This is a genomic window from Pseudomonas sp. GL-RE-29 (genome assembly GCF_019947275.1).
GTDB lineage: Bacteria > Pseudomonadota > Gammaproteobacteria > Pseudomonadales > Pseudomonadaceae > Aquipseudomonas > Aquipseudomonas fluorescens_A.
In genome coordinates this window covers 1-57,671 of sequence record NZ_JAGYGD010000003.1, presented here as the reverse complement: position 1 = coordinate 57,671, position 57,671 = coordinate 1, and the positions used below count along the sequence as shown (strand labels likewise).

Sequence of the window (57,671 nt, the reverse complement as noted above, 5' to 3'; positions counted from 1 at the left end):
AGGTGCCCGCGTCCGAGGCCAGATTTGGCATCAGCAACGCCTGAGCATCGGCATCAAGGTTCTCGACCTCTTCAATCACGAACTCGGGCCCGGTCTGCACCACCTTCTTTACCGTGCAACGGTCGATGGAACGCAAAATGCCCTGGCGGTCCTTGGCAGAGATGTCCGCTGGCAATTCGACCTGAATCTTGAAAATCTGGTTGTAGCGGTTTTCCGGATCGACAATGTTGTTCTGCGACAGCCGAATGTTATCGGTGGGGATGTTGCGGGTTTCGCAGTACAACTTCACAAAGTAAGCCGCACACAAGGCCGACGAAGCCAGAAAATAGTCGAACGGACCCGGTGCCGAGCCATCGCCCTTGTAGCGGATAGGCTGATCGGCCACCACCGTGAAGTCGTCGAACTTGGCTTCAAGACGAAGGTTGTCGAGAAAATTGACCTTGATTTCCATGCGGGATTACCAGAATAACGAAAACAGAATGGGCGGCATTATCCCTTTTTTAGCCCGATCGCACGCGGCAATCTTTAGTGCCAAACCTCAGCCCGTCGAAAACCCCGCCGCTTGGCCAGCCATGGGTGTCCATGGGCTGGCCCAAGACGACAGCGGTTCAGCGGTTGTTGCCCGGCATCGACTCCCGGCTGAAGGCGTCCACCGCCTGTACCAGGCCCTGCGCCGACATCATCACCAATGCCCGACCTTTTTCCGCCGTTGCCTGCGCCGGGTCTGAACCCATGCGCCCGTCCGGATGGCGCGCGCGGAAGTCTTGCGCTTCGCGGATCGGGCCCCACGCGGCGATCTGTGGCGAATACTGTGCCGACTTGATGGAGTCCGGGTAGGCCCATTGCGTAACAGCAATCTCGGAAGGCGTTGCATGCACGCCATGCCCCGTCGGGAACTGCTCCCGTGCCAGATTTTCCACGCCTTCCAGATCCCACCAGTTGCACAACTTCAGCGCAAACCCCGCCGGGCGCCTGGCGAAGCTCGCCTCGGCGTAGAGCTCCGAGAATGCCGCTTCAATCGAAGCAACGTTGCCGCCGTGGCCATTGAGAAAGAGGATTTTTTCAAACCCGTGCGCCGCCAAAGAGCGCACCCAATCGCCAATCGCGGCGATAAACGTCGAGGGACGCAGCGAAATGGTCCCCGGAAAACCGAGATGGTGCTGGGCCATGCCAATGTTGAAAGTCGGCGCAATCAGGATGTCCGCTGTTTTCTGCGCTTCGTGAGCGATGATTTCAGGGCACATCCAATCGGTCCCCAAAAGGCCGGTTGGCCCGTGTTGTTCGTTCGAACCAATCGGGATCACGATGGTACGACTACGGTTCAGGAATTCGCCGATTTCGGCCCAGGTCGACAGATGTAGAAGCATTTGAGATTTCTCCAATGGAACGTTCCTTCCGGAACATGACGATTAAGTTGAGCTGATCACACAGCGCTGTATTCAGGCGCAGCGCGTTCACTCGATAACGATCTGCTCAGAATGATGACAAGTGCCGCACAAAGGGATGCACACCCCACGACAACAATGCCCAGGTTCATACTTCCGGTTGCGGTTTTTGCCCAGCCGATCACCGCTGGTCCCCAGAAGCCGCCGCACAAGCCGATGGTGTTGATGAACGCGATACCGCCGGCTGCGGCTTCGCCCTTGATGTGTTCGGACGGCATGGCCCAGAACACGGTGTACGCCATGAAAATCGTGGTGGTCGCCACGGTCAGCAGGCCCAGCGAGACCATCAAGTGCCCTTCGGCAAAGGGAAACATCAACAGCATAATCGCCCCGAGGCCCGCCGGTACTGCGCAGTGGTAGCGCCTTTCGCCGACACGGTCGGACCGGCGCCCTATCAGGTACATGCCGATAGCCGCCCCGACATACGGAATCGCCGCATACCAACCCAACTGCATGGTGTCGTTAACGCCTTGGGCCTTGAGGACCGCCGGAAGCCAGAAGCTCATGGCGTAGATCGAGAAGATGATGCAGAAATACGCCGATGCCAGCACGTAGGTTTTCGGGTCGCGCAAAACGGCCTTGAACGAATGGACATGGCCCCTCGAGGTACTCAGTTCTGCCTCCAGCAATTTCTTTTCTTCTGCACTTAGCCAGCTTGCTTCAGAGGGCCGGTTCGAAAGTACGAAGTAGGTAAGAATGCCGAGGAAGACGCAGGGAAGCCCTTCAATCAGAAACATCCATTGCCACCCGGCCAAGCCGCCGATGCCTGAAAGCGTAGTCATCAGCCAGGCGGAAAGCGGACCACCGACAATGCCGCCAATGGGGCCGGCGATAAACACGATTGCAATGGCGCGGGCCATGCGCGTCGGGCCGTACCAGCAAGACAGGTAATAGATCATGCCCGGCGCAAAACCGGCTTCGAACACACCCAGCAGAAAACGCATCAGGTAAAAGGTCGGCACGTCGCGGACAAACAGCATGCAGGCCGAGGTGATGCCCCATAGCACCAGAATGCGACTGAACGTCTTGCGTGCGCCCACCCGTGGCAGCATCAGGTTGCTGGGCAGTTCAAACAATATGTACCCCAGAAAAAAGATCCCGGCGCCCGCGCCATAAGCCGCATCGGACAGCCCGAGGTCACTTTGCATCTGCAGTTTGGCGAAGCCGACATTGATCCGGTCCAGATAGGCGAATACATAACAAATGAACAGCAGCGGCAGCAGCCGCCAATTGAGCTTGCGGTAAAGGGCCGAAAGAGCGCCACTTGTTGCCGTCGATTCACAGGCTGACATAGGAGTCTCCAATTGTTCTTGTTTGGCCAGTGGTAGTGGAGAAGGATGTTGCCCCGACGACAAAAGACCAGCAAGAGCAACTAAGTTCGCGTACCGTTGCCCTATGGGCAACACAGCTTCAACGGGAGGAATGGACGAATGCGCGAGATCAACCAACAACGGCTCAGATATTTTCACGAGGTGCTTGTCCACGGGTCGATTCGTGGCGCGGCCGACAGCATCAATACCTCGCCTTCGGTGATCACGCGGCAAATCAAACTGCTGGAAGAAGAACTGGGAGCGAAGCTTTTTGAACGGCAGGCACGGGGTGTTCAGCCGACGGAGGCTGCAGCGCACTTGCTGGAATTCTGGCGAGGTTATCGATCGCACCAGGAGAAACTCGAAGACCAGCTACAGGCGATCAAAGGCTTGCAGCAAGGTCATGTGCGAGTGGTGATCAGTGAGGGGTATGTCGACGCACTGGTCGACAATGTGCTCGCACCGTTCTGCAAGCAGTACCCGAAGCTTGACGTCACGCTGGACATATTGCCCGTCGATGATGTGATGAACGAAGTCGCCGAGAACCGCGCGCACATCGGCCTTGCCTACAATCCCCCACCGCATGCGCACATCGATTTTCGCGCCACATCAGCGCAGCCGGTCATGCTGCTGGTTCGTCCGGATCACCCGCTTGCATTGTCGGGTCGAGCCGCCACCGTCGAAGACATCCTCGCTTGCAAACTGGTGTTGACGCCCACCACGTTCGGGATCGGCCACGCGATAAAAATGCTGGAGTATGCAGAGAAAATCGAGATCCGACCGGCGCTGGTCAGCAACTCGCTGGCCGCACTCAAGCGCCTGATCGCTGCCGGGGATTTCGCGTCGTTGCTGGGAGAATTCGCGGCCTATCGGGAAATCGCCAAAGGCAGCCTGGCCGCTGTAGCTATTGACCACCCGATCTTTCTGGGCGTCGAGGCGAAGTTGCTGGTCAAGACCGGCCGACCGCTGGCCGCCCCCGCTCAAGAGTTGCTTGACTGGATGCTGGAGCGCCTGCCGATGTTCTGGTCTGACGAACACGCGCCGCGCTGAGAGGTATGCGTCACCGCATACCTCAGCGATCCCGGAATGATGACCGCCTGTGAACCTATGCAAATCCTAGGAACGACAGGATTACCACGACAACTACAACCAGTCCGACGATGTAAATGATGTTGTTCATATAGCACCTCTCAACCTGAATAGGATTGCGGGACGAGGGTGTTACAAACCCTGAAACCTGCAACGTTGCTCGTCATTGCGTTCGACAACGGACATGTCTCAATGTCCCAAAGAACGCCCGCTATGTGCGCCAGCGAACAGACGAGCAACCCGCCAAGTCCTCACACTCAAAGCTGAAAAGCGACGTACACCCAGCGCTGCCGGGTGCTGGCGCCGAGGGTTGGCGCACGGCTCAAAATGCTCGCAATCGTATTCATGCATTTCAGGCTCAGGACTTTATGAACAGCATATGGACACGCATCCAAGAGGTGTTTTCCCGCTCGTCCGGCTTTTGGCGAACCGGTTCGTTTTCCCCTCCCCGGTTCGAATACGAACCGATATTGCGCTCGGAGCTTTTCAGCGCCGATCAGATGGCCAGCCACGGTATCGCGCTGGCCGGACAGCATCGGCTGACCGCCCTGTCCGCTCGGGACTCGATGCTGCGCAGGCTGGATGATAACGAGGCGCTGCTCAAACGCAGCTGCACGGCGCTGTCCAACGCGCAGATGTCCAGCCGACGGGTGACGCCGGCAGCGGAATGGCTGCTGGACAATTACTTTCTGGTCGAAGACCACATTCGTACCGCCAGAACGCACCTGCCCAAGGGCTACAGCCGTGAACTGCCGCGCCTGATCAACGGCCCGTCTGCCGGGTTACCGCGGGTCTATGACATCGCACTGGAGACCATTTCCCATGGCGACGGCCGGGTCGATGAGCAAAGCCTGAGCCGCTTCATTTTTGCCTATCAGACCGTGATGCCGCTGGCGCTCGGGGAGCTGTGGGCGATCCCGATCATGTTGCGTCTGGCGCTGATCGAAAACCTGCGGCGCGTGGCTTCGCGGGTCATGGCCAACGCCGATGATCGCAACCTGGCCGACGACTGGGCCGAACGCCTGATCGAAACCTCGGAACGCGATATCAAAAGCGTGGTGTTGACCGTGGCCGACATGGCCCGCTCCGCCCCGCCGATGACCCCGGCCTTCGTCGCCGAATTGACCCGTCGCCTGCAAGGCCAAAGCGCCGCCCTGGCCCTGCCGCTGACCTGGATCGAGCAAATGCTCAGCGAGACGGGATCAAGCATCGAACGCCAGGTGCAGCTCGATGCGCAACAACAGGCCGCGGATCAGGTGTCGATTGGCAACAGCATCGGCAGCTTGCGCCTGTTGTCCGCCACTGACTGGCGCGAGTTCGTCGAGTCGATGAGTCATGTCGAACAGATTCTCAGTGAAGACCCGGCGGCGATTTACCGGGCGATGGATTTCAGTACCCGTGACAGCTACCGACATGTCATCGAACGCCTGGCCCGCAGCTGCCCCCAACACTCGGAAATCCAGGTCGCGCGCGTCGCGGTCAATCTCGCCACGGCCGCTACCGCCGCCGATTCCGTCTCCTGCGAATTACTGGCTCGTCACGTCGGCTATTACCTGATCAGCGCAGGCCTGCCGACTTTGGAGCAACGACTCAACGCCCGGGTGCCGTTTCATGTGCGCTGGAAACGCTTGTTGCAGCAATCGCCGTTGATGTTTTACCTGGCGCCGGTGGCTTTTCTGACGTTCTTCTTCGCCTGGCCTTTATTGGCCTCGGCGCAGCGCGACGGAATGCCAGATATGGCGCTTCTGTTGCTGGCGATTCCCTGCCTGATCATGACCAGCCGACTGGCGATCAGCCTGATCAACTGGCTTGTAACGTTCAGTATGGTGCCGACGGTTTTGCCGAAAATGGATTACGCCAACGGAATTCCCGATGTGGCGCGAAGTCTGGTGGTGATCCCGACGCTGATCGCCAGCCCGGTCGATGTGGACGAACTGGTGGAAGGCCTGGAAGTGCGCTTTCTCGCCAACCGCGACAGCAACCTGTATTTCGCCTTGCTCAGCGATTTTCTCGACGCGGCTGAAGAGTCACAACCGCAAGACGCCGAGCTGGTCGCCCAGGCCTCCCGTGCAGTCACCCTGCTCAATCAGAAATACGCGGACGGCCTCGGTGACCGCTTTTTTCTGCTGCATCGGCCACGTCGCTGGAACGCCAGCGAACGCGTGTGGATGGGCCACGAGCGCAAACGCGGCAAGTTGATTGAACTCAACTCGCTATTGCGCGGCAACGGACTGGAGCGTTTCGACACCATCGTCGGCGACATCACGCCGCTACGCGGGGTGCGTTACGTGATCACCCTGGATACCGACACCCTGCTGCCGCGCGATGTCGCGCGCCAATGCGTGGAGGCGATGATGCACCCGCTGAATCGTCCGTTGTTCGACAGCGCGGGCGAGCAGATCATTTCCGGCTACGCGGTGCTGCAACCGCGGGTGGGCATCAGCCTGACCAGCGCCACACGCTCGATTTACGCGCGGTTATTCGGCAGCGATGCCGGGGTCGATCCCTACACCCGGGCCGTGTCGGATGTTTACCAGGACCTGTTCCAGCAAGGCTCGTTCATCGGCAAAGGCATCTACGACGTGGACGCGTTCACCTGCGCCCTGGAAGGGTGCTTGCCGGACAACCAGATTCTCAGCCACGACCTGATCGAAGGCTGTTATGCACGCTCCGGCCTGCTCAGCGATGTGCAAGTCTACGAGCAATACCCCTCGCGCTATGGTGCCGATGTCAAACGCCGGCATCGCTGGGTGCGCGGTGACTGGCAACTGCTGCCGTGGCTCCTGCCCTGGGCGCGCAACGCCGAAGGCAACCGGGTGCGCAATCGGCTGAGTGTGATGGCGCGCTGGAAGATTCTCGACAATCTGCGGCGCAGCCTGGAGCCGCTGGCGTTGTTGCTGATGTTGGCCTGGGGTTGGTTTGCCAGCAGTCAGCCCATGAACTGGACCCTCACGGTCATCGGGTTGCTGGTGATTCAACCGTTGCTGCGCGCAGTGACCGATCTGATGCAGCCCCCTGCCGACGTACCTTACGGTCAATATGTCAGGGCGCTGGCGGGTGATCTGGGACAGGACCTGGCGCGGGTTTGTCTCACCCTCGCCTGGTTGCCTTACGAGATGTACTACAGCGCCGATGCGATCCTGCGCTCGCTCTGGCGAATCGGCTTCAGCCGGCGCCTGCTGTTGCAATGGCAGCCCTCGCGGGAGGTGGAGCGCACCACCGAAAACCGGCTCACCGGCCTCTACCGTCAGATGTGGATTCAGCCGGTGACGGCTCTGATTTCACTGGCCCTGCTGGCGGACAATCCGCAACCGCTGGCCATCGCCACTCCGCTGCTCCTGGCGTGGCTGGCGGGTCCCTGGATCGCCTGGCGACTCAGCTCGCCACATAAGCAGTCGACGTTCGCACCGTCGACAGAGCAGTTGCGTTTCCTGCGGTTACTGGCGCGCAAGACCTGGGCGTTCTTCGATCACTACGTCGGGCCTGAAGATCACTGGCTGCCACCGGACAACGTGCAGGAAGAACCCAAGCCCGCGATTGCCCATCGCACCTCGCCGACCAACATGGGCATGTCCCTGGTCGCCCACCTCGCCGCTCACGATTTCGGCTACTTGAGCACCGAACGGCTGCTAACCCGACTTTCGGCGTCGCTGGACAGCATGGATGGACTGGAGCGTTATCGGCAGCACTTCTACAACTGGTACGACACGCAGACCCTCGAACCGCTGCGTCCGCATTACGTCTCCACCGTCGACAGCGGCAACCTGGCGGGCCTGCTGCTGACTTTGAGCGCCGGCCTGAGGCAACTTGCAGACGCGCCAATGTTCGGCCCAGCCGTGATCAAGGGTCTGCGTGACACCCTGGACATCCTTGCAGATTCCCAGCGCGCGGCGGGCGTGGATGAACAGGCCTTGAGTCGACTGAAAAAAGGCCTTGAACAAGCCGCGTCAGCGGCGACCACCGAAGCGCTCGCAAACCTTTTGCAATCGGCTCGAACGATGATCACCGATGCACCGGTGGACATCGACGAGGAATGCCGCTACTGGCGGGAAATGTTTCTGCGTCAATGCATCGACTGGACCGAAGAACTGCAACGCTTTCAACTCCCCGCCCCCCCGGTTGGCATTCATTCGCCTGGCACCTTGCGTCAGCTGGCAGCCCTGAATCCCGTCGATTGGGCAACCGAGCATCATCCACAAATCGAGCAGGTCCGCCGTATCGCCGGCCAGCGCCTGGAGACCCTGGAGCGTCTGGCGTTGTTGGCGACGTCGCTGGCACAAATGGACTTCTCGCTGCTTTACGACAATCAGCGTGACCTGTTCGTCATCGGCTACAACGCCGAAGAACTGCGGCTCGACAGTGGTTACTACGACCTGCTGGCGTCCGAGGTGCGGCTGACCAATTACGTGGTCATCGCGCAAGGTCAGATCCCGCAAAGGGCCTGGTTCACCTTGGGCAGGCTGCTGAGTGAAAACGCCGGGGTACCGACGTTATTGTCCTGGTCGGGCTCGATGTTCGAATACCTGATGCCCATGCTGGTGATGCCCAACTATGACGGCAGCCTGCTGGATCAGACCTGCCGCGCCGCCGTGGCGGTGCAAATCGAACACGGCAACATGCTGGGCATTCCCTGGGGTGTTTCGGAGTCGGGCTATTACACCGTCGACGCGCACCTCAACTATCAATATCGCGCTTTCGGCGTCCAGGGCCTGGGGCTCAAGCGCGGGCTGAGCGATGACGTGGTGATTGCGCCCTATGCCAGTGCCCTGGCATTGATGGTCGATGCCGATGCGGCCTGCAAAAACCTGCAACGCCTTGCCCAGCAAGGTTCCTCCGGGCGATTCGGTCTATATGAAGCGGTGGATTACACCGATGCCCGCCTACCGCGCGGCCAGTCTTACGCCATCGTCCGCTCGTTCATGGCGCACCACCAAGGCATGAGTCTGCTGGCCTTGACCAGCCGACTGCTCGATCAACCCATGCAACGGCGGTTCGAAGCTGACCCGGCGCTGCAATCGGCGCTGCTGTTGTTGCAGGAACGGGTGCCCAAATCTGCCGCGCCGTACCTGCAAGCCGCACAGTCGCCCGTGCACGGCGATGTGGGACAGTCCCAAGAGCCCGGACTTCGGGTGTTCGCCGATCCGGGAAGCAAACGCCCTGCGGTGCAGTTGCTTTCCAACGGTCGCTACCACGTCATGCTCACCAGCGGCGGCGGTGGTTACAGCCGCCGCCACGACATGGCCGTCACCCGCTGGCAGGAAGACATTTCACAGGACAACTGGGGGATGTTCTGTTACCTGCGTGATGTCCAGAGCAATACGGTCTGGTCGGCTGCACACCAACCGACGTTGCAAAAACCCGAGAGCCACGAGGCAATCTTCAGTGACTCCCGTGCGGAATTTCGCGCACGCAATCTGGATTTCGACACGCACCTGGAGATTGTCGTCTCACCCGAAGACGACATCGAACTGCGGCGACTGCATGTCACCAATCGCGCTTCATCGGCCAAGACACTGGAGATCACCACCTACGTCGAAGTGGTGCTGACGTCCCCGGCTAGTGACGCGATGCACCCGGCATTCAGCAAGCTGTTCGTGCAGACCGAATTGCTGCCCGATCTTCAAGCCATTGTGTGCAGCCGCCGGCCCCGGGCCAGCGATGAACCGACGCCGTGGATGTGCCATCTGCTGGCGGCACACGGGGTGGACATCGATGCGATCTCGTACGAAACCGATCGTGCCCGCTTCATCGGGCGGGGTCGCAACCTTGTGTCGCCTGCAGCCCTTGATGCCGATTGCCAGCGCTTGTCCGGCAGTGCCGGCCCGGTACTCGATCCGGTGATCGCGATTCGTTGCCGGATTACCCTGCAACCCGGCCAGCAAGGCACCATTGACCTGGTCACCGGCGTCGCCGACAGCCGTGATGACTGCCTCTATCTGATCAACAAATACCGCGACCGGCATCTCGCGGACCGGGTGTTCGACCTGTCCTGGACCCATAGCCAGGTATTGCTGCGGCAGCTCAACGCCTCGCTGGCCGACGCTCGTCTGTTCGAACAAATGGCCTCGTCCGTGCTGTATGCGAACGCCTCGATGCGCGCCGACAACGCGGTGTTGATTGCCAACCGACGCAATCAGCCGGGGCTTTGGGGCCAGGCGATTTCCGGCGACCTGCCCATCGTGGTGCTGCAAATCCACAGCCTGGACAACATCGTCCTGGTGCAACAGATGATTCAGGCCCACGCCTACTGGCGACAAAAAGGTCTGGTGGTCGATCTGTTGATCTGGAACGAAGACGAGGCGGGTTATCGCCAACAATTGCAGGATGCGATCATGGGCCTGATCACCTCCGGCAGTGAAGCGACGCTGCTGGATCGTCCGGGCGGAATTTTCGTTCGGCCGGTGCAACAGATGTCGAGCGAAGATCGTGGTTTGGTCCTCGCGGTAGCCAGGCTGGTACTGAGCGAAGGTTTGGGCACGCTTGCCGAACAGATTCATCGGCGCCGGGTCTCGCCGGAGCACGCGCCATTCGTGGCGACCCGGCATTATCAGGCCGGATCGGCATTGGCACGGCCCACTCCCGGTGCACTGCTGCTGAGCAACGCCTACGGCGGCTTCAGCGCCGATGGCAGCGAGTACATCATCAGCGGGCTGGCGAGCAACCCGCCACCGGCGCCCTGGGTCAACGTGATCGCCAATGCCCACCTCGGCACAGTGGTCTCGGAGGCCGGCAGCGCCTATACCTGGGCGGAAAACGCCCATGAATTTCGCCTGACACCGTGGCACAACGACCCGGTCACCGATCGCAGCGGCGAGGCCATTTACCTGCGTGATGAAGAGACCGGGCACTTCTGGTCGGCGGCCCCTCAACCCTGCCCCGGAAAAGGCCCGTACCAGACGCGCCACGGTTTCGGCTACAGCGTGTTCGAGCATGAAGAGGACGGCATCTACAGCGAGCTGTGGATCTATGTGGCGCTGGATGCGCCGATCAAATTCTCGCGACTGCTGGTAAGCAACCGCTCGGGACGCAGTCGGTCACTGTCAGTCACCGGGTATGTGGAATGGGTCCTGGGCGATCTGCGCAGCAAGTCGGCGATGCACGTGACCACCCAGTCGGACCCGGTCAGCGGCGCCCTCTTCGCCCGCAATGCCTACTCGGTGGAGTTTTCCGAGCGGGTGGCGTTCTTTGACACCGACACCATCGATCACGGTGTCAGCGCTGACCGCACCGAATTTGTGGGTCGCAGTGGCACCCTGGCCGCCCCGGCAGCCATGCAGCACGCCGGGTTGTCTGGGCGCATGGGCGGCGGCCTGGACCCGTGTGCCGCCTTGCAAGTGTCGGTCGATCTCGCCGATGGCGACAGCAAGGAAGTGATCCTGCGACTCGGGGCGGAAACCTCAACCAACGCCGCCACCCGCTTGGTGCAACGCTATCGGGGCAGTCTCGCAGCGGCGGCGGAGTTAGAGAAAGTACGGGATCACTGGCGCTCGGTGCTCGGCGCCATTCGTATCGAAAGCGGCGCACCGGCGGTGGATGTCATGGTCAACGGTTGGTTGATGTATCAGGTCATCGCCTGCCGTTTCCAGGCCCGCAGCGGCTACTACCAGTCCGGTGGCGCCATTGGTTTTCGTGATCAATTGCAGGACAGCATGGCGATGATCCATGCCGATCCGGCGGCCGTGCGTGCGCATCTGTTGCTGTGCGCCGGCCATCAGTATGCCGAAGGCGACGTGCAACACTGGTGGCACCCACCGATGAATCGAGGAGTTCGCACCGCGTGCTCCGATGACTTTTTGTGGCTGGTGGCTGCGACCAATCGCTATATCGAAATGACTGCTGACGTGGGTGTGCTGGATGAGCCCGTCGGCTACCTGGAGGGACGTTTGCTGGCGGCTGGCGAAGAGTCCTACTACGATCTTCCGCTCACGTCGAACCTGCGCGAATCCCTGTATCAACACTGCGTGCGTGCCATCGAACACGGCCTGCGACGCGGTCAGCACGGATTGCCACTGATGGGCTCCGGTGACTGGAACGACGGCATGAACCGCGTCGGCCATATGGGTGTCGGCGAAAGTGTCTGGCTGGGCTTCTTCAGCTATCAGGTGCTGGAACAATTTGCAGTGACCGCACGCTTGCACGGTGATCACGACGTTGCCAAGCGCTGCAGCGACAGCGCGGCGACGCTGCAACGCAACCTTGAACAAAGCGCCTGGGACGGCGCCTGGTATCGCCGGGCCTGGTTCGATGACGGGCAACTGCTCGGTTCGGCGAGCAACGAAGAGTGTCGCATCGACTCCATTGCGCAGAGCTGGTCGGTGTTGTCAGGGGCCGGTTCCGCGGTGCGCCAGAATCAGGCCATGCGATCGTTGAATGAACATCTGATCAAACGTGACATCCGCGCCGTGCTGCTGCTTGATCCACCGTTCGACAAGGGCGCCCTGGACCCGGGTTACATCAAGGGCTACGTGCCTGGCGTGCGCGAGAACGGCGGTCAGTACACCCACGCAGCCGTGTGGGCGGGCATGGCGTTTGCGCAATTGGGTGATGCCGGCAAAGCCTGGGAAGTGCTGAACCTGATCAATCCCGCCGCCCCGGCCAACAACGTTCAAATCGACACCTATAAGGTCGAACCCTATGTCATGGCCGCCGATGTCTATGGCGCGGCGCCCCATGCTGGGCGCGGTGGCTGGACCTGGTACACCGGGTCTGCAGGGTGGATGTACCGGCTGATCGTCGAGTCTCTTTTGGGCGTACAACGCATAGGCCACACGCTCAGCATCGAACCGCTGATACCCGTTGACTGGCCGGGCTTCAAATTGCACTACCGCTTCGGACGGACCCTGTACCACTTTGATGTGTATCAGGGCAGTTCGAACGCTACCTCGATGATCCTTGACGGGCAGCCATTGAGCGGCATTGGGCTGACACTGGTGGATGACGGCGTAGAGCGTTGGATTCGCGTGGATTGTCGCGCCCGCTCTGCCAGTGTTCAGGCGCTGGAGTACGAGCGCGTCGTCGACAAATAGATATCGATCACCAGCCCTGGCGTGCAGGGGAGTACCCTGAGTCGGCAAGTCCCCCTTCCGCCTCGGTGCTCTGCCATGTATGCCACACCTGTGCCAAACCACAATCATCTGCTTGCGGCGCTACCGGCCAACGACCTTCAGCGCCTTGTTCCGCACCTGGAGCTGGTCAGCCTGGGGCTGGGCGATGTGCTGTACGAGCCGGGAGATACCTTGCGCCACGTTTACTTCCCGACGGACGCCATCGTTTCCCTGCTGCATGTCACGGAGAACGGCTCGTCCGCAGAAATCGCCGTGGTGGGCAACGAGGGTTTGATCGGCATCGCGTTGTTCATGGGCGGCGAAAGCACGTCCAGTCGGGCCGTGGTGCAGAGTGCCGGCAGTGCCTTTCGCCTGCCGGGGCAAAAACTCAAGAAAGAGTTCAACCGCCATGGCGATTTGCTCTTGCTGATGCTGCGTTACACCCAGGCGCTGATCACACAGATGTCACAGACCGCCCTGTGCAACCGCCATCATTCGATCGACCAACAATTGTGTCGATGGCTGCTGTTGTCCCTGGATCGCCTGCACGGCAATCACCTGACCATGACCCAGGAACTGATCGCCAACATGCTCGGCGTACGCCGCGAAGGCGTCACCGAAGCCGCCGGCAAACTGCAACGCCAAGGCGTCATCGAGTACAGCCGTGGTCAGATCACGGTTCTGGACAGGGCGCGTCTGGAACGGCTCAGCTGCGAGTGCTACCTGGTGGTCAAGACCGAAACCGACCGGCTGCTGCATTACACCCGTCGACAGGACGAGTAGGCACGCGTCACCGACGCCAAAACTCGAAACCACCCCGTCTCTCCGTAGGAGCAAGCTTGCTCGCGATAGCGGTGTATCAGTCGACATCCCCGCCGAATGTAAGTCCGCGATCGCGAGCAAGCTTGCTCCTACAGGGACCTTCGATAGTTTCAGCCCTGTTGTACCGCCTGCAGGGTAGTCACGCGTCACCGGCGCACCTGCCGATCACAAGACTCGAAACCACCCCGCTCCTCTGTAGGAGCAAGCTTGCTCGCGATGACGGTGTGTCCGTCCACATCAATGCTGAATGTCAGTCCGCGATCGCGAGCAAGCTTGCTCCTCCTACAGGGACCTTCGATAGTTTCAGCCCTGTTATACCGCCTGCAGGGTAGTCACGCGTCACCAGCGCACCTGCCGATCACAAGACTCGAAACCACCCCGCTCCTCTGTAGGAGCAAGCTTGCTCGCGATGACGGTGTATCAGTCAACATCCCCGCCGAATGTAAGTCCGCGATCGCGAGCAAGTTTGCTCCTACAGGAGCCTTCGATAGTTTCAGCCCTGTTGTACAGCCTGCAGGGTAGTCACGCGTCACCGGCGCACCTGCCGATCACAAGACTCGAAACCACCCCGCTCCTCTGTAGGAGCAAGCTTGCTCGCGATGACGGTGTATCAGTCGACATCCCCGCCGAATGTAAGTCCCCGATCGCGAGCAAGCTTGCTCCTACAGGGACCTTCGATAGTTTCAGCCCTGGTGTACCGCCTGCAGGGTAGTCACGCGTCACCGGCGCACCTGCCGATCACAAGACTCGAAACCACCCCGCTCCTCTGTAGGAGCAAGCTTGCTCGCGATGACGGTGTGTCCGTCCACATCAATGCTGAATGTCAGTCCGCGATCGCGAGCAAGCTTGCTCCTACAACGGATCTTCATTGGTAGCGAGAACCACGCGCGCAGCTTCAGCGAGTGGCTGCTGAGTGACCTGGAAGCCGAATGAACTGCATGAACGCCTCGCCCGGCAGCGGGATCGAGAAGAAGTTGCCCTGCCCGACCTCGTAGCCCTGGGCCTTGAGAATGTCTCGCTGGCTCGCGCACTCGATACCTTCAGCCACTACTTGCAAGGAAAGCCCCTTGCCAATTCCGATGACGGATTCGCTCAAGGCCCGGCAGGACGTGTCGTATTCCAGGTCGTCGACGAAACTCTTGTCGAGCTTCAGTTCGCTGATCGGCAGATGCCGCAAATAGCCCAGGCTGGAATAGCCCGTGCCGAAATCATCGATGGCCAGACGCACCCCCAACGCATGCAAGTCGCGGATGGTTTGTTCGGTGCCCGGACTTTTGCTCAGCAGCAGGCCCTCGGTCACTTCCACGCACAGGTCGCTGGGTTGCAGGCCATATCGCCGCAGTTGGTCGTCAATCAGTTCTGCCAGGTTGAGGTTATGGAAATTGATCGGCGACAGGTTGATCGACAGGGACGGGATCACCAGCCCTTGTTGACGCCACTGCGCGAGCTGCTCGCAGGCTTCTTGCAGCACCCACTGACTCAACTCATTGATCAACCCGCACTCCTCGGCAAGCGGGACGAATTGCGAGGGCGAAATATCGCCCAGGGTCGGGTGTCTCCAGCGCGCCAGTGCCTCGACACCGACCAGACGCCCGCTGTTAAGGTCGATTTGCGGCTGATAGAACAATTGCAGGGTATCGCTGGCCAGCGCGTTGCGCAGCGCCGTTTCCATCACCAATCGGTCCTGGGCGATTCTGTTCATCTCTTCGACAAAGAAACTGAAACTGCCGCGCTCGGTGCGCTTGGCCTGATACATCGCAATGTCGGCGCGATGCAGCAGGCTCTCCATGTCTTGGCCATCGGCCGGGAACAGGCTGATGCCCACGCTGGCCGAGACGACCACGGAGGTGCCGGCAATCGTCGACGGGCGATTCAACAGCGCCATCAGCCGTTCAAGAAAGGTCGTGACCTGGGTCGAATCCATGCGTGTCAGCACCAGCACGAACTCATCGCCGGACAGCCGACCGACAAGGTCAGACTCGCGCAGCATGCTGCGTAGCCTCTGCGCCATGACGCGCAGTAATTCGTCTCCCGAGGCATGCCCCAACGCATCGTTGATTTGCTTGAACCGGTCCAGATCGATGAACAGCACCGCAAGCTCGGCCTGTTCGCGGGCCATTTCCAGAAGGCTGCGCTGCGCCTGGGCAAGCAGGAAACTGCGATTGGGCAATCCCGTCAGCCCATCGTAAAAGGCCATCTTTCGAATGGATTGGCGTGCTTCCTCGCGCTCCAGCGCCAACATGCACAGGTGCGTGCCCGCCGTCACCAAATGAGCGTGCAAAGGGTCGGGCCCACGGGCTTCCCTGAAATAAAGGGCAAACGTTGCGGCGATTCGCCCGCAACCATTGCGCACCGGCAACGACCAGCAGGCCTGCAAACCGGATTTCTGCGCCAGGTGTTTGTAATCGGCCCAGAGCGGGTCGTGATTGATATCCGTCACCAGCACCGGTTCGCCCCGGTACGCAGCGGTGCCGCAAGAGCCCGCCACCGGGCCGATGGACAATCCTTCGATAGCCCTCGAGTAATCCGTAGGCAGGCCAGGACTGGCCAAGGGATGCAGAATCCCTGCCGAATCCACGCTGAGGATCGAGACAATGACTTCGGGAGCAATGCGCTCGATCTCATGACAGAGCAAGGTCAGCACACTCTCCAGGGATTCTTCCTTGAGCAAGGCGCCGATGACTTTTTCCTGGAGCACCTCATGCAGCTTGGACTGGGTGATGTCGGTGAGCACGATGACGATGTTTTCGACCTGCCCTTGCGCGTCGAACACGGGGGTGGAGGACACATGCACCCACAGCCGCTGGCCATTGCGTTTACTGATCAGGGCACTGAACTCATGGGGTTCACCACACAGAATGGCGGCCAGTCCAGGTTCTACGCAGATCTCTGCCCCGGCGTCAGACACAAAGAACATCATCGGTGACTGACCTAACACCTCTTCACGGGTGTAACCCAGCAGATTCACGAGCCCCTCATTCACATAGATCAGATGTGCATGGGTGTCGACGATGCACGTCGCCGAACTGGTGGCATTGACCGACATCGACAGCAAACGATGCTCGATGTCTTGCAAACGCATTTGCGTGACATCCTTGAGGAACACCGCGTACAGCGTCCGCTCTTGCAAGGCGATTTTCGAAACGGACATGACGCCCCAACGATCCTGACCATCGTTGCGCACGATCCGGACGTCCCGACTGATGCCGGCAATCTTGTTGCCTGCACTGCGGTTTACACTGACAAAACCATCATGGCGCAGGCTAAGGGCCTGCGGCACCAGGGAGTTGATATCACTGCCGAGCATTTCATTGCGCGAACAGCCCCAGAATCTCTCGGCCGCCGCATTGAAAAACACCACGAGGTCCTGATCATCCACAACCACCACGGCATCTATCGCCTGCTCCAGTGTCTGTACAAAAAAATCCTGAGCCTCTTCGCCACTCGTCAGTTCGACTCTCGTGTTCATGGTTGTTGCCACTTTTATCCATGCAACCACCGCTTTTCATCCATAAAAGCTCGTGGTACGCCAGAAGACCCCTCATTACCGGAAGGGACCTGTCATCGAAGCAACGTTTGATTCAGGCGTTTTGACGCTAAACGGCGGGTTTAACCTGCTGAACGACAGGATCAAGGAGAAAACCCGGCATGCATCTCAGGATAGACGCGAAGTGACAATCTGACGAAGTCATGGCTCAGGGCAATCTGATACCACGCGTGTAGCACTCGGTAACACGACCGCCCTGTAAAGAGGCATTTATTAAACGATTTGCCGTCGCCCTTCCCGTACCGCAAGGCCAGAGGAGCCATGGCGTACTTTGTGCATCTAAACGCCATCCAATCCGCTTTGAAGCTCTCATGCGCCCCAAGGAACTGAAACTCTGGACCACCGGTGTCGCCCATCTGCTTGATCTGCCCGCAGGGCATTCGCGGTTATCCGGGCTGAGTCACTGGTTGCGGCAAGTATGCCCGGTCGATCATTTCGTCCTGTTTGTCTACGAAGGCAACCATCGACCGTTGGCGCTGTTCGACACCTTCTCGGCGGACAAGCGCGCGGTGTATGTCGACGACTATCAATGCGGGCCTTATCTGCTCGACCCTTTCTACCTCGCCTGCACCCGCGGGCAGGCGCCGGGGCTATGGCGTTTGCGCCAATTTGCGCCCGACCACTTCTATCTTGGCGAGTACTACCTGACCTACTACCAGCAAACCGGCCTCGCCGAAGAAGTGGCGTTTTTCGTCGACCTCGGCGGCGGCGCTACCGCAGTGCTGTCGCTGATGCGCTCCTCCACCAGTTGCGCGTTCAGCCGTGACGAAATGCAACTGGTCGAGTGCGCGCAAGCGGTGGTCGAGCAAGTCATCAATGAAGCCTGGCGACTGCGTCAAGCCCAGCAACCTCGCCCGGCACAAGACCTGGACTTCAAGATCCGCGAAGCCTTCGAACACTTCGGGGCGCATATCCTGACCGGGCGCGAGCAGGAAATCGTCCAGCTGCTTTTACGCGGCCACTCCAGCGCCTCGGTCGCCGAACAACTGAACATCAGCCCCGGCACGGTGAAGATCCACCGCAAGAACATCTACGCCAAGCTGGGCATTGGCAGTCAGTCGGAATTGTTGGGGTTGTTTATTCGTGAGCTCACTGAGAATGAGCTGCAGGTTTCTAGCTTAAACACCGCAATCGTCTAACTCACACCTGTAGGAGCTGCCGCAGGCTGCGATCTTTTGCTTTTGCTTTCAAAAATCAAAAGATCGCAGCCTCGTTTCACTCGACAGCTCCTACAGTGGGTCGCGCAGTTATCCAGGCGGGGCGTGTTACCGTTGGCGTCCAACGCGTATCCCCCGTAGGAGCTGCCGCAGGCTGCGATCTTTTGATCTTGTGTATCTGCCCCCTCCTATCCCCCAAGGGATATATACGCCGCAAAACCCTCATTGCTAGTTTGGCCCCCGACGCGCTGTTTCATCACTGCAAGGGAGCCGACCGTGAACGACAACCAGCCAAGCGATATCGAATTCTGCAATGTGGTCAAACGCTATGGCGAAGTGCAGGCCGTCAACGGCTTGAATTTCGCGGTGCGGCGTGGTTCGTTCCATTCCTTTCTCGGCGGTTCCGGCTGCGGCAAAACCACCACCCTGCGGATGATCGCCGGCTTCGAACAGCCCACCAGCGGTGAAGTGCGTCTGGCCGGCAAGAACGTCGCGGGAGTGCCCGCCTTCGAGCGGCCGGTGAACATGGTGTTCCAGCACTACGCGCTGTTCCCGCACCTGACGGTGGCGCAGAACATTGCCTATGGCTTGCGCTATCGCACGCCGCGCCCCGACAAAAAACAACAGATGCGCATGGCCGATGAAGCCCTGGAAATGGTGCGTCTGAGCGGCTTTGGTCAGCGCAAACCCAGCGAACTCTCCGGCGGCCAACAACAACGCGTGGCCCTGGCCCGTGCGCTGGTGAACAAGCCCACCGTGTTGCTACTCGATGAACCGCTGGCCGCGCTGGATCGCAAGCTGCGCAAGGAGATGCAATCGGAGCTGCTGCGCTTGCAGCGCGAAGTCGGCATCACCTTTGTACTGGTGACCCACGATCAGGAAGAAGCGCTGTCGATGAGCGACAGCATCAGCGTGATGCACAACGGCTCAATCATCCAGACCGCCACCCCGGAACAACTCTATGAAGCGCCGGCCAGCCGCTACGTGGCTGACTTTATCGGCGAGTCCAATCTGTTCAACGGCAAGGTCCGCCACCTGCACGGCAACTCAGTGGTGCTGCGTACTGAACAGGGCCTTGAATTGACCAGCCCGCTGACCCCTACCGGCAAAGCCCTGAGTGCGGATGCCGACGGTTGCATCGCGGTGCGTCCGGAGCTGATCAGCATCGCGGGTGCCAGCGCCGACATCGCCCGTGAAGTGACGCTGCCCGGTTGCGTGGAAGACCGCATTTACCTGGGCAACTCCACCGAATACCGCGTGCGCACCCAGGCCTTCGGCGTGGTCTGCGTGCGCGTGCCGCGCCAGCAGGATCACGGCGACAACGCATTCGAACACGGCGCGGCAGTGCGCGTCGGCTGGGATCACGCCAATGGCTTGGCCATGGCTTTGTAAATCATCGATTCGTTTCATCAACCGAATGGGGAGCGTGCTATGGACCAGAAAACTTTTATCAAGACCCTGCGCAGCTGGCAGAACGGCTCGATCAGTCGCCGCGACTTCCTCGGTCGCACGGGCCTCGGGATCGCCGCTGCGGTGGTCGCGACCAACATGCCTGGCCTGCTGACCTCGACCGCCGAGGCCGCCGACCAGACCAAACTGGGCGATCGCCTGTCCCTGGCCACCTGGCCGAACTACCACAGCCAGGAAAACCTCGACGCGTTTGCCAAAACCACCGGCGCGCGGGTGTCCATGAGCGTGTTCGGCTCGAACGAAGAAATGCTCGCCAAGTTGCAGGCCGGGGGCAGTGGCTGGGACGTGCTGGTGCCAACCAACTACACCATCAGCACCTACGTCGGCCTGGGACTGATCGAGCCACTGGACCTGTCGCGCATTCCCAATTTTGACGCCTCAGCGTTCCAGCAGAAATTCATGGCCCAAGGCACGGTCGACGGCAAGGTCTACGCGGTGCCGAAAAACTGGGGCACTACCGGCATGCTCTACGACACCGGCAAACTGAAAAACGGCCCGACCAGCTGGAAAGAATTCTGGGCCGCCGCCCAAGGTCCAGCCAGTGGCCGCACCATGGTTCACGACTATCAACTGACCGCCATCGGCAACGCCCTGAAAAGCTTCGGCTACAGCTTCAACTCCCTGGACCCGAAAGAATTGGCCGACGCGGAAAAACTGCTGATCGAGGTCAAGCCGCACCTGTTTGCGATCAACTCCGACATCCAGCCGTCGATGCGCAGCGGCGATGCCTGGCTGGCCATGTCCTGGACCGGTGATGCCTCGCAGTTGCACCGCGACAACGCGCAGATGCAGTTCGAGTTGGGCAAAGAAGGTGGCGAACTGTGGAGCGACTTCTTCGCCATCCCGAAAAACTCGGAGCACAAGGACGCGGCCTACGCCTTCATCAATTACCTGCTCGATCCACAGCACAACAAACTCGAAGTGTTGAGCCACGGCTACCCGAGCGGCGACAAGCGGGTCGACGCCCTGCTGCCGACCGCGATGCTCAGCGATCCGATCATGTACCCGGCCGCCGAAGCCCTCAGCCCACTGGAGTTCGGTGCGGCAGCGACGCTCACCAGCCCGGCACGCGCCGAACTGATGGCCCGCTTCAAATCCGCCTGATCACCTGCCATGGCTAACGAGGAGTCCCCCATGAATGCCGCCGCCCACCCGCAAACGGTGCAGCCGGGCAGTGCCCTGTCGGTCGAGGTGCGCCAACGACGCAGCCTCGGTCGGCGGATCACCCTGCTGATGCTCTTGCCTTCGACCCTGTGGTTCCTGCTGCTGTTGTTAATGCCGCTGGTGATCATCCTGGTCTTCAGCTTCGGCGAACGCAGCGCCGTGGGCGGTTATGCCGGGGGCTTCACGCTGGCCAATTACCTCAACCTCGGTTCGCGGGCGGCAGCGTTCGGCAACACGCTGGTGTTGGCGCCACTGGGCACGTTGGTGTGCCTGGTGGCGGCTTATCCGCTGGCGTACTTCTTGGCGGTCAAAGTCAGCAAGAACCGTTCGCTACTGCTGACCTTGGTGATCGTGCCGTTCTGGACCAGTTTCCTGATCCGCACCTACGCGTGGATTTTCATCCTCAGCGGCAAGGGTATTCCGGCCTTGCTGGCCAGCCTTGGCCTGGAAGATGTGCGCTTGATCAACACGCCCTGGGCGGTGCTGATCGGCATCGTTTACGGCTACTTGCCGCTGATGGTCTTCCCGATTTACGTCAGCCTGGAAAAACTCGACAAGCGCCTGCTCGAAGCCTCGGCAGACCTGGGCGCCAGCGCCTTCGAAAGCTTCCGGCGCATCACCCTGCCGCTCTCCGCGCCGGGGATCATCACCGGCGTGATGCTGGTGTTCATCCTGCTGATGGGCGAGTTTTTGATCCCGGCCATTCTCGGTGGCGGCAAGGTGTTCTTTGTCGGCAACGCGCTGGTCGACCTGTTCCTGCAATCGCGTAACTGGCCGTTCGGCAGTGCGCTGGCAATGACCCTGGTGGCGATGATGTTGCTGATCATCGGCCTGTATTTGAAGCTGGTGGCGCGCTATGGCGGCCGCCCTGCCGACGGAGGCCTGTGACATGTGGCTGCGCAGCTATTCGACTTCGCTGTACCTGTTTCTCTACGCGCCGATTGCCCTGATCGTGCTGTTCAGCTTCAACGCCGGACGCAGTGGCCTGGCCTTCGAATGCTGTTCGGTGCAATGGTTCGGCCGCGCCTTCGGCAACCCGTTCATCATGGAAGCGCTCGGCCACAGTGCGTTCATCGCCTTCTGTTCAGCAGTGCTGGCGACGCTGTTCGGCACTCTCGCGGTGTTCGGTTTGCAGCGCGCCGGGCGCAAGGTGCGCCTGCTGTTCGATGCCCTGACCTATTGCGCAATCATCGTTCCGGGCATCGTCATCGGCATCTCGACGCTGATTGCCTTCATCAGCCTGTTCGACCTGATCAACCCGCTGCTGGCGAGCTGGATGCCCAGCGTGCCGCGACTGAACATGGGTTTCTTTACCGTGATCGCTGCGCATTCACTGTTCACCATGGCGCTGGTCATGGTGATCGTGCGCAGTCGCGTCGATTCGCTGGACAAAGCCTTGCTGGAAGCCTCGGCTGACCTCTACGCGCCGCCGATGCAGACTTTCTGGCGGGTAACCCTGCCGCAAATCAGTCCGGCGATCATGGCCGGATTCCTGCTGGCGTTCACCTTCAGCTTCGACGACTTCATCATCGCCTTCTTCGTCGCCGGGTCCGAAACGACCTTGCCGATCTACATCTTTTCCTCCATCCGCCGCGGTGTGACGCCGGAGATCAACGCGATCTCGACAGTGATCATCTGCGTGTCGCTGGCACTGTTGTTCACTTCCCGCTCTCTGCAAAACCGCCAGACCGGCGTCCAGGAGTCGCACCATGCGTGATCAGCTATACATCAATGGCGAGTGGGTCAGCCCGGATCTGGGCGGTTATCTGGACGTCATCGACCCGGCCACCGAGCAAGTTTTTCAGCGCGTCGCCGCTGGCACTGAAGAAGACGTCGATCATGCGGTGCGCGCCGCACGACGAGCATTCGACAACGGCTGGAGCAGCACCAGCGGCGCCGAGCGCGCGCAATGGCTGGAAGCGCTGGCCGATGAACTGGAAAGTGGCCAGCAGGCATTGGCGGAACTGGAAGTGCGCGACAACGGCAAACCCTTGCCCGAAGCGCAGTGGGACATTGGCGATGCGATTGGCTGCTTTCGCTACTACGCAGGTTTGGCCCGTGAGCTGGATCAGCAACAAGACCAGGCATTGGCGTTGCCGGACGAGCGTTTTCGTTGCCGCATCCGCCACGAACCGATTGGCGTGGCCGGGCAAATCATCCCGTGGAATTACCCGCTGCTGATGGCCGCGTGGAAAGTCGCACCGGCATTGGCGGCCGGGGCCACGGTGGTGTTGAAACCCTCCGAGCTGACGCCATTGACGGCCCTGGAACTGGCCGCTGCGGCTGACCGCATCGGCCTGCCGGCCGGGGTCTTGAACGTGATCACCGGTCTGGGTGCCGACGCCGGCAGCCCGCTGACCGAGCACCCCGGCGTGGACAAACTGGCCTTCACCGGCAGCGTGCCCACCGGGGCGAAAATCATGTCGGCGGCGGCCCGCGACATCAAGAACATCAGCCTCGAACTGGGCGGAAAATCCGCGTTCATTGTGTTCGACGACGCCGATATCGACGCCGCCGTGGAGTGGATTCTGTTCGGGATTTTCTGGAACCAGGGCCAGGTGTGCAGCGCCACCTCGCGTCTGCTGGTGCAGGAAAGCATCGCCCCGCGATTGATCGAAAGACTGGTGGAAGAAACCCGCAAGATCAGCATCGGCCCCGGCATGCAGCCCGGTATTTTGCTGGGGCCTTTGGTCAGCCAAGGCCAGTACGACAAGGTGCTCGGTTTCATCGATCAGGGCCTTGCCAGCGGCGCGCGCCTGCTCACCGGAGGTCGGCGACCGGCGCACTTGCCACAGGGATACTTCGTCGAACCGGCGATCTTCGACGAACCCGGCCACAGCAGCATCCTCTGGCGCGAAGAAGTGTTCGGCCCGGTGTTGTGCATCAAGCGTTTCAAGACCGAAGAACAAGCCGTGCAAATGGCCAACGCCAGCCGCTTCGGGCTCGCCGCCGCGGTGATGAGCGCCGACTTGCAACGCACCGCACGCGTCGCCAACCAGTTGCGCGCCGGGATTGTCTGGGTCAACTGCTCACAACCCACCTTCGTCGAAGCCCCGTGGGGCGGCATGAAACACAGCGGGATCGGCCGTGAACTGGGGCAATGGGGGTTGCATAACTACCTGGAGGTCAAGCAGGTCACCGAGTACGTCAGTGATCAGCCGTGGGGCTGGTACCTGAAGTAGGAATCGGCTTGCTAGCGATGGCGGCGTATCAATCGACATTGCTGTCATCAGACAAACCGCTATCGCCAGCAAGCCGGCTCCTACAGGTCTTCGCCGCCAGTCCGATCAGCAACTGGCGGCGGTGGTGATCGCATGTTGTTCTGCGCGGGCGTTCTGCTCTTCGATGCTATCCAACCCGTAAAAAAGCAACGTCTTACAGGACAACAGGAATTGTCCGTAGTCGATAGCATTGCTGTGTTTATGGCTCGCCCTCTATAGTCCGATTCACGCATACATGGCTCGAGTTTTGACCTCCCATTGGGCCGCTCTTGGGGCCATATTGCGATGAAACCTCAATGGGGCAGCCGCGCAAGCCCCTGTTCACGGCGGCCGCCGTTTGCCCGTCTTCGATTAATCACATAAGCTGGTCAGCATGAACACACATCCCTCGGAGGCTCCGATGGCCACCACAAAAAAAACCGACAAACCCAACAAAAAGGTTGTTGAGCACGAGCTGACATTCCTTGATGTCAGGCAAGCCGCGCGTGATGGGCAGAAAGTGTTCGATACCTTTGTGATCACTGGCAAGCTGCCTGTTACAAAGTAGGCCTGGATGCCGGCAGTTAAAATCTCTGCGCTTTTTCAGAAAATAAAAAATTGGCGAAACTTTGCAGCACACTTTTATAACTACAAAGTGTGCGGTGAATTGCCTACAATTTTCGGCCGGGACGAAAAGCTCGATTTATGCGACATATTTCATGTCCACCTCGCAAGCTCGCAAGCTCGCAAGAGACCCAAATCCGTTGGTCCAGGATCAGCCAGCAGTATTACCGCATCGCAAAAATGAACGACCCGGAGAGTGACGTCTGGCTGATTTACGCCTATGACTATTTTAGAGATGAATATCTACTGCTTACGGTCATCGGACCGGATGCGCATAATCGAAGCGAATGGTCATCGTTTTTACGCACAATGCACAGCGACATTGTCAGCCACTGGATAGTGGGCAAACTGAGTTATCCCGATCTAGACGACTTTTAGTTGAGATGTAACTCACAGGATTTATCCAATGCGCATCGCCTTGCTCTCAGACATCCACTTGTCCGTCAACGCGATACCCTTTCCCGATGTTGACGCCGATGTTGTCGTGCTCGCGGGGGACATTTCCCGGCCGGCCAGGGCCATTGAGTGGGCCAGGTCATGCCCTGCTCCGATTGTGTACGTGGCGGGCAATCATGAGTTTTATGGCAGTGACTTGATCTCGACTTACGATGAGTTGAACAGGTTGTCGCAAGGCACGCAGATCCACGTGCTGGAGCGGTCGGAGTATGTGTACGACGGCGTGCGGTTTTTGGGTTGCACCCTGTGGTCTGACTATCGTCTTTTCGAGGCGCAGGAGGATCGAGCACAGGGAATTGATCTGGCGACGCAGCTCATTCGCGACTTTACCCACATAAAAATCTCGCCGGATTTTCCAGACCTGTTCACTCCGGCCGTTTCCCAACTGATTTTTCTACAGACAGTCGCCTGGCTGGAAGACTGCTTCACCCGTGACAGCCACACGCCCACGGTGGTGGTGTCGCATTTCGCACCGACGCGCTCGAGCATCAGCCCAATGTTCGAACGCTCACCGATCAACTCGAGTTTTGTTTCCGACCTCGAAGAACGAATCAGACACTGGCAGCCGGCACTTTGGCTGCATGGTCATACCCACGGCAGCTTCGACTATCGCGTGGGCGATACCCGGGTCATTTGTAATGCCCGGGGCTATGCGAAAAATGGCGTGAATGAAAATCCCCGGTTTGACGGCGCCTTGGTGATTGATTTGTAAGGTCACGGCTCCAACGCCCCGGACGAAGCGACGCAGATCGGCTAACGAATTTCGTATACCCTATCGCCATCTCACTCGAAACGACCGCCGCCGTGAACCTACCCAAATTCAACGCTCCCGATCTTGGCAACACGCCTTCGACTTCGGAAATCATTACTCGTCATCTGCGGGACGCGATCGTCGCCGGGCATTTTGCCGAGGATGAGCCGATCCGTCAGGACGATATTGCCCGCCAGTTCAACGTCAGCAAGATTCCGGTGCGCGAAGCCCTCAAGCGGCTCGAGGCCGAAGGGCTGGTGATGTTTCAGCGCAATCGTGGGGCGATGGTCACGCGGATTTCCGATGCGGAATTGGCGCAGATGTTTGAAGTGCGCATGTTGCTGGAAGACAAGGTGTTGCGCCTGGCGATTCCCAACATGACCGAAGAAACCTTCGCCCGCGCCGAGCGGATCTGCCAGGAATTCATCGGCGAGGACGATGTGGGTCGCTGGGCCGAGCTCAACTGGGAACTGCATTCCTGCCTCTACGAACCGGCGCAACGGCCGTTTCTGGTGAGCCTGATTCGTTCGGTCAACGACAAGCTAGAGCGCTATTTGCGCATGCAGATGAGCCTGTCGGCCGGCAAGGAACGCGCCGATCACGAGCACCGCGAAATCCTCGCGGCCTGTCGTGCCGGCGACGTGGACCTGGCGGTGAAGCTGTTGGACGAGCACATTGCCGGGGTTTGCGAAACCCTGTTCAAACACCTGCCCCACGCCCACTGACCGCTTCCTGTAGGAGCTGTCGAGTGCAACGAGGCTGCGATCTTTTGATCTTGTTTTTTGAAATCAAAAGATCGCAGCCTGCGGCAGCTCCTACAGGTTTCAAGCAATACTCAAATATTGCGGTCAGCACAAATCCCTGTGGGAGCTGGCTCGCCAGCGATGGCGGTGTGTCAGGCGATATTGAAGGTGGTTGTACCGGCCTCATCGCTGGCCAGCCAGCTCCCACAGGTTTCAAGCAATACTCAAATATTGCGGCCAGCACAAATCCCTGTGGGAACTGGCTCGCCAGCGATCGCGGTGTGTCAGGCGATATTGAAGATGGCTGTACCGGCCTCATCGCTGGCAAGCCAGCTCCTACAGGTTTTGTGGGGTACCCAAGTATTGCGGCCACTTCAAACCCCTGTGCTGATTTCGTCATCGGCACCGGTTAAATCCATCAAGCCGCCACCCGTCTGACGGGCCACTCTTTCATTCACTCAACCGAATGGACGTGGCCCTCCCATGAAACGCATCTCCGTGATCGACTCGCATACCGGCGGCGAACCGACCCGTCTGGTGACCGCCGGCTTTCCTGATCTGGGCAACGGCAGCATGGCCGAACGGCGCAAAATCCTGGCCGAGCAACATGACCAATGGCGCGCCGCCTGTGTGCTCGAACCACGGGGCAGCGACGTGCTGGTGGGCGCCCTGCTCTGCGAACCGGTTGACCCGAGCACCTGCGCCGGGGTGATTTTCTTCAACAACAGCGGTTACCTGGGCATGTGTGGCCACGGCACTATCGGCCTGGTGGCCTCGCTAGCCCATTTGGGCAAAATCGGGCCCGGCGTGCACAGCATCGAGACGCCGGTTGGCACGGTACAAGCCACCCTGCACGACGATCATTCGGTGAGCGTGCGCAACGTGCCGGCCTACCGTTATCGCAAGGCGCTGCAATTGCAGGTGCCCGGCATCGGTCAGGTGACAGGCGATGTCGCCTGGGGCGGGAACTGGTTTTTCCTGATCGCCGATCATGGCCTGCGAGTGGCCGGCGACAACCTTGACGCGCTGACCGCTTACACCTACGCCGTGCAGCAAGCGCTGGAAACCCAGGGGATTCGTGGCGAAGACGGCGGACTGATCGACCACGTCGAGCTGTTCGCCGATGACGTTCAGGCTGACAGCCGCAACTTCGTCCTGTGCCCCGGCAAAGCCTACGACCGTTCACCTTGTGGCACCGGCACCAGCGCCAAACTGGCCTGCCTGGCGGCCGACGACAAGTTGCAGCCCGGGCAGATCTGGCGTCAGGCGAGTGTCATCGGCAGCGAGTTCGAAGGCTCCTTCGAATGGCAAGGCGAGCGCATCGTACCGACCATTCGTGGCCGTGCGTTCATCAGTGCCGAAGCGAGTCTGATCATCGAACAGGACGACCCGTTCGCCTGGGGAATCCGCCCATGAATCAGGGCCTGGCCGCCGATGTCATCGTGATCGGCGCCGGCATCATCGGCGCGGCGTGCGCCCAGGCGCTGGCGCGTCGTGGTTTGCAGGTGCTGGTGCTCGACGCCGGCCTGCACGGCGCCACGGCGGCAGGCATGGGTCACCTGCTGGTGCTCGACGACAACCCGGCGGAGCTGGCCCTGAGTCAGTATTCCCTGCAGCGTTGGCGCGAGCTTGGGCCGGACTTGCCCGACGGCTGCGCCTATCGCAACAACGGCACGCTTTGGCTGGCGGCTAACGCCGAGGAAATGGCGGTCGCCCACAGCAAATACCTCAACCTGAAAGCCCAGGGCGAGGTGTGTGAACTGGTCAGCGCCAGTGCCTTGCGCCAGCGTGAACCGGAGCTGCGTGAAGGCCTTGAAGGCGGTCTGCTGATCAATGGCGACGGCATTCTGTATGCGCCCGCAACGGCCAACTGGATGCTCGACACACCGAACATCCGACAGCGCCGGGCGCGGGTCAGCGAGGTCGACGGCAACCGCGTGCGACTCGATGACGGCCAATGGTTGAGCGCCGAAGCCGTGGTGCTGGCCAACGGTATTCAGGCGACTGAACTGTGCCCGGAGCTGCCCATCGAGCCGAAAAAAGGTCACTTGCTGATCACCGATCGCTACCCCGCCACCGTCACTCATACCCTGGTGGAACTGGGTTACGTCACCAGTGCCCACAACGCCAAAGGCCCTTCGACGGCTTGCAATATTCAGCCGCGTCCGACCGGGCAATTGTTCATTGGCGCCTCGCGGCAATTCGGCACCACCGACCCGCAGGTGGAAGGCTGGATGCTGGCGAAAATGCTCAAGCGCGCCGCCGAATACATGCCGGGGCTGGCCCGGCTCAATGGCATCCGCGCCTGGACCGGGTTTCGCGCCGCCAGCCCCGATGGCTTGCCGCTGGTGGGTCAGCACCCGCAACGGCAAGGCTTGTGGCTGGCGGTCGGTCACGAAGGACTGGGCGTAACCACCGCCCCTGGCACCGCCGACCTGCTGGTGGCGCAACTGTTCAACGAAACCCCGCCACTGGCCGCGCAACCCTATCTGCCCCAACGTTTTCTCGGAGAACCCGCCTATGCCTGACTTGATGCTGGACGGCCGTGCCTTGCGGGTCGCCGAAGGCACCAGCGTCGCCGCTGCCCTCGCGTCAGGGAGCGACGGTTGCGCGCGCACGTCGGTTAGTGGTCAACGCCGCGCACCGCTGTGCGGTATGGGCATTTGCCAGGAATGCCGGGTGACCATCGACGGTCGACGTCGGCTGGCCTGCCAAACCCTCTGCCGAGACGGTATGCAGGTGGAGACACGCCCATGAACGAATACGCCGATCTGTTGATCATCGGTGCCGGCCCCGCAGGCATGGCCGCCGCACTGGCCGCCGCGCCGAGCGGTGCACGTATTGTCATGCTCGACGACAACCCACTGGCGGGCGGACAAATCTGGCGCGACGGTCCGCAGGCCAGCGTGCCGACTCAGGCCCTTCAGATGCGCGAGCGTGTGCAGTCACACAACAACATCCGCCACCACACCGGCACCCGGGTGATCGCCAATCCAGGCCCGAAACAGCTGCTGGTCGAAGATGAAGATCGAGGCTGGCTGATCAGCTACGACAAATTGATCCTGTGCACCGGTGCCCGCGAGTTGCTGCTGCCCTTCCCCGGCTGGACGCTGCCGGGTGTCACCGGGGCCGGGGGCTTGCAGGCGCTGATCAAGGCCGGACTACCGGTGCAGGATGAACGCGTGGTGATCGCCGGCAGCGGGCCGCTGCTATTGGCCAGCGCCGCCACTGCAAAAAAGCACGGCGCAAAAATACAACGCATCGCCGAGCAAGCCTCGCTCACTGCTGTTGCCGGTTTCGCCGCGCAACTGCCGCGCTGGCCTGGCAAATGGCTGCAATCGTTCAGTCTGTTCGATCGCAATTACCGCGCCGCTACTCACGTGCTGGCTGCCCTCGGCACGGATCGGCTTGAAGGCGTACGCCTGCAACAGCAAGGCAAAATCGTTGAACTAGTATGTGATCGGCTGGCCTGTGGTTTCGGCCTGATCCCGAACATTCAATTGGGCCAGGCATTGGGCTACGCCGTTGAAGGCCAAGCATTGGCGGTGGATGCCTGGCAGGCCAATCGCGTCGATCATTATGCGGCGGGTGAATGCACCGGTTTCGGCGGCAGTGAACTGGCCTTGGTAGAAGGCGCGATTGCGGGTCACGCCGCGGTCGGCGATGTCGAATCAGCCCGCCAATTGTGGCCGCGCCGGGCACGCTGGCAGGGGTTTGCCAGGGCACTGAATAAGGCCTTCGCCCTCGACCCGCGACTCAAAACCCTGGCCCGTCATGACACTCTGGTTTGTCGCTGCGAAGACGTACCCTACTCGGCGCTCGCCGGGCACTCGGACTGGCGCGCAGCCAAACTGTCCAGCCGCTGTGGCATGGGCGCCTGTCAGGGCCGTGTCTGTGGCGGTGCGGTGGAGCATCTGTTTGGCTGGCAACCCTCGGCGCCGCGTCCGCCCTTCAGCCCGGCGCGCATCGAAACCTTGATGTGCCTGGACGACACCCCGCCCGTGTGATGATTGCGTCAGGGGTTTCGGCCACGCTGCCGAGCCACTATGATCCCGGGGGTCGCCATCAGGCCCCCAACGCCATGTACCCCTCGCTCACCACGTTCAAACCCTGTGATTTGCCGACGCTGCTGAACAGCCTTCAGCCGATCGCGCCCCTGCTCGATACCCTGTCGGACGTGGTGTTTTTCATCAAGGACCGCGAGGCCCGCTACGCCTTCGTCAACCAGACCCTGGCCCGACGCTGCGGCTTCAAACACAGCGAAGAATTGCTCGGACGTACCGCCGACATGGTCTTCCCGGAGAACTTCGGCCCGCTCTACACCGAGCAGGATCGACGAGTGCTGTCCAGCGGCCGGGTACTGGCCGATCAACTGGAACTGCACCTGTATTTCGGCAACCAGCCGATCTGGTGCCTGACCCACAAACTCGCCCTGAAAGATGAACAGGGTCACATCGTTGGCCTGGCCGGTATTTCCCGTGACCTGCAATCGCCACAGTCCAGTCATCCGGCTTATCAGAAACTCGCGGCAGTGGATTCGCACATTCGTGATCACTTTGCCCGGCCGATCAGCCTTGCCGAATTGACGGACATTGCCGGGTATTCCGTGGCGCAACTGGAGCGTCACTGCAAACGGGTGTTCCAGCTCACCCCGCGGCAGATGATTCACAAGGCGCGGCTGGAAGAGGGTTCGCGGTTGTTGTTGCACAGTGATTTGCCGATTACGGAGATTGCCTTGCGGTGTGGGTATACGGACCACAGTGCGTTCAGTCGGCAGTTTCGGGCGTTGACCAGTTTGTCGCCGAGTCAGTATCGGGGGGATCGGGGTTAAGGCGCTTTTGGACCGGTGAGGCATATCCGTTTTTTGAGTTACGGCGGCTATGGGTTCCGCCCTTACGGCGGGTCACTTTGAAAACCCTGCTCGCGATGGAGGTCAACGATGACGCGGGGAGCCTGACACCCCGCGGTGCTCTCAGGTTTTTCGCGAGCAGGCTCGCTCCTACAGAGCACGCCGCCATCGGCCATCCATGGCCGGAGATCCATCAGCGGCCGTGCTCCCCTGTAGGAGCTGCCGAAGGCTGCGATCTTTTGATCCTGCCTTTGTCGTTGCTTCGCCCTTGTCATTTGCTTCAACGCCCGAGAGCGGCTACGTGCATTCGGTCTTTGGAAGAGGTGCAGACAGATCAAACGCCAAAGCCAATCAAGATCAAAAGATCGCAGCCTTCGGCAGCTCCTACAGGGTAAATGCGCACTCTTTCGACCAGGTCGGCTGTCAGGCCGCCTCGCTTTTCCAAGTGACGCGCCGTAAGGGCGAATCCGCCGGCGGCTGTTACCGAAGAAACGGATATGTACTCCCATGTTTCTTAACGGGGCACCGGAACGACTACTGCTCCCATATGTAACACCGACCAGCGAAACCACGACGCCCCCACCCAAAGCACGACCGCCAGAACACCTCTGCCTAAAGCCTCAACCACAAATTAAATCCAAAAACTGGAAACCGGCACATTGATTGCTATTGTTAATATCGTATACGAAATCCCCAATACGATAATTCAACAGCACTTAACCCAACGAGGCCTCTATGAAAAACCCCGCATTTGCCGTAGCCCTCAGCGCTGTTCTCAGTTCTTCCTTCGTCGCCACCGCCCAGGCCGACAAGCTCGACGACATCATTGGCTCCGGCAAGCTGCGCTGTGCCGTGACCCTGGACTTCCCGCCCATGGGTTTCCGCGATGCGAGTAACAACCCGGCCGGTTTCGACGTGGACTACTGCAACGACCTCGCGAAGATTCTAGGAGTCGAGGCTGAAGTGGTCGAGACGCCCTTCCCCGACCGTATCCCGGCACTGGTTTCCGGCCGGGCCGACGTGATTGTTGCATCCACGTCCGACACCCTCGAACGCGCCAAGACCGTCGGCCTCACCGTGCCCTACTTCGCGTTCCAGATGGTCGTGCTGACCCGCGACAACACCGGCATCAATGGCTTCGACGACCTCAAGGGCAAACCGGTGGGCAACACCAGCGGCACCTACGAGGCCATCGCCCTGGAGAAAGATGTGAAGAACTGGGGCAGCGGCAGTTTCCGGGCCTATCAGTCGCAGAACGACACGCTGCTGGCCGTCGCCCAGGGCCATATCGACGCTACCGTGGTCACCAATACCGTCGCCGCCGCCACGCTCAAATCGGGCAAGTACAAAAACCTCAAAGTCGCCGGCAATGCGCCGTATGTGATCGACTATGTGTCCCTCGGCGCCAAGCGCAGCGAGTATGGCCTGCTCAACTACCTCGACCTGTTCGTCAACCAGCAGGTGCGCACCGGGCGTTACAAGGAGCTGTTCGTCAAATGGGTCGGCACCGACATCGCACCGGCCGACCTGACCGTGCCAAAGGTCTATTACTAAGGTGTCCGGCATGCCCAGGTCCATTTCTCTGACCGGTCGTAGCCTGGTCGCGGGCGCCGCCGAGGGTACCCTGTTGTTCGCCGATGTCGGGTTGAGTTTCTGGGGCGGGGTTGACTCCGCCAGTGGCGAGGTCATCGATCGCCACCACCCGCTCAGCGGCGAACACTTGGCCGGCCGTGTGCTGGCGATCCCCAGCGGGCGCGGCTCGTGCACCGGCAGCAGCGTGATGATGGAACTGATCAGCAACGGTCATGCACCGGCGGCATTGGTGCTGGCCGAAGCCGATGAGATCCTGACCCTGGGCGTGCTCGTCGCGCAGACGATTTTCGAGCGTTCCCTGCCGGTGCTGTGCATCGGCCAGGAGGCCTTCGCCGCCCTGCGCGGCAAGACTTTTGCCCGGGTCGAAGATTCAACACTGACTACATTCGAACACCTGCCGGGCGATGCCTGGCAGGCACTCGAAAATCAGCCGCAGACAGAAGACCGACCTACCGCTATCGAACTCACCGAACACGATCAAGCGCTGCTCGACGGCCAGCACGGCAAGGCTGCACAAATGGCCATGCAGATCGTCCTGCGCATGGCAGAACTGCAAGGCGCCCGCCAATTGGTGGATGTCACCCAGGCGCACATCGACGGCTGCATTTACACAGGACCGGCGAGCCTGCAATTTGCCCGGCAACTGGTGCAATGGGGCGCGAAGGTTCGAGTGCCCACCACCCTCAATTCGATTTCCGTGGATCAGCGCCGCTGGCGCGAATTGGGCATCGACCCCGCGCTCGGCGAACCGGCCAGTGCCTTGGGTGATGCCTACATGGCAATGGGCGCGCAACTGAGTTTTACCTGTGCGCCGTACCTGCTCGACAGTGCGCCCAAGGCTGGCGAGCAGATTGTCTGGGCCGAATCCAACGCCGTGGTTTACGCCAACAGCGTGCTCGGCGCCCGCACGCTGAAGTATCCGGACTACCTCGACATCTGCATCGCCCTGACCGGCCGCGCGCCGTTGATTGGCTGCCACCTCGACGCGCCACGCAAGGCCCGGTTGCAGATCGAGTTGCCCGCCCTCGGTGAACTGGACGATGCCTTTTATCCGCTGCTCGGCTATCACATCGGCACACTGGCCGGCAGCCGCGTGCCACTGGTGCTAGGCCTGGAAAACCGCAAGCCGACCCTGGACGATCTCAAAGCCTTCGGTGCAGCGTTCGCCACCACCTCGGCGGCGCCGCTGTTTCATATCGCCGGGGTCACGCCGGAGGCCATCGACCCGGCACAGGTGCTGGAAGCGGACGAATCCATACCCGTGGAAAAAATCCACCTGAAGGACCTTCTGCTCAGTTGGCGCGAGCTCAACAGTGCCCGTGACAATCGCGTGGATGTGGTGTCACTGGGCAACCCGCATTTTTCCCTCAGCGAGTTCGCCCACCTCGCGCAGCTGTGCCGGGGCCGGCACAAACACCCGGACGTGGTGGTCGCCATCACTTGCGGGCGTGCCGTGCTGGAACAGTCGCGCGAAGCCGGGTATATCGCGGTGATCGAAACCTTCGGCGCCACGCTGGTCACCGACACCTGCTGGTGCATGCTCGGCGAGCCGGTAATTCCGCTGGCCGCGAAAAACCTCATGACCAACTCCGGCAAGTACGCCCATTACGCCCCAGGGCTGGTGGGTCGAAAAGTGCATTTCGCCAGCCTCGCCGAATGCGTCAATGCCGCTTGTAACGCCACGGCCAGCGGACGCCTGCCGGCCTGGCTGCTACCTGCCGCCCACCTGGAGAGCCCCGTGCATGTTTGATTACACCTTCCAATGGCGCGCGGCCCTGCGCGCCCTGCCGGACATGCTCGCCGGCGCCCTGGTCACCTTCGAGACCGCAGCGCTGTCGATGATCTTCGGCGTGCTGATTGCCCTGGCCCTGACGGTCATGCGCGAAAGCAAAAATACGCTGCTGCGCGGGTTCGGCAACGGCTGGGTATCGATTGCCCGCAACACACCGTCGCTGTTCCAGATCTATGTCCTGTACTTCGGACTTGGTTCGCTGGGGTTGCATGTCAGTTCGTGGCTGGCGCTGCTGGCGGGGATCACCTTCAACAACGCCGGTTATCTCGCGGAAAACTTCCGCGGCGGCCTCAAGGCCGTTCCCACGACACAGGTACGCGCCGCGCGTTCGCTGGGCATGAGTGCCTTCCAGGCCTACCGGATGATCATCGTCCCGCAGCTGCTGCGGATCGTCTTCTACCCGCTGACCAATCAGATGGTCTGGGCGGTGTTGATGACGTCGCTGGGGGTGATCGTCGGGCTGAACAATGACCTGACCGGCGTGACCCAGGAATACAACGTCAAAACCTTCCGCACTTTCGAATATTTCGCCATCGCGGCCGTGCTGTATTACGCGATTGCCAAGGCGATCGTCGCGACAGCCCGGCTGATGGCCTGGCGGTTGTTCCGTTACTGAGGAGTGTCCATGTTTGCCACCGATTTTTCCTCGAACGACCTGTTGTTCCTGCTCAACGGCGCCTGGGTCACGCTGCAGTTGACGTTCTGGTCGATCATCCTCGGCTCCATCGCCGGGCTGCTGTTCGGTTTGCTGCGCGCCCTGTTGCCACGGGCCAGCCTGCCGCTGGCCTGGGTGCTGGACGTGTTTCGCAGCGTGCCGCTGCTGATCCAGTTCGTGCTGTTCAACTCACTGAAAAGCATCGTCGGCCTGAACATCAGCGCGTTCAGCGTCGGTTGCATCGTGCTAGGGACCTACACCGCCGCGTACTTCACCGAGATCGTGCGCGGCGGCGTGCTGGCAGTGCCGTTCACGGTACGCCGGGCCAGTCGTTCGCTGGGCCTGAGCTTTTTGCAGGACCTGCGCTGGATCGTCCTGCCGATGGCCACCCGCGTCGCCTTCCCCGGCTGGCTGAACCTGGTGCTCGGTGTGATGAAAGACACTGCGCTGGTGATGTGGATCGGCATCGTCGAACTGCTGCGCGCCTCGCAAACCATCGTGACCCGCATCCAGGAACCGTTGCTGGTGCTGTGCATCGCGGGCCTTATCTACTACGTCATGAGCCTGGTGGTTGCACGCCTGGGCGCTCGTCTGGAAAGAAGGTGGCAAGAAAATGATTGAGATCGACAACGTACATAAATCCTTCGGCAACCTGGAAGTGGTCAAGGGCGTGAACCTGACGGTGAACAAGGGCGAGGTGGTGTCGATCATCGGCGGCTCGGGTTCCGGCAAGTCGACCCTGCTGATGTGCATCAACGGCCTGGAGCCGATCCAGAAAGGCAACATCCGCGTCGACGGAGTCGAAGTCCATCACAGCGCCACCGACCTCAATCGCCTGCGGCAGAAGATCGGCATCGTGTTCCAGCAGTGGAATGCCTTCCCGCATCTGACCGTGCTGGAAAACGTCATGCTCGCACCACGCAAGGTGCTGGGCAAAAGCAAGGCCGAAGCCGAGGAACTGGCAGTGCAACAACTGACCCATGTGGGGCTGGGCGACAAGCTCAAGACCTTCCCCGGCAAGCTGTCCGGCGGTCAGCAACAACGCATGGCCATCGCCCGCGCCCTGGCCATGTCGCCGGACTACATGCTGTTCGACGAGGCCACCTCGGCCCTCGACCCGCAACTGGTGGGCGAGGTGTTGGACACCATGCGCATGCTGGCTGAAGACGGCATGACCATGGTTCTGGTGACCCACGAGATCCGCTTTGCCCGCGATGTTTCCGACCGGGTGGCGTTCTTTCGCAATGGTCTGGTGCATGAAATCGGGTCGCCGGATCAGGTGATTGGCAATCCGCTGCATGCGGAGACGGCGGCGTTTCTTAAATCGGTGAAATAACCACTGGCCTCATCGCTGGCAAGCCAGCTCCCACAGTGATTTGGAGTGGTCACCGATTTTGTGTACACCATCAAACCTGTGGAAGCTGGCTTGCCAGCGATGAGGCCATCACAGGTATTACAAGGAGGAAAGCATGCGCTCATCAAAAGTCATCCACGTCGTCAGCTGCCACGCCGAAGGTGAAGTCGGCGATGTGATCGTCGGCGGCGTCGCACCGCCGCCCGGCGACACGGTGTGGGAACAGTCACGCTGGATTGCCAAGGATGAAACCCTGCGCAACTTCGTGCTCAACGAACCGCGCGGCGGGGTGTTTCGTCACGTCAACCTGCTGGTTCCCGCCAAAGACCCAAGGGCACAAATGGCCTGGATCATCATGGAACCGGCGGACACCCCACCGATGTCCGGCTCGAACTCGCTGTGCGTGGCCACCGTGTTGCTCGACAGCGGCATCCTGCCGATGACCGAACCGCAAACCCGTCTGGTGCTGGAGGCGCCCGGCGGCTTGATCGAGGCCGTGGCCGACTGCCGTGACGGTAAGGTCGAACGGGTAGAAATCAAAAACGTACCCTCCTTCGCCGATCGCCTGGATGCGTGGATCGAAGTCGAAGGTCTCGGCTCGCTCAAGGTCGATACCGCTTACGGTGGCGACAGCTTTGTGATCGCTGATGCCAAGGGCCTGGGCTTTTCCATCCGCCCGGACGAAGCGGCTGATCTGGTGGAGGTCGGGCTGAAAATCACCCGTGCCGCCAACGAACAACTGGGTTTCGTTCATCCGCTGAATCCGGACTGGTCGCACATTTCTTTCTGCCAGATTGCCGCGCCCATCGTCCATGAAAACGGCATCGCCACCGGCGCCAACGCCGTGGTCATTCAGCCGGGCAAAATCGACCGCTCGCCCACTGGCACCGGTTGCTCGGCGCGCATGGCGGTGTTGCAGGCCAAGGGTTTGATGCAGGTCGGCGAGCGGTTTATCGGGCGTTCGATCCTGGGTTCCGAGTTCCACTGCCGCATCGATTCGCTGACCGAAGTGGCCGGTCGCGCCGCCATCTATCCGTGCATTTCCGGGCGTGCCTGGATCACCGGCACCCACCAATTGCTGCTCGACCCGAGCGATCCGTGGCCGCAGGGTTATCGCCTCTCGGATACCTGGCCCGGTGCATGACATAGAGCTTTTTGTGGCGAGGGAGCTTGCTCCCGCTGGGCTGCGCAGCGGCCCCAATTTGCAGTGTGTCTGATGAAGCTGATGCTCTGGTTTTACGACTGCGCAGGCGAGCGGGAGCAAGCTCCCTCGCCACGATGTTACCGCCAGACCAACGGCTAACTAATTTCCTTAAAACCTGAAAAAAGCACTAGCCGAATTCTTTCACTTTAAATATCGTATACGAAATACAAAAACGAACTGGAGGCAACAATGAGCAAGCGTATTAACTGGAGTGGCGTCTTCCCTGCGGTAACCACTCAATTCAACGATGACTTCACCATCAACCTCGATAAAACCCATCAAGTGATTTCCAACGTCATTCGTGATGGCGTGTCGGGTCTGGTGGTTTGCGGTTCGGTGGGTGAAAACACCTCGCTGACCGCCGAAGAAAAAATCGCCGTGACGGAAGTCGCAGTGGATGCCTCTCGCGGTCGAGTGCCGGTGATCTGCGGCGTTGCTGAATTCACCAGTGTGCAAGCGGCCAAGGTCGCCAACGCCGTGCGCAAGGTCGGTGTCGATGGCGTGATGCTGATGCCGGCGCTGGTCTACGGTTCCAAGCCCTTCGAAACCGCCGAGCACTACCGCTACGTGGCGAAAAACGCCGACGTACCGCTGATGGTCTATAACAACCCGCCGATCTACAAAAACGATGTGACCCCGGACATCCTGATTTCCCTGGCCGACTGCGACAACGTGGTGTGCTTCAAGGATTCCTCGGGCGACACCCGTCGCTTCATCGACGTGCGCAATGAAGTGGGCGACCGTTTTGTGCTGTTCGCCGGCCTGGATGACGTGGTGCTGGAAAGCATCGCCGTCGGTGCTGAAGGCTGGGTCTCGGGCATGTCCAACGTATTCCCGAAAGAAGGCGAAACCATCTTCCGTCTGGCCAAGGCTGGACGCTTCGCCGAGGCCATGCCGATCTACGAATGGCTGATGCCGATCCTGCACCTCGACGCCCGTGCCGACCTGGTGCAGTGCATCAAGTTGTGCGAAGCCATCGCCGGTCGCGGTAGCGCACTGACCCGTCCACCACGCCTAGCCCTGCCGGAAGCCGATCGAGTGTTCGTCGAGCAGATCATGGCCAAGGCCCTGGCCAACCGTCCGCAGCTGCCGGACGTCGGTCTCTGAGTGATTGCCGGGCGGACCTTCGCGGTCCGGCCCGGCTGCCTGTTTTTTGCGCCTCTACAGGAAACGCCAGCATGTCCAATCCTCAACACACCTCAAGCGCAACCACCCCCTCGGGACTCAAGCGTGTCGTCGCGGCCGCCATGGCCGGCACCGTCGCCGAGTGGTATGAATTCTTTCTCTACGGTACGGCGTCGGCATTGGTTTTCGGCCAGTTGTTCTTTCGCCAGACCGACAGCCCCATCGACGGCATCATCGCTGCCTTCGCCCTCTACGCCGTGGGTTTTCTCGCCCGCCCGCTGGGCGGTTTGGTGTTCGGTCACTACGGTGACAAATTCGGCCGCAAGCGCCTGCTGCAACTGAGCCTGGTGGTGGTCGGCATCACTACGTTCCTGATGGGCTGCCTGCCTGGTTTCGATCAGATCGGCTACGCGGCGCCGGTATTGCTGGTGCTGCTGCGGCTGATCCAGGGCTTCGCCTTTGGCGGCGAATGGGGTGGCGCGATTCTGCTGGTGTCCGAGCACTGCCCGGACAACCGCCGTGGCTTCTGGGCCAGTTGGCCGCAAGCGGGTGTGCCGGCCGGCAACCTGGTGGCGACGGTTGCCCTGCTGCTGTTGTCGTCGAACCTGTCGGAACAGGACTTCCTCGCCTGGGGCTGGCGTGTGGCGTTCTGGTTCTCGGCGGTGGTCGTGTTGATCGGCTACTGGATTCGCACCAGCGTCGATGACGCCCCGATCTTCAAGGAAGCCCAGGCCCGTCAAGCACAAACCAAGCAGCAACAATTGGGCGTGGTGGAAGTGCTGCGCCACCACTGGCGTTCGGTGCTGGTGGGCATCGGCGCGCGGTTTGCCGAGAACATCCTCTACTACACCGTCGTGACCTTCTCGATCACTTACCTGAAGCTGGTAGTGCACAAGGACACTTCAGAGATTCTGCTCCTGATGTTCGGTGCGCACCTGCTGCACTTCTTCCTGATCCCGCTGATGGGTTATCTGTCAGATCTGGTCGGGCGCAAACCGGTGTATCTGGTGGGTGCGGTGCTTACCGCGTTCTGGGGTTTTGTCGGTTTCCCGATGATGGACACGGGTAACAACTGGCTGATCATGGCGGCGATCACTCTCGGCCTGGCCATCGAATCGATGACCTATGCACCGTACTCGGCGCTGATGGCCGAGATGTTCCCGACCCACGTGCGCTACACCGCGTTGTCGCTGTGCTACCAGGTTGCGCCGATTTTCGCCGGCTCCCTGGCGCCGCTGATCGCCATCACCCTGCTCAACAAGTACCACAGCTCGACACCCATCGCCTGGTACCTGGTGGGTGCATCGCTGATTTCCATCGTCGCCGTTGGCTTGACCCGTGAAACCCGTGGCAAGTCGCTGCATGCGGTGGATGCCGAGGCTGCTGCGCGGATTGCGGCGCTGGACAACGCCGTTCCTGCCACTCCACGCCGCAGCGATTCACTAGCCTGACTACGAACGCAAACCTTGTAGGAGCCGGCTTGCTGGCGATTATCGCGACGCGGTATGCCTGACACGCCGCCATCGCTGGCAAGCCAGCTCCTACAGAGGTTTCGCCGCAAACTTTATGACCGGAGTTTTTTTCATGTCCGAGATCCTCGGCCACAACTACATCGGCGGCACACGCAGCGCCGCCGGCAGCCTCGCGCTGCAAAGCCATGACGCCAGCACTGGCGAAGCCCTGCCCTTCTCTTTCGCGCAAGCCACCGCAGATGAAGTAGACGCCGCCGCACAAGCCGCTGCTGTCGCCTACCCAACATTCCGTAACTTGCCCGCCGCACGCCGTGCCGACTTCCTTGATGCCATCGCCGCACAACTGGATGCCCTGGATGATGAATTCGTCGCCCTGGTCACCCGCGAAACCGCGTTGCCGAGCGGCCGCATTCAAGGCGAGCGCGGCCGCACCAGCGGTCAGATGCGCCTGTTCGCCCAGGTCCTGCGACGCGGCGACTTCTACGCTGCACGCATCGACCGCGCCCTGCCCGACCGTCAACCGCTGCCGCGAGTCGACCTGCGTCAGTACCGGATCGGCGTCGGCCCGGTGGCGGTGTTCGGCGCCAGCAATTTCCCCCTGGCATTCTCCACGGCCGGCGGCGATACCGCAGCGGCGCTGGCCGCCGGCTGCCCGGTGGTGTTCAAGGCCCATAGCGGGCACATGGCGACCGCTGAAATCGTCGCCAATGCCATCATCCGCGCAGCCGAACAAACCGACATGCCCAAAGGTGTGTTCAACATGATCTACGGCGCCGGCGTGGGTGAAGCGCTGGTCAAGCATCCGGCGATCCAGGCCGTCGGCTTCACCGGTTCGCTTAAAGGTGGGCGAGCCCTCGGCGACATGGCCGCCGCGCGACCACAACCGATCCCGGTGTTCGCCGAAATGAGCAGCATCAACCCGGTCGTAGTGTTGCCAGAAGCACTGCAGGTGCGTGGCGAGAAAATCGCCAGCGAACTGGTGGCTTCGGTGGTGCAGGGTTGCGGTCAGTTCTGTACTAATCCGGGATTGGTGATCGGCATCCGCTCACCGCAGTTCAGCGCTTTTACCGCGCAACTCGCTACGCTGATGGCCGAACAACCAGCACAAACCATGCTCAACGCCGGCACGCTCGCCAGTTATGGAAAAGGCGTGCAGGCCTTGATCAGCCATCCGGGAATAACCCATCTGGCGGGCCACGAACAGCGTGGCAATCAGGCGCGACCGCAACTGTTCAAGGCCGACGTGAGTCTGCTGCTCAAGGGTGATCCCCTGCTCCAGGAAGAAGTATTCGGCCCGACCACGATCATCGTCGAAGTCGCCGACAAGGCTGAACTGCAACAGGCGCTGAACAGCCTGCACGGCCAGCTCACCGCGACCCTGATCGGCGAAGCGCAGGACCTGCAAGATCATGCGGGTTTGCTGGCACTGCTGGAACAAAAAGTCGGCCGGGTGCTGTTCAACGGCTACCCCACTGGCGTCGAAGTCTGCGATGCGATGGTGCATGGCGGGCCTTATCCGGCTACTTCGGACGCCCGTGGAACGTCGGTCGGCACCTTGGCCATCGAGCGTTTCCTGCGTCCGGTGTGCTATCAGAACTGCCCGGATGCGCTGCTGCCCGATGCCCTGAAAAACGCCAATCCGCTGGGTATCGCTCGACTTGTCGACGGTAACAGCCAGAGAAACCCAATCTAAAAAACACTCAAAAAACCTGTGGGAGCTGGCTTGCCAGCGATAGCGGTCTGACAGTCAACATCAATGTTGAATCTGCCGACCTCATCGCTGGCAGCCAGCTCCCACAGGGTCAAACCTGATTGTCCGATGCTTTGAAATTCGCCTTGTCGACGGCAACAGCCAGAGAAACCCAATCTAAATAACACTTAAAAACCTGTGGGAGCTGGCTTGCCAGCGATGGCGGTCTGACAGTCAACATCAATGTTGAATCTGCCGCCCTCATCGCTGGCAAGCCAGCTCCCACAGGGTCAAACCTGATTGTCCGATGCTTTGAAATTCGCCTTGTCGACGGCAACAGCCAGAGAAACCCAATCTAAATAACACTTAAAAAAACCTGTGGGAGCTGGCTTGCCAGCGATGGCGGTCTGACAGTCAACATCGAGGTTGAATGTGTCGGCCTCATCGCTGGCAAGCCAGCTCCCACAGGGTCAAACCTGATTGTCCGATGCTTTGAAGTTCGCCTTGTCGACGGCAACAGCCAGAGAGACCCAATCTAAATAACACTTAAAAACCTGTGGGAGCTGGCTTGCCAGCGATGGCGGTCTGACAGTCAACATCGATATTGAATGTGCTTGCCTCATCGCTGGCAAGCCAGCTCCTACAGGGTTAGGTGATCAGGCCAGAAGCGCCTTCAGATCGTTGTACAGGGCCTCAGGAATTTGCACCCCCTCCACCAAACTCCGGGCCCGCGCCGCATAACGCCGCTGCGACGGCAAGCGCGCGCCCTGCCCCTCGATGCCCTGGAACAACGCCTCGGCCCGGGCCAAATGCTCCGGCGCCGCATCCCCCAAGAAGCGTCGTGGATCCAGCGCAATGATCAGCTCGCCATGGTACGGCGACGACTTGCTGCCGGCGTCGTAGGCCAGCGATTCGGCGCTGGTCAGGTCACCGATCAACGGCCCGGCAATCAACTCCACCATCGCCGCCAGCGCCGAGCCCTTGTGCCCGCCGAAGGTCAGCATCGCGCCGCTGTCGAGCACCACGTTGGCATCGGTACTCGGCAGGCCCTGGGCGTCCACGCCCCAGCCTTCGGGGATCGCTTTGCCGGCACGGCGGTGCAGTTCGATGTCGCCACGGGCGATGGCGCTGGTGGCAAAGTCGAACACGAAGGGATCCTGCCCTGCGCGAGGCCAGCCGAAGGCAATCGGATTGGTGCCGAACACCGGCAACCGTCCACCCGCCGGAGCGACCCAGGCATGACTCGGATTACACGCCAGCGCGACCAGTCCGGCAGCGGTCAATTGCTCGATCTCAACCCACAACGCAGAGAAATGTACGCAGCGATTGATCGCCATCGCTGCAATCCCGTTGGCCCGGGTCTTCTCCTCCAACAATGGCAGCCCCGCCTGAAACGCTAACTGCGAAAAACCACCAGCGGCATCCACGCGCACGATCGACGGTGCCTGGTCGATCACCTCGGGCTCGGCATCGGCCGACACCTTGCCGGCGCGCAGGGAATTCACACATCCCAGAACCCGATACAAGCCGTGGGAGGCACAGCCGTCAAGCTCGCCGGCGATCACCGTCGCCGCCACCGCTTGCGCGTGGGCCAGGTTGAAACCGTTGTGCAACAGGATCGATTCGGCCAACTCGCGGGCCTCGATCAGGGTCAATCGGATCATGATCATCTCCTTGAACAGACCGCTCAGGGTGGTCTATTCGAGGCTGCATGGCTTGATGGGTTTGGGCGTGGGGAGTGACGAAATCGGCACAGGACTGCCGAGTAATTGCTCATACCAAAGGGTTAATGGCAAACACCCATGTCTACTGGTCGCTGCAGTGTTTTGGCCATAAATTTCCCTCTAAATCCAGAACACACAGGGGTGTTGAAAAATGACTGATGAGACGAGCGGAACAACCCGTCGGGCCTTGATGACCACCGGTGCAGTGGTAGCTGCTCTGGCCGTGGCCGCGCCTGTGCTGGCAGCGCAGCAAGCGCCGGCTGCCGCACCTTCAAGTGGCAAAAGCGACGGCAATGCGAGCGGTTCGGGCACGATCACTGTGAAGGATGGAACCCAGATTTTCTACAAGGACTGGGGCAGCGGCCAACCGATTGTGTTTCACCATGGCTGGCCGCTTTCCAGTGACGACTGGGATACGCAAATGCTGTTTTTCCTCAGCAAGGGCTTTCGGGTCATCGCCCACGATCGCCGTGGTCACGGCCGCTCCTCCCAGACTGCTGTCGGCAACGAAATGGACACTTACGCCGCTGACGTGGCAGAACTGATGGCACACCTCGACATCAAGAATGCCGTGCACGTCGGCCACTCCACCGGCGGTGGTGAAGTGGCGCGTTATGTGGCTCGCCATGGCCGTGGCCGCGTAGCAAAAGCGGTGCTGATCGGCGCCGTGCCGCCGATCATGCTGCGCACCGAAAAAAACCCCGGCGGGATCCCCCAAGACGTCTTCGACGACCTGCGCAAAGCCGTGGCCGACAACCGCTCGCAGTTTTACCGCGATTTCCCCAGCGGGCCGTTTTATGGCTTCAACCGCCCGGGTGCAAAAGTGTCTCAAGCGATCATCGATAACTGGTGGCGCCAGGGCATGAACGGCGGGGCCAAGGCCCAGTACGACTGCATTCGCGCCTTCTCGGAAACCGACTTCACCGATGACCTGAAGAACATCGACGTGCCAACCCTGGTGATGCACGGAGAAGATGACCAGATCGTGCCCATCGCCGACTCGGCACACCTGTCGATCAAATTGCTCAAGAAAGGCACGCTGAAAACCTACCCCGGCCTGCCCCATGGCCTGTGCACAACCAACGCCGACGTCATCAATACAGACCTGCTGGCCTTCATCAAAAGCTGACAGCGAAACACTAGATTGACAGCAACCGTATCGCAGCTGCCGGACCCTGACAAAAAGTCATGTTCGGCAGCTCGCGTTTCAATGCATTTGGCACGAAACCAGCTAGCGTATCAGCGACCTGATCTCAAAAAGCCTGCCGCCCCAACCAGATCTGGATCTAGAATAAGTAGTGGTAAACTTGATGCCCTGCTTGACCGGGAAATCCAGAGGTTTTCAGCACACGGTTCTGACAACGGACACCCCCCATGGAAATAGCACGACAATTCATTATCCATGAGACCGCTCACTGGATACTCAACCATCACATGTCGTCAAAGCTCCCTGGCTATCTGGTGCTCGGGACGCGCTACAACACCCGTTCGCTGGCGGATCTGCCCGAGGGCGCTTTGGCCGAGATGGGCGTGCTGCTCGCCAGGGTGCAGAAAATCCTGCAAACAGAGTTCCAGCCGAAGTGGCTCTACATCAGTCGATTCGGCCACGACCCGGGCTTCCCCATCCACTTCCACTTCATTCCGGTGTACTCATGGGTCGAAGAGCTGTTCTGGAAGGATGAGCGGTATCGGCTGCTGAAGAACTTCGGTGCCGGCGCCAACGCTCATTCACTGACCGATGGCGCGGAAATGACCCTGTTCATCTGGCGCGAATTTGGTGAGAGCCCTGAACCACCGTCTATCCAGGGGCCGTCGATCGAGCAAGTCATCGACCGTCTAAGGCTGGCGTTCAACCCACCGCTGGCGGTGAGTCGCGTAGCCGTCATGGGTGAACGCACGCCCACCATCCAATAGCTTATTTAACCAGCCGTTTTTCCTTCGACGGCCTGTAACCGAAATACGAGCTGTAGCACTTGCTGAAATGGCTGGGTGAAACAAACCCGCAAGCCACCAGCACATCGACCTGCGACAGTTCGGTGTGCTGGAGCAACCGACGCGCCTCGGTGATCCGCAACTCCATGTAATACCGCTGTGGGGTCGTGCCCAGCTGCTCCCTGAACAAGCGCTCGAGTTGTCGCCGGGAACGGCCGGCGTAAACCGCCAGTTGTTCCAGTTCCAGCGGCTCCTCGAGGTTGGCGTCCATCAGTTTCACCACCTCGCGTAAGGGCGCGCTCACACAGATATTTTCCGTCGGTTTGATGCGCCGGTACCGCGACTCCTCGAACGCCAGGATGTCCTCGATACCTTCGACCAGGGCTTTGTCGTGCAACCCCTTGATCCAGTCCAGCGCCATGTGGAACGCGCCGGACGGACTGGACGCCGTGAGCCGGTCGCGATCGATGATGTAGGGCTCACTGCTGACTTGCGTCGCCTTGCAGAACTCGGCCAGCGCCGGACGGTGTTCGGGGTGAATGGCGCAACGGTAACCGTCCAGCAGGCCTGCCTTGCCCAGGAACCATGCGCCGTTCCACAACCCGGCCAGACTGACACCCACTTCTGATGCGGTCCTCAACAGGCTGACAAATCCTTCATTGGCCTTGAGCTCCGTCCGGTAACCGCCGCAAATCACCAGCAGATCCAGTTCTTTGATTTCTGCACAATCGAGACGGGTATCCGGCCGAATCACCAGTCCGAGATCGCTGACCACCTCGCCCTCGCTCAAACCGAACGTTCGGGATGAAAACGAGCCCGGTCGCAGCAGGTTCGCCGTGACAATGGTGTCCAGCGCCTGGGTAAACGCCGGCAGCGAGAAATGTTCGAGCAGCAAAAAGCCTGCCCGAACCGTTCGCAGATCGCCTGAATGTTCATTGAGATAGCGAAGGTTTTTGCCCTTCATGCCTCCGCTGAATTGCCGTCTTTCGATCAATGCCCGACCCACCACGTTACGCCGTTGAACTGTAAAAATGCCTGTGTCGCGAGGCGCCATTGTGCGATGGATCAGGCCAGCTGAAAACCGTGACGCAGAGGGTGCGTCAATCGATACGTGACACTGAACCTGTGGCGAGGGAGCTTGCTCCCGCTGGATGGCGTAGCCGTCCCTTTTTTTGGGGCCGCTTCGCGTCCCAGCGGGAGCAAGCTCCCTCGCCACAGGACGGGTAGTTTATTCGAAGGGTTCACCGCCTGTAGGACGTTTCCATATGCTCAATAAACATGGCGAAAACCTGCGCGTTTAAACGCCCGCAACGTTACTTCATGAAAGCTACAAGACCTTGCGCCGTTGCCTACGGTTACGCCAGAATCCGCCGGCTTGTGCGCCTTGGGGCTCCTCGGTAACTTGATTCGTGTCACTGCCCATCAGTGATCGGGTTTAGTAGCCCGTGGTTTTAATCCGAGACGTACAACGCTTCCACCAGTCAGGCTTTGCGCCTGCATTCTGATGGTGGCTGTACGCAGGGCGCCCTTGGGCGCGCCGGCTTCGAGGATTCCCCGGTCTACTAACCTGCGTGCAGCTGCCACCCTTTCTTTAGTAGGGATGGGTGATGGCCCAATTCAGGAATCCACAGCATGTTCAAGGTAACGCCAAACCCGCCGGACACCGATCCAGCATCCCCATACGAACCCGACTCAAACAAACTCAACGAAGCCGCCGAGCGCGCCCTCGACTTTCACTTCCCCTCGATTGCCGACATCAAAGCCACACCGCGAACACCCAGTACCCTGTTTTCCGTTGACCCTGAGGCGGATACCGAAACCCTGATGGTTTATCTGGTCGAAACCCTGGCCTCGGTCGATGTGATGGTCCATCAATTGGTGGACCATCTGGACGGTGGGTCGCGCAATGCGCTGCTGGGTACTTCGAACAGCGTGATGCTGGCCGAAATTACGGCGAATCGGGTGCTGGATCAGATAGATCCACCTGAGCAGATGTAGAAGATCAAAAGATCGCAGCCTGCGGCAGCTCCTACAGGGGTAACGCGTAATTCCTGCGATCTTTTGAGTCCGATGCGTTTACGCCACGCCCTCCTCCATCACATCCTCCGCCCAACTGATCGCCGCCACCACGGTCGGGAAACCGATCGTGCTGGTGAGTGCGATCAGGGTGTGGCGGATCTGCTCCGGGGTTGCGCCGGCTTCCAGTGCGCGCCGGGTGTGACTGTGCACGGCGCCTTCGGAGTGAATCGCCGCGGCGGCACCGAGCTGGATCAACTGGACCACTTGCTCGTCCAGCGGACCGGCGTGACGCACAACGGTACCCAGGGCTTCCACCGCATCCAGGTAATCCGGGTATTGCTGCTTGAGGTTTCGGTAGGTGTTGTGCGCTCTCTTCTTGGTCATTGTTTTCTCCTCGCGAACCTGTGCCGGGCTGCTCGCTTGAACACATTCCCGGCCCTGTTTTACCCGATAGATAAAGGCTTCGATCAGCAAAACTTGCGAAAAGCGACAGTAGGCTAAGCTTAGTGCAGCTTATTGCTCACGATGCTCGCATCTGCAGGTTTTGGGTTTTTCTGGAGAGCGTCTGCAACAGCTATTTCAGACAGGCCCACACAATTTGCGCAGGACTTGCCGTGATGACGAAGCCTCTTCTCAGTTTCGACGAACTCAAGCGTGCTGCCGCCTCCGGCGAAATCGATACCGTTCTGGTGTGCATGGTCGACATGCAGGGGCGACTGGTCGGCAAGCGATTCCAGGTCGAGTTTTTCATCGACAGCGGCTATGAAGAAACCCACTGCTGCAACTACCTGCTGGCCGATGACATCGACATGGAGCCGGTGCCCGGTTATGCCGCCGCCAGTTGGAGCAAAGGCTACGGCGACTTCGTGCTCAAGCCCGACATGAGCACATTGCGCAAGGTGCCCTGGCTGGAATGCACGGCGTTGGTGCTGTGCGATGTGCTCGAACACCACCATCGACAAGACTTGCCCCACAGCCCCCGCGCCATCCTGAAAAAACAGATCGAGCGCCTGCGTGAACGCGGCTACACCGGCATGTTCGCCTCGGAACTGGAGTTCTACCTGTTCGACGAGAGCTACGAGTCGATCCACAGGCGCAACTACTACAAGCCGAAAACCGCCGGGCACTACATCGAGGACTACAACATCCTCCAGACCACCCGCGAAGAGCCGGTGCTGCGGGCGATTCGCAAGCATCTGCAAGCGTCGGGCATTCCCGTGGAAAACTCCAAGGGCGAATGGGGGCCAGGCCAGGAAGAGATCAATATCCGCTATGCCGATGCGCTGACCATGGCCGACCACCACGTCATCATCAAGCACGCCTGCAAGGAGATCGCGCAGCTGCAGGGCAAGGCGATCACGTTCATGGCCAAGTGGCGTTATGACGCCGCCGGTTCCAGCAGCCATATCCATAACTCGCTGTGGGACAAGAACGCCAAGAAGCCGCTGTTTTTCGACGCCAAGGCCGAGTTCGGCATGTCGAAACTGATGCGCGCCTGGGTCGCCGGACAGCTCAAATACGCCAACGACATCACCTGTTTTCTCGCGCCCTACATCAATTCCTATAAACGCTTTCAAGCCGGGACTTTCGCCCCGACCCGCGCCGTGTGGAGCCGCGACAATCGCACCGCAGGTTTCCGCTTGTGCGCCGAAGACAGCAAAGCCATTCGCATCGAATGTCGCATTGGCGGCGCCGACCTCAACCCTTATCTGGCCTTCGCCGCGTTGATCGCTGCCGGGCTCGCCGGGATCGACGAGAAGCTCACCCTCGACCCTCCCTTCGAAGGCGACGCCTACGTCGACGAAAAATTGCCCGAAGTCTCCAAGACTCTGCGTGAAGCCAGTGCGGCCCTCAAGGGCTCGAGCATGCTGCGCGAAGCCTTCGGTGATGAAGTGGTCGACCACTACGTGCACACCGCCGAATGGGAACAGAAGGAGTACGACCGGCGGATCACCGATTGGGAATTGCAGCGCGGTTTTGAACGTTACTGAGACCATCATGACTTCGACGATTCAACTGATCTCCCCGGTCGACGGCCGGGTCTATGCCGAGCGCCCCTTTGCCGATGCTGCGCAGATCGAACAGGCGTTGGCGTCTGCCGCCGTTGCCCAGGCGCAATGGAAACGCCGCCCCCTGAGCGAACGCTCGGCTTTTTGCAGCGCCGCGGTGGACGCGATGCTGGCCATGAAGGACGAAATCGTCCCGGAACTGGCCTGGCAAATGGGCCGACCGGTGAAATATGGCGCGGGTGAACTGCGCGGATTCGAAGAGCGCGCGCGGCACATGATCGCCATTGCGCCTGAAGCATTGGCAGCGGTTGAGCCCACGCCCGTTCCCGGTTTTCGCCGGCATATCCAACGTGAACCGCTGGGCACGGTGCTGGTGGTCGCGCCGTGGAATTACCCGTATCTGACCGCCGTCAACACGGTGATCCCGGCGCTGATGGCGGGCAACGCGGTCATCCTCAAACACGCTTCGCAAACCCTGCTGGTGGGCGAACGTTTTGCCGAAGCCATGCGCCGCGCCAAGCTGCCTGAGGGCCTGTTTCATCACCTGCTGCTCGGCCATGACCAGACTGCCGCGATTATTGCTTCCGGACGCGTGCAGCAGGTGAACTTCACCGGTTCCGTGGAAGCCGGCAAGGCCATGGAAAGCGCTGCCACCGGGCGCTTTGTCGGCATGGGCCTGGAGCTTGGCGGCAAAGACCCGGCCTACGTGCGGGCGGATGCCAACCTCGACCATGCGGTGGAAAACCTGGTGGACGGCAGCTTCTTCAATTCCGGGCAAAGCTGCTGCGCCGTGGAGCGCATCTATGTCGATCAAAGCATCTATCCGGCGTTTATCGAGCGTTTCGCCGACTTGACCCGTCAGTACGTGCTGGGCAATCCACTGGACGAAGCCACCACGCTCGGCCCGTTGGTAACGCCGGGGGCAGCGGTGTTCGTGCGTGCGCAGATCGCCGAAGCATTGGCCCAGGGCGCCAGGGCGTTGATCGACCCGCAGGCCTTCCCCGCTGATGTGCCAGGCAGCGCCTACCTTGGGCCGCAGGTGCTGGTGGATGTCAGCCATCAAATGTCAGTCATGCGCGATGAAAGCTTTGGGCCGGTGGTCGGCATCATGTCGGTGGCCGGCGACGACGAAGCCATTGCCTTGATGAACGACAGCGAGTTCGGGCTCAGCGCCTCGATCTGGACCCAGGACCTCGCCGCCGCCGAACGTCTGGGCAACGAGATCGACACCGGCACCGTGTTCATGAATCGCTGCGATTACCTCGACCCGGCCCTGGCCTGGACCGGGGTGAAGAACAGCGGGCGCGGCGTCACCCTGTCGCGCCTTGGCTACGAACACCTGACCCGCGCCAAATCCTTCCATTTGCGCCACGAGATCTGAGCCATGAGCCTGACCGGAAACTGGAACTACCCCACGAGCATTCGCTTCGGTGTCGGCCGCATCACCGAACTGGCCGAAGTCTGTCGCAGCCAGGGTATCCAGCGTCCGTTGCTGGTTACGGACAGTGGCCTGGCGCGCGCGCCGATCACCACGGCAGCATTGGAATCCATGCAGGCTGCCGGTCTCGGCGCTGCGCTGTTTTGCGACCTCAAGCCCAATCCAGTCGAAGCGAACCTGGCCGGAGGACTCGACGCCTGGCGTGCAGGTCAACACGATGGCGTGGTGGCCTTTGGCGGCGGCAGCGGTCTGGACATGGGCAAGCTCATTGCGTTCATGAGTGGCCAGATCCGCCCGGTGTGGGATTTCGAGGACATCGGCGACTACTGGACCCGCGCCGATGAAAGCCGTATCGCTCCGGTCATCGCGGTACCGACCACGGCGGGCACGGGCTCTGAAGTGGGCCGTGCAGCGGTAATCATCGATGAAGCAACCCACACCAAACGCATCATCTTCCACCCGAAAATGATGCCGCGCGTGGTCATCAGCGACCCGGTCCTCACCGTCGGCATGCCGGCGAAAATCACTGCCGGCACGGGCATGGATGCGTTGTCTCACTGCCTGGAAGCCTACTGCGCTCCCGGTTTTCATCCCCTGGCCGATGGCATCGCGGTGGAAGGCATGCGCCTGGTGACCCAAGCACTGGTGCGGGCCGTGCATACACCTTCCGACCTTGACGCGCGCGGGCAGATGCTCGCGGCGGCGGCGATGGGCGCCACCGCGTTCCAGAAGGGACTCGGCGGCATGCACGCCCTCGCCCATCCCATCGGCGCGCTGTACGACACCCATCACGGCATGACCAATGCCACGCTGATGCCCTATGTATTGAAGTTCAATCGAGCGGCCATCGAGGAACGCATCACGCGTTTGGCTGCTTATTTACGCCTGCCCTCCCCCGGTTTCGACAGCTTCCTGGCCTTCATCCTCAAACTGCGCAAGGACATCGCCGTACCGCACACGCTGTTTGAGTTGGGTGTGGATGACAAACAGGCCGACCTGATTGCAGACATGGCTGTCGTCGACCCCTCGGCGGGCGGCAATCCGCTGCCGATCACCCGGGCCGGCGCGGCGGAAATTTTCGATGCGGCGTTTCACGGCCTTCTCTAGAGCAGTCGACTGTCCAGGGTCGAATGGGCAGGTGTTATCGCGTGCAAACAGGAGCAGTACGACAAGGGGTTGAAGGCCACCCCATCCGGTACTTCGGGTGGATGCGTACCAAAACCTAAGGGGCACACACAATGAACCCAGCAAGCCAGCCCGGCACCGACGCGCAAGACGAAGACGTCAAGGTGCTGCACAGCATGGGCTATGCCCAGCAGCTCTCGCGACGAATGGGGGTTTTCTCCAACTTTGCGATTTCCTTTTCGATCATCTGCATCCTCTCCGGCGGCATCAACTCACTGGCCCAGGGCACCTCGGGCGCGGGCGGTGCGGCCATCGGCATCGGCTGGCCGATCGGTTGCCTGATTTCCGGGGTGTTCGCCCTGGCCATGGCGCAGATTTCTTCGGCTTATCCCACCGCCGGCGGCCTGTATCACTGGGGCTCGATCCTGGGTAATCGCTTTACCGGTTGGCTGACGGCGTGGTTCAACCTGCTGGGTTTGGTCACGGTGCTCGGCGCGATCAACGTCGGCACCTATTACTTCTTTTTCGGTGCGTTCGGACCGGCACTGGGCATGGAGGACACGACCACCACCCGGGTGATTTTCCTGGCGATCCTCACCGGCCTCCAGGCCTTGTGTAACCACTTGGGCATAGGCCTGACCGCCAAACTCACCGACTTCTCCGGCTATCTGATCTTCGCTACCGCGCTGGCGCTGACCATCGTCTGCCTGATCTCGGCCCCCAGTTACGAGTTCGCCCGGCTGGTGACCTTCGGCAACTACTCCGGCGAGGCTGGCGGCAGCGTCTGGCCACAGGTGTCCAACGGCTGGATTTTCATGCTCGGCCTGCTGTTGCCGATCTACACCATCACCGGCTATGACGCCTCCGCGCACACCTCCGAAGAAACCCGCAATGCGGCGATATCGGTGCCACGGGGCATGGTCATGTCGGTGGTCTGGTCGTTGCTGTTCGGTTGGGTGATGCTCAGCGCCTTCGTGCTGATGCTGCCGAACATGGATGAGGCGGCCAGCAAAGGCTGGAGCGTGTTTTTCTGGGCCATGGACACTCAGGTCAACCCGACACTGAAACTCGCGCTGTACGTGGCGATTTTCATCTCGCAAGTGCTCTGCGGGTTGGCGACCGTGACCTCGGTTTCACGCATGATCTTCGCGTTTTCCCGTGACGGTGGTCTGCCTTTCTCGAAGGCACTGTCCTCGGTGTCACCGACCTTTCGTAGCCCGGTGGCGGCGATCTGGACCGGTGCGACCCTGGCGGTATTGTTCGACTGGGGCTCGTCGGTGATCTCGGTCGGTGAAACGCCGGTCTACACCATCGTGGTGTCCTGCACGGTGATCTTCTTGTTCTTCTCCTTCGTGATTCCTATCGTGCTGGGCCTGTTCACTTTCGGGACGTCGAAGTGGCCGACCATGGGGCCGTGGAACATGGGGCGATTCTGGTATTCGGTGTTTGCCATTCTGTCGGTGCTGTCGATGGTGATCATTTTTGTCATAGGCATTCAGCCGCCGAATGACTGGGCGTTGTACATCACCATCGGGTTTCTGGTGTTGACGGCGATTGTCTGGTTCGGGTTTGAGGCCCGACGGTTTCAAGGGCCGCCGGTGGGGGACGTGATTGCCAGGCGGCAGGCTGAGATTGCGGCGGCTGAGGCGGCTTTGGATAAGCGCTCTTGAACCGGGTACGTATCCGATTTTTTGGTTCGACCTCGTTGTTCGATGGTGTATGCCGTCCCCTGCAGGAGCCGGCTTGCTGGCGATGGCGGTCGTTCAGTCGACATCATTGCGCCTGACACATTGCCATCGCCAGCAAGCCGGCTCCTACAGAGGTCCCTCAAGACGAAGCCGTCGCCTGCTGTTCAGTGGGCGGCGGCATTCCCCGACATCAGGCCATGCAGCACACCCAGCCTTAACCCTGGCTCGGAAGGCGTCATGTGCAGAACGCCGAACACCTTGAACGCAGCCAGCATCACCACCAGGCCGCCGGGCAAGATGCTCATACGATGGGTTTGCAAGCCCGCCAACTTGAGTTGCTTGACATGCCCGACTTCAAGCAGGCGCAAAGACAAACGCAACAGGCCGCTGTAGGTGATACCGTTTTGGCCATCGTCGTTCAGCCCATTGGCTTTCAGCACTTTGGCCAACATCCGTGCGGTACCCGACGAGCCTATCACCTGCTGCCACCCCAGCGCCCGATACCGGCGTGCAACCTTTTCAAACTGCAATGTGGCCACACGCTCGGCTTCGAGCAGCGCCTGGGCGGTGATTCGCCCTCCCGCAAAATACTGCGCACCAAAGGTGCCGCTGCCAATGGCAACGCTCTCGGTGAGAAAAGGCTGAGCGCCCTTGCCCAGAATCAACTCGGTGGACCCGCCGCCAATATCCACGACCAGTCGCATGCTCTCGGCATCACGTATCGTATGCGCAACGCCGGCATAGACCAGTTGAGCTTCTTCATGCCCGGAGATGACATCAATGCGAAAACCCAGGTGCCGCTCCGCGCTGGCGAGAAACAGTTGCGCATTGTCGGCTTCGCGGACTGCACTGGTCGCTACCGCGCGCACTCGACCCGCCTCGAAACCGCGCAGCTTCTTGCCGAATCGCGCCAGCGCTTGCCACCCTCGGTCCAGCGCCAGTTCATCCAGCGCTCCTCCCTGAAAGCCCTCCGCCAGACGAACCGGCTCACGCAGGGTTTTGACTTCCTGGATCATCATCCGCTGGTTTCGCTTGACCGACTGGCCAATCATCATGCGAAACGCATTGGAGCCCAGGTCAATGGCCGCAAAGAGATTGGCGTCGCCTTTCATGGGGGGATTCCTGGCAAATTCATCTGCCTGCAAAGGGAGTTCCACAGGCCGCTCAAGAGGGTTTGCGAGGATGTTGCCACGCGGTCGATGACACCCATGTGACACGGTCACGCGAAAAGTAATCGTGGCGAGGGAGCTTGCTCCCGCTGGACGGCGCAGCCGTCCCATTTTTGTGGCCGCTTCGCGCCCAAGCGGGAGCAAGCTCCCTCGCCACGGGTTCAGTGTCACGCCAACCTCAAACTCCATCGGCGTTGTAACTCATCCAGTCGCTGCGTTTCGTCTACCCTCAGAAGGCGCACTGCCGCGATCAGCGTGTATCCTCCGCATCGGCATTCTTGCGCTAATGAACCGGAGACGCTCCATGCTCAAACGTACCCTTGCTTTGGCCGTCGGCTTGACCCTGTCTGTCTGCACATTGTTGACCCAGGCCGCCGACACCCTGAAAGTCAGCGCCATTCCCGATGAGGCACCGACCGAATTGCTGCGAAAGTTCAAGCCATTGGGCGCTTATCTGGAGCAGAAATTGGGCATGAAGGTCGAGTTCGTGCCCGTGAGCGACTATCCGGCCGTGGTCGAGGCATTGGCCACCGACCGCATCGACATGGCCTGGCTGGGCGGTTTCACGTTCGTGCAGGCACGCCTGAAAACTGGCAATGCCATTCCGTTGGTCCAGCGTGAACAGGATGCCCAGTTCACCAGCAAATTCATTACCGCCGACCCAGCCGTCAAATCCCTGGCCGATCTCAAGGGCAAGAGCTTCGCCTTTGGCTCGGTGTCCTCGACGTCGGGCAGCCTCATGCCGCGTTACTTCATGCTCAAGGATGGCATCAAGCCGGAAACCTACTTCAGCCGCATCGGCTACTCCGGCGCCCATGACGCCACCGTCGCCTGGGTCCAGGCCGGCAAGGTCGACGCTGGCGTACTGAACGCCAGCGTGTGGGAAAAACTGGTCGCCGCGGGCAAGGTCGACACCACCAAGGTCAAGGTGTTTGCCACCACTCCAGCGTACTTCGACTACAACTGGACCGTGCGCGGGACCCTCGACCCGGCGCTGACGGCAAAAATCAAGGCCGCTTTCCTGGCACTCGATCCGGCGAAACCCGCGGACAAGGAGATTCTCGATTTGCAGGCCGCCAGCCGCTTCATCGAAACCAATCCCGAGAACTACAAGGGCATCGAGGAAGCCGCACGCGCCGCCGACCTGCTCAAATGACGTTGCGTTTGACCGGGGTCGACCTCACCCACGCCAACGGCGTGCAGGCGTTGCGTGGCGTGGACTTGCACATTGGCGCCAGCGAACAGGTCGCCATCATCGGCCCGTCCGGCGCGGGCAAATCGAGCCTGCTGAACTTGCTCGCCACCGCCCTGCGACCGAGTGGCGGCGAATTGCAGGTGCTCGGCGAACAGGCCTGGCAGCTTTCTGCCCGGCAACGGCAGCGTTTGCGCGCTCGTATCGGTTTGGTACATCAATCACCACCCCTGCCGCCCCGCCAGCGCGTGGTGACTGCGGTGCTGGCCGGGAAAATCGGCCAATGGGGCTTGGGCAAATGTCTGCTGAACCTGCTGCATCCGCTGGATATTCCGGGCGCCCGCGCAGCGCTGGCCCGGCTGGACTTGAGCGACAAATTGTTCGCGCAGTGCCAGCAGTTGTCCGGGGGCCAGCTTCAGCGTGTAGGGATTGCCCGGGTGCTGTATCAAGCGCCGGAAGTGTTGCTGGCCGATGAACCTGTCTCGGCCATGGACCCCGTGCTGGCCCAGCACACCCTGTCTGTCCTCTGCCGCCATGCCCGGCAGCACAACGTCACACTGGTCGCCAGCCTGCATGCGGTCGAGCTGGCCCTGGCGCACTTTTCGCGCATCATCGGCTTGCGTGACGGACAGATCCTGTTCGACCTTCCGGCCAGCGAAGTTGACCGCGAGTTACTCGACAAGCTCTACGCCAACGAGCAACTGCAATCTCCACCGGTCGCAGGGCGGTGGCGAGCAAGTTCAGCAGGCTCGATTTGCCCGCGCCGGACGGGCCGATGATGGCGACCTGTTCGCTGGCGCCAATGTGCAAGTCCACGCC

45 protein-coding genes and 1 pseudogene (1 of these 46 running past the window's edge) are annotated in these 57,671 nt (G+C 60.6%); 37 read left to right on the top strand and 9 right to left on the bottom strand.

The window, feature by feature from the left end:
• From KGB21_RS03710 to KGB21_RS03700, 3 genes are all read right to left on the bottom strand, one after another.
• On the bottom strand, window positions 1-451 hold the beginning of the coding sequence (locus tag KGB21_RS03710; RefSeq protein WP_223503614.1) for an OsmC domain/YcaO domain-containing protein. Its footprint begins 1,754 nt before the window's first position; the window shows 451 of its 2,205 coding nt (coding positions 1-451); the start codon lies at window positions 449-451; the stop codon falls past the left edge of the window.
• A gap of 157 nt (window positions 452-608) precedes the next feature.
• Complete coding sequence (locus KGB21_RS03705) at window positions 609-1,367, bottom strand: creatininase family protein (protein ID WP_034151405.1); 759 nt, start codon at window positions 1,365-1,367, stop codon at window positions 609-611.
• A 56-nt stretch (window positions 1,368-1,423) separates the two neighbouring features.
• Window positions 1,424-2,737, bottom strand: a complete 1,314-nt coding sequence (locus tag KGB21_RS03700; protein WP_223503612.1) for an MFS transporter — start codon at window positions 2,735-2,737, stop codon at window positions 1,424-1,426.
• A gap of 138 nt (window positions 2,738-2,875) precedes the next feature.
• Between KGB21_RS03700 and KGB21_RS03695 the strand changes: the two genes are divergently transcribed.
• From KGB21_RS03695 to KGB21_RS03685, 3 genes are all read left to right on the top strand, one after another.
• Window positions 2,876-3,805: a LysR family transcriptional regulator gene (locus KGB21_RS03695; protein ID WP_223503610.1), complete on the top strand. Its 930-nt coding sequence runs from the start codon at window positions 2,876-2,878 to the stop codon at window positions 3,803-3,805.
• Between the two features lie 407 nt (window positions 3,806-4,212).
• Window positions 4,213-12,870 (top strand): GH36-type glycosyl hydrolase domain-containing protein, encoded by an 8,658-nt coding sequence (locus tag KGB21_RS03690; RefSeq protein WP_411741314.1) that lies wholly within the window; start codon window positions 4,213-4,215, stop codon window positions 12,868-12,870.
• Between the two features lie 75 nt (window positions 12,871-12,945).
• Window positions 12,946-13,671: a Crp/Fnr family transcriptional regulator gene (locus KGB21_RS03685; protein ID WP_223503609.1), complete on the top strand. Its 726-nt coding sequence runs from the start codon at window positions 12,946-12,948 to the stop codon at window positions 13,669-13,671.
• 934 nt (window positions 13,672-14,605) lie between these two features.
• Here the strand turns inward: KGB21_RS03685 and KGB21_RS03680 are convergent.
• A complete protein-coding gene (locus KGB21_RS03680) occupies window positions 14,606-17,179 on the bottom strand; it encodes an EAL domain-containing protein (protein WP_223503607.1) in 2,574 nt (857 codons plus the stop codon).
• Window positions 17,180-17,568: 389 nt separating this feature from the next.
• Between KGB21_RS03680 and KGB21_RS03675 the strand changes: the two genes are divergently transcribed.
• The 25 genes from KGB21_RS03675 to KGB21_RS03560 all read left to right on the top strand — a co-directional run bounded on the left by KGB21_RS03675 (window position 17,569) and on the right by KGB21_RS03560 (window position 42,559).
• On the top strand, window positions 17,569-18,396 hold the full coding sequence (locus KGB21_RS03675; RefSeq protein ID WP_223503605.1) for a response regulator transcription factor: 828 nt from the start codon (window positions 17,569-17,571) through the stop codon (window positions 18,394-18,396).
• Window positions 18,397-18,690: 294 nt separating this feature from the next.
• Entirely contained in the window at window positions 18,691-19,806 is a 1,116-nt protein-coding gene (locus tag KGB21_RS03670; protein WP_223503603.1) for an ABC transporter ATP-binding protein, read from the top strand.
• A gap of 39 nt (window positions 19,807-19,845) precedes the next feature.
• Window positions 19,846-20,988, top strand: a complete 1,143-nt coding sequence (locus tag KGB21_RS03665; RefSeq protein ID WP_034150191.1) for a PotD/PotF family extracellular solute-binding protein — start codon at window positions 19,846-19,848, stop codon at window positions 20,986-20,988.
• A gap of 30 nt (window positions 20,989-21,018) precedes the next feature.
• The gene (locus KGB21_RS03660) at window positions 21,019-21,936 is read left to right on the top strand and encodes an ABC transporter permease (RefSeq protein WP_034150192.1); all 918 of its coding nucleotides are present in this window, start codon (window positions 21,019-21,021) and stop codon (window positions 21,934-21,936) included.
• Window position 21,937: 1 nt separating this feature from the next.
• Window positions 21,938-22,765: an ABC transporter permease gene (locus KGB21_RS03655; RefSeq protein WP_034150364.1), complete on the top strand. Its 828-nt coding sequence runs from the start codon at window positions 21,938-21,940 to the stop codon at window positions 22,763-22,765.
• Window positions 22,758-24,230 (top strand): aldehyde dehydrogenase family protein, encoded by a 1,473-nt coding sequence (locus tag KGB21_RS03650; protein ID WP_223503602.1) that lies wholly within the window; start codon window positions 22,758-22,760, stop codon window positions 24,228-24,230. Before KGB21_RS03655 ends, KGB21_RS03650 begins: the two co-directional genes overlap by 8 nt.
• 439 nt (window positions 24,231-24,669) lie before the next feature.
• Window positions 24,670-24,816 carry a hypothetical protein gene (locus tag KGB21_RS03645; protein ID WP_172668697.1) on the top strand — a complete coding sequence of 49 codons (147 nt, stop codon included), beginning with the start codon at window positions 24,670-24,672 and terminating at the stop codon, window positions 24,814-24,816.
• A 137-nt stretch (window positions 24,817-24,953) separates the two neighbouring features.
• Entirely contained in the window at window positions 24,954-25,250 is a 297-nt protein-coding gene (locus tag KGB21_RS29540) for a hypothetical protein (protein ID WP_411741313.1), read from the top strand.
• 28 nt (window positions 25,251-25,278) lie between these two features.
• A complete protein-coding gene (locus KGB21_RS03640; RefSeq protein ID WP_223503600.1) occupies window positions 25,279-26,040 on the top strand; it encodes a metallophosphoesterase in 762 nt (253 codons plus the stop codon).
• A gap of 92 nt (window positions 26,041-26,132) precedes the next feature.
• Window positions 26,133-26,804, top strand: a complete 672-nt coding sequence (locus KGB21_RS03635) for a GntR family transcriptional regulator (protein ID WP_034150196.1) — start codon at window positions 26,133-26,135, stop codon at window positions 26,802-26,804.
• 23 nt (window positions 26,805-26,827) lie between these two features.
• Entirely contained in the window at window positions 26,828-27,235 is a 408-nt protein-coding gene (locus tag KGB21_RS03630) for a hypothetical protein (protein ID WP_223503599.1), read from the top strand.
• A 70-nt stretch (window positions 27,236-27,305) separates the two neighbouring features.
• On the top strand, window positions 27,306-28,238 hold the full coding sequence (locus KGB21_RS03625; RefSeq protein ID WP_223503597.1) for a 4-hydroxyproline epimerase: 933 nt from the start codon (window positions 27,306-27,308) through the stop codon (window positions 28,236-28,238).
• Window positions 28,235-29,350 (top strand): NAD(P)/FAD-dependent oxidoreductase, encoded by a 1,116-nt coding sequence (locus KGB21_RS03620; RefSeq protein WP_034150198.1) that lies wholly within the window; start codon window positions 28,235-28,237, stop codon window positions 29,348-29,350. The genes KGB21_RS03625 and KGB21_RS03620 overlap by 4 nt, the downstream gene beginning before the upstream one ends.
• Complete coding sequence (locus KGB21_RS03615) at window positions 29,343-29,579, top strand: (2Fe-2S)-binding protein (protein ID WP_223503595.1); 237 nt, start codon at window positions 29,343-29,345, stop codon at window positions 29,577-29,579. Before KGB21_RS03620 ends, KGB21_RS03615 begins: the two co-directional genes overlap by 8 nt.
• Window positions 29,576-30,829, top strand: a complete 1,254-nt coding sequence (locus KGB21_RS03610) for an FAD/NAD(P)-binding oxidoreductase (protein ID WP_223503593.1) — start codon at window positions 29,576-29,578, stop codon at window positions 30,827-30,829. Before KGB21_RS03615 ends, KGB21_RS03610 begins: the two co-directional genes overlap by 4 nt.
• Before the next feature lie 74 nt (window positions 30,830-30,903).
• A complete protein-coding gene (locus KGB21_RS03605) occupies window positions 30,904-31,653 on the top strand; it encodes an AraC family transcriptional regulator (protein ID WP_223503591.1) in 750 nt (249 codons plus the stop codon).
• A gap of 753 nt (window positions 31,654-32,406) precedes the next feature.
• Window positions 32,407-33,225, top strand: a complete 819-nt coding sequence (locus KGB21_RS03600) for a transporter substrate-binding domain-containing protein (RefSeq protein ID WP_034150202.1) — start codon at window positions 32,407-32,409, stop codon at window positions 33,223-33,225.
• 10 nt (window positions 33,226-33,235) lie between these two features.
• A complete protein-coding gene (locus KGB21_RS03595) occupies window positions 33,236-35,014 on the top strand; it encodes an aconitase X (protein WP_223503589.1) in 1,779 nt (592 codons plus the stop codon).
• A complete protein-coding gene (locus KGB21_RS03590) occupies window positions 35,007-35,672 on the top strand; it encodes an amino acid ABC transporter permease (protein WP_034150204.1) in 666 nt (221 codons plus the stop codon). The genes KGB21_RS03595 and KGB21_RS03590 overlap by 8 nt, the downstream gene beginning before the upstream one ends.
• Before the next feature lie 9 nt (window positions 35,673-35,681).
• Window positions 35,682-36,332, top strand: coding sequence for an amino acid ABC transporter permease (locus KGB21_RS03585; RefSeq protein ID WP_034150205.1), 651 nt, complete (start codon window positions 35,682-35,684; stop codon window positions 36,330-36,332).
• Entirely contained in the window at window positions 36,325-37,047 is a 723-nt protein-coding gene (locus KGB21_RS03580) for an amino acid ABC transporter ATP-binding protein (protein ID WP_034150206.1), read from the top strand. Before KGB21_RS03585 ends, KGB21_RS03580 begins: the two co-directional genes overlap by 8 nt.
• A 133-nt stretch (window positions 37,048-37,180) precedes the next feature.
• Complete coding sequence (locus KGB21_RS03575; RefSeq protein WP_223503587.1) at window positions 37,181-38,209, top strand: trans-3-hydroxy-L-proline dehydratase; 1,029 nt, start codon at window positions 37,181-37,183, stop codon at window positions 38,207-38,209.
• Window positions 38,210-38,458: 249 nt separating this feature from the next.
• Window positions 38,459-39,376 (top strand): dihydrodipicolinate synthase family protein, encoded by a 918-nt coding sequence (locus KGB21_RS03570; protein ID WP_034150208.1) that lies wholly within the window; start codon window positions 38,459-38,461, stop codon window positions 39,374-39,376.
• A gap of 71 nt (window positions 39,377-39,447) precedes the next feature.
• Window positions 39,448-40,845, top strand: coding sequence for a fosfomycin efflux MFS transporter AbaF (abaF, locus tag KGB21_RS03565; protein WP_034150209.1), 1,398 nt, complete (start codon window positions 39,448-39,450; stop codon window positions 40,843-40,845).
• Between the two features lie 133 nt (window positions 40,846-40,978).
• Window positions 40,979-42,559 (top strand): aldehyde dehydrogenase (NADP(+)), encoded by a 1,581-nt coding sequence (locus tag KGB21_RS03560; RefSeq protein ID WP_223503585.1) that lies wholly within the window; start codon window positions 40,979-40,981, stop codon window positions 42,557-42,559.
• Between the two features lie 653 nt (window positions 42,560-43,212).
• Here the strand turns inward: KGB21_RS03560 and KGB21_RS03555 are convergent.
• On the bottom strand, window positions 43,213-44,220 hold the full coding sequence (locus KGB21_RS03555; protein WP_223503584.1) for an Ldh family oxidoreductase: 1,008 nt from the start codon (window positions 44,218-44,220) through the stop codon (window positions 43,213-43,215).
• 211 nt (window positions 44,221-44,431) lie between these two features.
• Here KGB21_RS03555 and KGB21_RS03550 point away from each other — a divergent pair, with 211 nt between their 5' ends.
• The gene (locus tag KGB21_RS03550) at window positions 44,432-45,409 is read left to right on the top strand and encodes an alpha/beta fold hydrolase (protein ID WP_223503582.1); all 978 of its coding nucleotides are present in this window, start codon (window positions 44,432-44,434) and stop codon (window positions 45,407-45,409) included.
• Between the two features lie 245 nt (window positions 45,410-45,654).
• Window positions 45,655-46,194 carry a hydrolase gene (locus tag KGB21_RS03545; RefSeq protein ID WP_052321282.1) on the top strand — a complete coding sequence of 180 codons (540 nt, stop codon included), beginning with the start codon at window positions 45,655-45,657 and terminating at the stop codon, window positions 46,192-46,194.
• A 1-nt stretch (window position 46,195) separates the two neighbouring features.
• On the opposite strand, the gene KGB21_RS03540 is transcribed toward KGB21_RS03545, so the two are convergent.
• A complete protein-coding gene (locus KGB21_RS03540) occupies window positions 46,196-47,176 on the bottom strand; it encodes a GlxA family transcriptional regulator (RefSeq protein WP_223503580.1) in 981 nt (326 codons plus the stop codon).
• A 668-nt stretch (window positions 47,177-47,844) separates the two neighbouring features.
• On the opposite strand from KGB21_RS03540, the gene KGB21_RS03535 reads away from it, so the two are divergent.
• Window positions 47,845-48,210 carry a DUF6124 family protein gene (locus KGB21_RS03535; RefSeq protein ID WP_223503579.1) on the top strand — a complete coding sequence of 122 codons (366 nt, stop codon included), beginning with the start codon at window positions 47,845-47,847 and terminating at the stop codon, window positions 48,208-48,210.
• A gap of 78 nt (window positions 48,211-48,288) precedes the next feature.
• On the opposite strand, the gene KGB21_RS03530 is transcribed toward KGB21_RS03535, so the two are convergent.
• Window positions 48,289-48,615, bottom strand: a complete 327-nt coding sequence (locus KGB21_RS03530) for a carboxymuconolactone decarboxylase family protein (protein ID WP_034150214.1) — start codon at window positions 48,613-48,615, stop codon at window positions 48,289-48,291.
• 233 nt (window positions 48,616-48,848) lie between these two features.
• On the opposite strand from KGB21_RS03530, the gene KGB21_RS03525 reads away from it, so the two are divergent.
• From KGB21_RS03525 to KGB21_RS03510, 4 genes are all read left to right on the top strand, one after another.
• Window positions 48,849-50,222, top strand: coding sequence for a glutamine synthetase family protein (locus KGB21_RS03525; RefSeq protein WP_223503577.1), 1,374 nt, complete (start codon window positions 48,849-48,851; stop codon window positions 50,220-50,222).
• A gap of 7 nt (window positions 50,223-50,229) precedes the next feature.
• Window positions 50,230-51,621: an aldehyde dehydrogenase family protein gene (locus tag KGB21_RS03520; protein ID WP_223503575.1), complete on the top strand. Its 1,392-nt coding sequence runs from the start codon at window positions 50,230-50,232 to the stop codon at window positions 51,619-51,621.
• 3 nt (window positions 51,622-51,624) lie between these two features.
• Complete coding sequence (locus KGB21_RS03515) at window positions 51,625-52,785, top strand: iron-containing alcohol dehydrogenase (RefSeq protein ID WP_223503574.1); 1,161 nt, start codon at window positions 51,625-51,627, stop codon at window positions 52,783-52,785.
• Between the two features lie 131 nt (window positions 52,786-52,916).
• Window positions 52,917-54,473, top strand: coding sequence for an amino acid permease (locus KGB21_RS03510; protein ID WP_223503572.1), 1,557 nt, complete (start codon window positions 52,917-52,919; stop codon window positions 54,471-54,473).
• 182 nt (window positions 54,474-54,655) lie between these two features.
• Here the strand turns inward: KGB21_RS03510 and KGB21_RS03505 are convergent, their stop codons facing one another.
• Window positions 54,656-55,603: a Ppx/GppA family phosphatase gene (locus KGB21_RS03505; protein WP_223503570.1), complete on the bottom strand. Its 948-nt coding sequence runs from the start codon at window positions 55,601-55,603 to the stop codon at window positions 54,656-54,658.
• Between the two features lie 361 nt (window positions 55,604-55,964).
• Between KGB21_RS03505 and KGB21_RS03500 the strand changes: the two genes are divergently transcribed.
• The gene (locus tag KGB21_RS03500; RefSeq protein ID WP_034150220.1) at window positions 55,965-56,816 is read left to right on the top strand and encodes a putative selenate ABC transporter substrate-binding protein; all 852 of its coding nucleotides are present in this window, start codon (window positions 55,965-55,967) and stop codon (window positions 56,814-56,816) included.
• On the top strand, window positions 56,813-57,631 hold the full coding sequence (locus tag KGB21_RS03495) for a phosphonate ABC transporter ATP-binding protein (protein ID WP_223503568.1): 819 nt from the start codon (window positions 56,813-56,815) through the stop codon (window positions 57,629-57,631). Before KGB21_RS03500 ends, KGB21_RS03495 begins: the two co-directional genes overlap by 4 nt.
• On the opposite strand, the pseudogene KGB21_RS03490 reads toward KGB21_RS03495, so the two are convergent.
• A pseudogene (locus tag KGB21_RS03490) lies at window positions 57,609-57,668 on the bottom strand (hypothetical protein); the annotation flags it as partial. The gene KGB21_RS03495 and the pseudogene KGB21_RS03490 overlap by 23 nt on opposite strands.
• Window positions 57,669-57,671 lie beyond the last annotated feature (3 nt).

Coding starts and splice junctions, on each gene's coding strand:
- KGB21_RS03705 (WP_034151405.1), bottom strand. CDS start 1,367: ATGCTTCTACATCTGTCGACCTGGGCCGAAATCGGCGAATTCCTGAAC.
- KGB21_RS03700 (WP_223503612.1), bottom strand. CDS start 2,737: ATGTCAGCCTGTGAATCGACGGCAACAAGTGGCGCTCTTTCGGCCCTT.
- KGB21_RS03695 (WP_223503610.1), top strand. CDS start 2,876: ATGCGCGAGATCAACCAACAACGGCTCAGATATTTTCACGAGGTGCTT.
- KGB21_RS03690 (WP_411741314.1), top strand. CDS start 4,213: ATGAACAGCATATGGACACGCATCCAAGAGGTGTTTTCCCGCTCGTCC.
- KGB21_RS03685 (WP_223503609.1), top strand. CDS start 12,946: ATGTATGCCACACCTGTGCCAAACCACAATCATCTGCTTGCGGCGCTA.
- KGB21_RS03680 (WP_223503607.1), bottom strand. CDS start 17,179: ATGAACACGAGAGTCGAACTGACGAGTGGCGAAGAGGCTCAGGATTTT.
- KGB21_RS03675 (WP_223503605.1), top strand. CDS start 17,569: ATGCGCCCCAAGGAACTGAAACTCTGGACCACCGGTGTCGCCCATCTG.
- KGB21_RS03665 (WP_034150191.1), top strand. CDS start 19,846: ATGGACCAGAAAACTTTTATCAAGACCCTGCGCAGCTGGCAGAACGGC.
- KGB21_RS03660 (WP_034150192.1), top strand. CDS start 21,019: ATGAATGCCGCCGCCCACCCGCAAACGGTGCAGCCGGGCAGTGCCCTG.
- KGB21_RS03655 (WP_034150364.1), top strand. CDS start 21,938: ATGTGGCTGCGCAGCTATTCGACTTCGCTGTACCTGTTTCTCTACGCG.
- KGB21_RS03650 (WP_223503602.1), top strand. CDS start 22,758: ATGCGTGATCAGCTATACATCAATGGCGAGTGGGTCAGCCCGGATCTG.
- KGB21_RS03645 (WP_172668697.1), top strand. CDS start 24,670: ATGGCCACCACAAAAAAAACCGACAAACCCAACAAAAAGGTTGTTGAG.
- KGB21_RS29540 (WP_411741313.1), top strand. CDS start 24,954: ATGCGACATATTTCATGTCCACCTCGCAAGCTCGCAAGCTCGCAAGAG.
- KGB21_RS03640 (WP_223503600.1), top strand. CDS start 25,279: ATGCGCATCGCCTTGCTCTCAGACATCCACTTGTCCGTCAACGCGATA.
- KGB21_RS03625 (WP_223503597.1), top strand. CDS start 27,306: ATGAAACGCATCTCCGTGATCGACTCGCATACCGGCGGCGAACCGACC.
- KGB21_RS03620 (WP_034150198.1), top strand. CDS start 28,235: ATGAATCAGGGCCTGGCCGCCGATGTCATCGTGATCGGCGCCGGCATC.
- KGB21_RS03615 (WP_223503595.1), top strand. CDS start 29,343: ATGCCTGACTTGATGCTGGACGGCCGTGCCTTGCGGGTCGCCGAAGGC.
- KGB21_RS03610 (WP_223503593.1), top strand. CDS start 29,576: ATGAACGAATACGCCGATCTGTTGATCATCGGTGCCGGCCCCGCAGGC.
- KGB21_RS03605 (WP_223503591.1), top strand. CDS start 30,904: ATGTACCCCTCGCTCACCACGTTCAAACCCTGTGATTTGCCGACGCTG.
- KGB21_RS03600 (WP_034150202.1), top strand. CDS start 32,407: ATGAAAAACCCCGCATTTGCCGTAGCCCTCAGCGCTGTTCTCAGTTCT.
- KGB21_RS03595 (WP_223503589.1), top strand. CDS start 33,236: ATGCCCAGGTCCATTTCTCTGACCGGTCGTAGCCTGGTCGCGGGCGCC.
- KGB21_RS03590 (WP_034150204.1), top strand. CDS start 35,007: ATGTTTGATTACACCTTCCAATGGCGCGCGGCCCTGCGCGCCCTGCCG.
- KGB21_RS03585 (WP_034150205.1), top strand. CDS start 35,682: ATGTTTGCCACCGATTTTTCCTCGAACGACCTGTTGTTCCTGCTCAAC.
- KGB21_RS03580 (WP_034150206.1), top strand. CDS start 36,325: ATGATTGAGATCGACAACGTACATAAATCCTTCGGCAACCTGGAAGTG.
- KGB21_RS03575 (WP_223503587.1), top strand. CDS start 37,181: ATGCGCTCATCAAAAGTCATCCACGTCGTCAGCTGCCACGCCGAAGGT.
- KGB21_RS03570 (WP_034150208.1), top strand. CDS start 38,459: ATGAGCAAGCGTATTAACTGGAGTGGCGTCTTCCCTGCGGTAACCACT.
- abaF (WP_034150209.1), top strand. CDS start 39,448: ATGTCCAATCCTCAACACACCTCAAGCGCAACCACCCCCTCGGGACTC.
- KGB21_RS03560 (WP_223503585.1), top strand. CDS start 40,979: ATGTCCGAGATCCTCGGCCACAACTACATCGGCGGCACACGCAGCGCC.
- KGB21_RS03555 (WP_223503584.1), bottom strand. CDS start 44,220: ATGATCCGATTGACCCTGATCGAGGCCCGCGAGTTGGCCGAATCGATC.
- KGB21_RS03550 (WP_223503582.1), top strand. CDS start 44,432: ATGACTGATGAGACGAGCGGAACAACCCGTCGGGCCTTGATGACCACC.
- KGB21_RS03545 (WP_052321282.1), top strand. CDS start 45,655: ATGGAAATAGCACGACAATTCATTATCCATGAGACCGCTCACTGGATA.
- KGB21_RS03540 (WP_223503580.1), bottom strand. CDS start 47,176: ATGAAGGGCAAAAACCTTCGCTATCTCAATGAACATTCAGGCGATCTG.
- KGB21_RS03535 (WP_223503579.1), top strand. CDS start 47,845: ATGTTCAAGGTAACGCCAAACCCGCCGGACACCGATCCAGCATCCCCA.
- KGB21_RS03530 (WP_034150214.1), bottom strand. CDS start 48,615: ATGACCAAGAAGAGAGCGCACAACACCTACCGAAACCTCAAGCAGCAA.
- KGB21_RS03525 (WP_223503577.1), top strand. CDS start 48,849: ATGACGAAGCCTCTTCTCAGTTTCGACGAACTCAAGCGTGCTGCCGCC.
- KGB21_RS03520 (WP_223503575.1), top strand. CDS start 50,230: ATGACTTCGACGATTCAACTGATCTCCCCGGTCGACGGCCGGGTCTAT.
- KGB21_RS03515 (WP_223503574.1), top strand. CDS start 51,625: ATGAGCCTGACCGGAAACTGGAACTACCCCACGAGCATTCGCTTCGGT.
- KGB21_RS03510 (WP_223503572.1), top strand. CDS start 52,917: ATGAACCCAGCAAGCCAGCCCGGCACCGACGCGCAAGACGAAGACGTC.
- KGB21_RS03505 (WP_223503570.1), bottom strand. CDS start 55,603: ATGAAAGGCGACGCCAATCTCTTTGCGGCCATTGACCTGGGCTCCAAT.
- KGB21_RS03500 (WP_034150220.1), top strand. CDS start 55,965: ATGCTCAAACGTACCCTTGCTTTGGCCGTCGGCTTGACCCTGTCTGTC.
- KGB21_RS03495 (WP_223503568.1), top strand. CDS start 56,813: ATGACGTTGCGTTTGACCGGGGTCGACCTCACCCACGCCAACGGCGTG.